This is a genomic window from Corynebacterium sp. HMSC28B08 (assembly GCF_001806865.1).
Classification (GTDB): domain Bacteria; phylum Actinomycetota; class Actinomycetes; order Mycobacteriales; family Mycobacteriaceae; genus Corynebacterium; species Corynebacterium auriscanis.
Genome location: NZ_KV786184.1, coordinates 30,247 through 87,917, shown reverse-complemented (window position 1 = coordinate 87,917; position 57,671 = coordinate 30,247). Strand labels below are relative to the sequence as shown.

The window sequence follows — 57,671 nt, the reverse complement described above, 5'->3', positions numbered from 1 at the left end:
GGCAGCTCTTCCTGTGGCGGCATCCGGGCGCGAATGCCAGTCGCCCAACAGCAGGTCAAAGATCACCGCAGAAGCTACGATGGGAACGACTTTGTCTGGATGATCCGGCCCCAGTACGGGGAAACCAATACCCCTCGATTCCAGCTCGGCCATCACCCCCGAGGCGGCGTCAAGACCAAAAGCAGAACCACCCGACAAGCTGATCGCGTGAACTTGTTGCACCGTGTTGTGCGGTTCCAACAAGTCGGTCTCGCGAGTACCTGGCCCCCCGCCACGGACATCCACACTGGCGATAGCCCCTTTGGGCGCGACAATGACGGTTGTTCCTGAATCACCTCGCCCATCTGCGCAGATAGCGTGCCCCACGCGCAGGCCCGCGATATCAATCAGGCCGTTAGTCGGCCCGGTGTGACAGCCAAATAGGTCAATCATGGGTGCCGTTATCCGTATCCTCTTGGCCGTCGGCCCCCTCGTCCGGCACGTCGAGTTCGCCCATCACCGCGGTGAGCAAGCTATCCAGATGGTAGCCCAGCCACTCCAAATAATTGCTAGCGGCGATCAATTGATCGGAGTTATCCTCCAACGTCACACGGAATTCCTCCAGCTGCGCGGTGTGATACTGCCGAATATCAGCGAGGGCACCCAGCCACGGCTGTACCTCGTCTGGCGACAGGGAGATGTTGACGGACCCGTTGGGGCCCAGCATCGTCACCACGTACTGCAGGTTGAGGAGTTTGCGTTTGATGATGTCGGTCTCGTGCAGCTGACGCATCAAAGCGGCATCGCCATCCATCAACTCGGCATCGTCTTTAAAGAACGAAGGCAACATGCGCCGCAACCCAAGTTCATGAGGGGCCTCGGCGTGGCCCGAAGGCATACCCGTGAGTTCCGCGAGTTCGTCCTTGGGGGCGGTTCGCACTCGCTCCATGAGTTTGTCGGAGACCGTCGCTGCGGAATCACCAAGCATTTCCCGCTCAATCGGCTCCAGCACGGTGACATAGCGCGTTCCTCGCAGAACGCTTTTCTTTTTCGCCCAAGGTTGCATCTGTCTCCTCAGCTCCTTCGTCTGAGATTCATCGGGGGTGCGGTGGTCGCTATCCGTCGGAACGTTGCATCGTGGCCCACAGGCCAGCGGTTTGCAGTTTCTTCACATCGGCCTCCACTTTGTCGCGCTCCCCAGAGCTCACTACGGCTTTTCCTTCGTTGTGAACCTGCATCATCAATTCTGTTGCGCGCTTGCGGGAGTATCCCAGAACCGTTTGGAACACGTAGGTGACGTAACTCATGAGGTTGACCGGGTCATCCCAACAAATACACATCCAAGGGAGGTTGGCCTCCGTCTCGGTCTCGGGTAACCGCTCCTGAACTGGAGTAGCTGCGGGTGCTGCGGGTGAAGTCATGCCCCTAGGATACCGACGCCTCCCCGATCCTGTGTGCCCTGTGGGGTTGGTGGGTCCACAAGCACTGTCCGAGCACGTGACTAGAATCAACTTCGTGAACGATACGACCCCCCGCACAACTTCTCAAACGTCGCACGATGCAGCCCAGCGATCACCGTCAGGCGTAACACCAGGAATTCTCCCTGGCACTAACTGTGTACCGTCGTCCGCCTTGTTGACGGATATGTACGAGCTGACGATGCTGCAGGCCGCTTTGTTAGACGGCACAGCGCACCGGCAGTGCGCGTTTGAGGTATTCACCCGTCGCCTACCTAACGAGCGGCGTTATGGCGTGCTAGCCGGAACCGCCCGTGTGCTCGAGGCCGTAAAGCATTTCCGCTTTACCGATGATCAAGTCGACCACATGAGCTTCCTCAACGATGAAACCAAGGACTTCCTGCGGAAATACCGTTTCTCTGGGCAAATTGATGGCTACCGGGAAGGCGAGTTGTACTTTCCCCAGTCCCCACTCATGACGGTGCGTGGCACCTTTGCCGAATGCGTGATCTTGGAAACCGTCATCCTCTCAATCCTCAATGCGGATTCGGCTGTGGCCTCCGCCGCCGCACGCATGGTCACCGCGGCCGAGGGGCGCCCGCTCATTGAGATGGGATCGCGACGGACCCACGAATACGCTGCGGTGTCGGCAGCACGCGCGGCGTACCTGGCTGGATTCACTGCAACCAGCAACATGGAAGCGTCGCAGCGTTACGGAGTGCCGTCCAGCGGCACCGCTGCCCATGCGTGGACCCTGTTGCATACAAACCCCGATGGCACGCCAAACGAAGAAGCCGCTTTCCGGGCACAAATTGAGGCTCTGGGGTCCAGCACAACCCTGTTGGTCGATACCTACGACATCACCAAGGGTGTAGAGACTGCTGTGAAGGTTGCCGGTCCCGAACTAGGTGCAGTCCGTATCGACTCGGGCGACCTCGGTGTGCTCACCCGCCAGGTACGCAAACAGTTAGACCAACTGGGTGCTAAGAACACTAAAATCGTCGTTTCCTCCGACATGGATGAGTTTTCCATCGCAGCTTTACGCAGTGAACCCGTGGATGCATTCGGCGTGGGTACCAGCGTGGTGACCGGTTCCGGCGCCCCCACTGCCGGTTTGGTGTACAAGCTGGTGGAAGTCGATGGTGTTCCCGTCGCAAAACGCTCCCGTGGGAAGGCGAGCGTCGGCGGGGCTAAGGCCGCTGTCCGCGTGACACGCCCCACCGGTACCGCGGTCGAAGAGATCAGCTATCCGATCGATACACCCGCACCCGATACGGGCGATCTCCCCACCGTTCAGCTCACCATTCCGCTGATGCGCGATGGGCACACCGTCGAAGGGCTGGATACCCTGGAGCAATCCCGCGATCACTTGGCCAAGCAATTGGTGACCCTGCCGTGGGAGGGCTTGGCTTTGACTCGCGACGAACCAGCGTTGAGCGTACGGCACGTCACCGGGTAATAGGCTCCGTTTGGCCACCCTTATTCAGCGGTGCAAGCGCGCAGTCAATCAACGTAAAACTGCAAAGCAATCGACAAAAACTGCAAGGCAATCGACGTAAACGATTAGACGATCGGCGCAAGCGAGAAGGAGAGTTTTGCTCACATCCTCAGAGGACGTACTGGCAGCGGCCATCGAAGAACTCGGTGGTCAGCCCCGCGAGGGGCAAACGCGCATGACCCAGGCGGTGGCAGATGCCTTGGAATCCAACCATCATCTCGCTGTCCAAGCCGGAACGGGCACCGGTAAATCATTTGCCTACCTAGTTCCTGCCGCAATCCACGCTACGGACAAGGGGTTGCCCGTGGTGGTCTCCACCGCGACCATCGCACTGCAACGTCAGCTGGTGGAACGCGACCTGCCACGTTTGGCCAAAGCCATCGAGGATATGCTGCCTCGCCCGTTGGAATTCGCGATCCTGAAAGGTCGCAACAATTACCTGTGCCTCAACAAGGTCAATGCGGCTCCAAGCACAACCGAAAGCGAAGAAGCCGCTCTGCTGGACCCTGGCGAGGTCTCAGCTACCGGCCGACAAGTTGCTCGCCTGCACGAATGGGCGCAGGAAACTGAGGATGGGGACCGCGACAACCTAGACAAAGGTGTGTCAGACCGAGCGTGGCGTCAAGTATCCGTTACCTCCCGTGAGTGCATCGGCGCCACCCGCTGCCCCTTCGGCAAGTTGTGCTTCGCCGAACAGGCCAAATCCCGCGCGCAAGAAGCGGACATCGTGGTCACCAACCATGCACTGCTGGCCATTGACGCACTGTCCGAGAGTTCCGTGTTGCCCGAGCACGAAGCCGTCATTGTCGATGAGGCCCACGAGCTGGAGGGGCGCATCACCAACGTTGCCACAGCAGAGCTTTCGGGCACGGCGGTGGCGATTTTGGCTAAACGTGCAGGCAAGATCGGCCCCGACGATGCGGGCGCTGAGCTCAAGGAGGCCGGTGATGAATGGGTCAATGCCCTCGAAGCCGCCGTACTTAATGACGAATCAGCAGTTGGCCGTTGGACGTCTGTTCCCTCAGGCTTGGAACCTGCCCTTACTTCTTTACGCGACGCCGCGTGGTCCACGAATCGAAAAATCAACCAGATTCCCGCTGGTGAATTTGCAAACGATCCCGCCAAAGCAGCGGAACGACTGGCCATCCTTGTCGCGACGGAGGAGCTGAACGATACGTGTGTGCGTATCCTCAACGCCCACGCTCAAAACGAAACGACAGCCACCACCAGCGAAGACCTGATCGGAGAGGACGTAGTGTGGCTGTCCAACGATAACGAGCGCAAAATCGTGAGAGTGGCGCCCTTGAGCGTTGCCGATCTACTGCGGCAGAAACTGTTCGGATCCGCGACCGTGGTTCTGACTTCCGCCACCCTCGCCTTGGGCGGGAAGTTCAATGCCATGCTCAACGCGTGGGGAATCGGCAGAAAGGCCCGCACGCTGGATGTGGGAACCCCTTTCGATGCCGCGAAGCACGGAATTTTATACGTCGCACAGCATTTGCCGCCTCCCGGGCGCAGCGGTGTAAGCGATGAAGCCGTTGATGAAGTCGCCCAACTGATCAACGCCGCCGGCGGACGGACCTTGGGATTGTTTAGTTCCCGGCGCGCAGCCGAGGAGATGGCCAATAGATTGCGCTCAGTTGTTCCCCACAAAATTCTGCTTCAAGGGGAAGATTCCCTCTCGGCCCTCGTGGAGCAATTTCGCGAGGATGAATCCACCTGTTTGTTCGGCACTCTGGGGCTGTGGCAAGGAGTGGATGTTCCCGGGCGCAGCTTGTCGCTCGTGATCATGGATCGCATCCCATTTCCCCGCCCGGACGATCCCTTGCGGCAAGCTCGCAAGGAAGCAGCCGATAGCGCCGGGCGCAACGGTTTTATGGAAGTCGCGGCCAACCACGCTGCGCTGCTCATGGCGCAGGGGGCCGGTCGGCTATTGCGGTCGACGACCGACCGCGGTGTGGTGGCCGTGTTGGATTCGCGTTTAGCAACCGCGCGTTACGGCTCTTATATCCGAGCATCCATGCCCGGATTCTGGGAGACATCCAACGGCACCGTCGTCAAGAAGGCCCTACGGCGGTTAATCGCGGACTAAGCTTTTGTTGTTTCCCCATGGAAACATTGCTTCTTCGGTAGCATTTACGTTATTCGCGCCTGCGATACCGAGATGTTTCCCACACCGCGACAGGAGTCCAACCTATGCCCGTGAACAGCGAACGCCCGGACTTAGAGCTTTTCGAAGGCGGTCTTTACGACTACCTCTACGGGTCTCTATCCCCCGATGACGAAGACTGCATTGCCATTATTGACGTGGCCGATGGGTCGGAGACTACGTACGCGCAGCTGAAATTCTTTGTCAATTCAGCAGCGGGGTGGCTGGCGCATAAGGGAATCAGTAAAGGAGACGTGGTTGGTCTTCATTGCCCTAATTCGCTTGCGTTCATCGTTGCCACGCACGCAATCTGGCGCCTTGGGGCCGTCATGTCTCCGGTTTCTCTTTTGGCGACGCCCCAGTCTATCGGCGAACAGATGCAAGACTCGGGCGCCAAGTTGCTGCTGACCGTGGCCGCACTGGGTGAGTCTGGTATTGAGGGTGGCAAGCTCGGGGGCCTGAGTGAAGACGATATAGTCACCTTGGATACCGCGCAGGGGCTGCAGCAGATGCTGGCGGAGCGCAGGACGCCACCCCAGGTCACGATCGACCGGGACAATGATCTGGCGGTCCTGCCCTACTCGTCGGGCACCACCGGGCTACCCAAGGGGGTGAAGCTGACCCACCTGCAGCTGGTTTCTAACCTGCAGCAGGCAGCCGATATTGAGCTCGTCAAGCACGACGATGTGGTGTTCGGTGTGTTGCCGTTTTTCCACATCTACGGTTTGACCGCGCTGGCGAATGCCACTTTGTCCGCACGGGCGACGTTAGTAACAGTACCGCGTTTCAGCTTGGAATCCTTCCTCGAGGCACACCAGAAGTTTAAGGTCACGTTTACTTTCATCGCCCCGCCAATCGCTGTGCTATTGAGCAAGCACCCGGCGGTGGATAATTACGATCTCTCATCTCTGCGCGCTTTCTTCAGTGGTGCTGCCACACTTGACGAGGAACTCGCGCTCGCCGTGGAGAAGCGCCTGGGTGTGCACATGCAACAGGGATACGGCCTCACCGAGACTTCCCCGCTGGTGTTCGCCAACCTAGATAAAGCCAACAACCGCGGGTCCGTGGGGCGCGTTGCGGCCAACACGGAATACATGATTGTGGACGTGGAGTCGCTGGAGGAAATTGGGGCTCCGACCGAAGGTGATGGGGTGATCGAGCAGCAAGTCGGCGAGCTTTGGGTCCGCGGTCCGCAAGTCATGGTTGGTTACCTCAACAAACCAGAACAAACCGCTGCGACGCTCACTGAAGATAAGTGGCTCCGCACGGGTGACTTGGCGCGTCAAGATGCGACCGGCAACGTGTTTATCGTGGATCGCCTCAAGGAGCTCATTAAGTACAAGGGCTATCAGGTACCGCCAGCTGAACTAGAAGCCCTGTTGCTGGGCCACCCACAGGTTGCCGATGTTGCCGTCGTAGGTACGGTGCGCGATGACGGGGAGGAAATCCCCAAGGCGTTCGTTGTTCTGCAGCCCGGCGAAACTCTAACTGCAGAAGACATCATGGACTACACGGCCGCTCGCGTGGCACCGTACAAGAAGGTGCGCGCAGTGGAGTTTATTGACCAGATCCCTAAGAGCGCGACAGGCAAGATTCTGCGACGAGAATTGCGGGCCCGCGAGGCGAAGTAACACGGCACCCTAGGGGTGCGAACCTGGCAAAGGCTCGCACCTGCCCTAGTCCTGGGATTCTAGGGGGACGCGGCGGTACGTGCCGTCGCGAAGATCCGCATCCTCGATTTCGTGGCGAGAGATACCCAGGATAAACAGCACCTGGTCTAGGAACGGCTGGTTCACTGACGTATCCGCGACATCACGCAAGGCGGGCTTGGCATTAAACGCAATGCCCAGTCCCGCCGTGGAAAGCATGTCGATATCGTTGGCCCCGTCGCCCACCGCCACCGTTTGGTTGAGCTGCAGACCATTGGACCACGCGAATTCCTTGAGGCATTCTGCTTTTGCCTTACGATCAATCACCGGCCCAATCACCCGGCCCGTGAGCTTTCCGTTGATGATCTCCAGGGTATTAGCCCGGGCAAAGTCCAAGTCGAGCTCGCGCGCTAGGGGTTCAATTACTTGGATAAATCCGCCGGATACCACGCCCGCCTTGTATCCCAAGCGCTTGAGGGTACGGATCGTAGTACGCGCTCCGGGAGTCAATTGAATGTCACGTGCAACGCGATCAATCACGCTGGCATCCAACCCAGCCAGAGCCTTAACCCGCTCGTGCAACGACTCAGCAAAATCCAGCTCACCCCGCATCGCGCGTTCAGTAACTTCCGCGACCTCGGCTTCCCTTCCGGCATAAGCCGCCAGCATCTCTATGACCTCGTGTTGAATGAGCGTGGAATCCACGTCAAAGCAAATGAGCCGCTTAGCTCGGCGGGCAAGGCCAGCGCGCTCAATAGCGATATCAACACCGATTTCGTGAGTGAGCGTGGCCAGCGCCTTACGAAGTGGAACGCCACCGCCCGGTGCGGGGTTTGCCACGGTGATGTTGAATTCCACACCGGTCACGGGGTAATCAGCAATCCCGCTGATGGTATCGATGTTGGCATCGTAGTCAGCCAAGGTTTGGCCAATCCGGGAAATGTGTGCTGCGGTGAGCGGGCGACCCAAAACCACCATGACGTGGGTCGAATGCGGACGGGTGGAGGATACATCCCGATCAGCTTCCACACTGACACGCATCCCATAGGCATCGAGGGTTTGCTCCAGACCAGACGACATGGGTGCAATGTCTTCCGTCGCCACCCCCACTAGGGCTCCGAGCGAAAGGTTGCCGCGGAACACCGATTGCTCAATATCAAGCAGTTGCACGTTGTAAGAAGTCAACACGCGAAAGAATCCCGCGGTGACACCCGGACGATCCGGACCCACGACGGTAACCACTGCGGGTACGAGATTTTCCGAGAGGGTCTCGGTTATACAGTCCTCAAAAAGCACGTGGGAAGATCCCGCCGTGGCAGTATCCTCCGTTCGCGCGGCTGGGCGCGGGCTGCGCTCCGCGCTGTCATCTACCGCATTATCGGTGGAGGCATTGAAAGGGTTTAAAGGGGAATCAGCTGGAATCGTCACTCCCCTATTCAACCATTCCAACAAGCAGAGCTGTGAGTCTAGGTGTGTTTTCAGCAGCCCCTTCGCACATAGCGGAACCCCGCCGCCCCAATCCAGTTGGTGACCGGTTGGGACGGCGGGGCGTCGGAGGAAAAAGAGCCGATTAGAAGTGACGGCCGACGTGTGCCTCGTCGCGCAAGCGCTTGACCACGTGTGGGTGGTGCAGCTCGAACGCTGGGCGCTCGGAGCGGATGCGAGGCATGGAGGTGAAATTGTGGCGTGGAGGAGGGCAAGAGGTAGCCCACTCGAGAGAGTTGCCGTAACCCCATGGATCGTCAACGGTCACGACCTCGCCGTAGCGGTAGGACTTGAAGATGTTCCACACGAATGGGATGACCGAGATGGCCAGGATGATCGCGCCGATGGTGGATACCTGGTTGTACACGGTGAACCCGTCGGTTGGCAGGTAGTCAGCGTAACGACGTGGCATACCTGCGTTACCAGCCCAGTGCTGGATCAGGAAGGTGGTGTGGAATCCGATCATGGTCAGCCAGAAGTGGAGCTTGCCCAACTTCTCGTCCAGCATGCGACCGGTCATCTTCGGGAACCAGAAGTAAATGCCAGCGAAGGATGCGAAGGCCACGGTGCCGAACAGGGTGTAGTGGAAGTGGGCAACCACGAAGTAGGTATCGGAGACGTGGAAGTCCAGTGCTGGGGATGCCAACATGACACCGGTCAGACCACCGAAGAGGAAGGTAGCGAAGAAGCCGATGGCGAAGATCATTGGCGTTTCGAACGTCAAGCGGCCGCCCCACATGGTGCCCAGCCAGTTGAAGAACTTCATGCCGGTTGGAACACCGATCAAGAAGGTCATAAAGGCGAAGAATGGCAGCAGCACAGCGCCGGTGACGAACATGTGGTGAGCCCACACGGCCATGGACAGCGCAGCAATGGACAGAGTTGCGAAGACCAAGCCTACGTAACCGAACATTGGCTTACGAGAGAACACTGGGAAGATCTCGGAAACGATACCGAAGAACGGCAGAGCCAGAACGTAAACCTCTGGGTGGCCGAAGAACCAGAACAGGTGCTGCCACAAGATAGTGCCACCGTTAGCAGGGTCATAGATATGGCCACCGAGCTTGCGGTCGTACAAAACACCCAGGGCAGCAGCAGCCAGCAGTGGGAAGATCAACAGAACCAACAGGGAGGTAACCAAGATGTTCCACGTGAAGATTGGCATGCGGAACATGGTCATACCTGGTGCGCGGAGGCACAGGATGGTGGTGATCATGTTAATTGCGGAAGCAATGGTACCCACACCACCGACACCAACACCCAAAATCCACAGGTCAGAACCAACGCCTGGAGAGTGGATCGCATCAGAGAGTGGGGAGTACATGGTCCAGCCGAAGTCAGCCGCGCCGCCTGGAGTCAGGAAGCCGGAGATCATGATAACGCCACCGGCGGTGGTCAGCCAGAAGCCCAGAGAGTTCAGACGCGGGAACGCCACATCTGGCGCGCCAATCTGCAGGGGCATGATGTAGTTAGCGAAGCCGAACACCATTGGCGAACCGTACAGCAGAAGCATGATCGTGCCGTGCATGGTGAACAGCTGGTTGAACTGCTCGTTAGAGACAAATTGCATTCCCGGGTGGAAAAGCTCCAAACGGATCAGCAATGCCATCAAGCCACCGATAAGGAAGAAGGTGAACGCCATGATCAGATACATGATGCCCAACAACTTGTGGTCGGTGGTGGTCAGCATCTTCCATGCCATGTGACCACGACTTGCTTGATCCGAAAGCGGAGCAGGCCGGGTGGGGGCGACTACTTGGTGGCCCTCCCGTGGCGCTACTGCGGTCATTCGTTCCTCCTGACTTAGCGGAGCTACTCCCTTTGCCGGGGTAGCTCCTTAAGAATCATCTTTCCGCGGACTGGCTTAGTCTCGTCAATACCAGCCATTAGTCGCAGGAATGGCTTTATATTAGCCCGTTTAGGCATATTTCAATAGCCCAGCCGGTGGGGGCAGCCCCCGCTCCCCACGTTTTCGGGGGTGACTTGACGGTGGTTTCTTGCAATTTTGACTCGCAAAATGTCAAAACGTGGGAAAAATCACAAATACCGGCGCCGGCCCGAAGGGCCAGTCACCGGAATTCGCAAGGCGCTGGTTTCTACTGGGGTCTTAGAAGTCCCAGTCATCATCGGTAGTGTTTTCAGCCTTACCGATAACGTAGGAAGATCCGGAGCCCGAGAAGAAGTCGTGGTTTTCGTCTCCACCGGGATTCAAGGCAGACAGGATCGCCGGGGAAACCCGGGTCTCATCCGCTGGGAACAGCCCCTCATAGCCAAGGTTATTCAAGGCCTTGTTCGCGTTATAACGCAAGAATCGCTTAACGTCCTCGGTCCAACCAAGCTCGTCGTACAGATCCTCGGTGTACTGCGCTTCGTTGTCGTAGAGCTCCAGCAACAGATCGAAGGTGTGCTCCTTGAGTTCCTCCCGACGCTCCTCGCTCTCTTGCTCGAGGGCACGCTGGTACTTGTAACCGATGTAGTAACCGTGCACGGACTCATCGCGAATAATCAATCGAATGATGTCCGCAGTATTCGTCAGCTTCGCGTGTGAGGACCAGTACATCGGCAGATAGAAACCAGAGTAAAACAGGAAGCTTTCCAACAGCACCGATGCGATCTTACGCTTGAGTGGGTCTTCACCGTCGTAGAAGTCCAGCATGATTTTAGCTTTGGACTGCAGATGTTCATTTTCCTCAGACCAACGGAAAGCATCATTGATTTCCGGCGTGCTGGCCAGGGTCATGAAGATCGACGAGTACGACTTTGCGTGAACGCTCTCCATGAAGGAGATATTGGTGAAGACGGCTTCTTCATGCATGGTTTGGGCATCAGCTATCAAGCGCACGGCGCCGACGGTGCCTTGGATGGTGTCCAGCATCGTCAAGCCAGTAAACACACGCATCGTGGTTTGCCGCTCAATCTCGTTGAGGGTTCCCCAGCTCTGCACGTCATTGGACAGCGGCACCTTTTCAGGCAACCAGAAGTTTGCCGTCAGTCGGTCCCATACCTCAAGGTCCTTATCATCTGGAATGCTGTTCCAGTTGATGGCCGAGATTGGATCGCCCTCTACCCTACGGGCCGGGGAGTGGGGTTCATGCGCACCCATGTTCTCTGGACTCCTTACTCAATTGTCATTGCTCCCCCACTCTAGCCCAAGAGTTACGGGTGCCGATCGACGCATCTCACCGTCAGGCGAGGCTCCATAATCTCCGCGCTGCGCAAGTTTTCGCACTCCGGTTTTGGCCGTTGGCGGGGAGGGTGGCGTCGAGTAGAAGAAGAGAAATGAGAACACCGAATTATTAGGTAAGCCTTATAGTATGGCGGGGAAGGATAGGCTTATATTGCTAGCGCGGTGGTGAAAGTGCTTGTATCTTCGATCATATGAGCATTAACGAGAAGTTCCAGAAGCAATTGAATGACCAAGTAATCGCTGAGCACCAAGCTGCATTGGTGTACACCCAGCTGGCTTACGAGCTGGATCGCCTGTCTTTCCCGGGCATGCGTAACTGGATGTTTGCGCAGGCCTCCGAGGAACGCGAGCATGCGCAGCGTTTTGCAAGCCATCTGTTGGACCGCGATGCCCGCGTGGATATCGAGACCATCGAGATGCCAACGATCAAGATCTCCACTCCCCTAGACGCGTTTGAGGCCGCACTCGAGCACGAAAAGAAGGTTTCCGGAATGATCCGCGACCTGGCTCGTACTGCCGATGAGGTTGACGACATCGATTCCCGCTCACTGCTCAATGCCTTCCTCAGCGAGCAGATTGAGGAAGAGTCCACCGTGAGCGAGATCATCGACCGCATCAAGCTGGCCGGCAACGAGGGCTCCGGACTATTGCGCATCGATTCCGAGCTGGGCGAGCGCTAAAACCCTGTAGCTGGGCGAGCGCCTACCGCTCAGTGGCGAGCTAGCCGAGTACCAGTACCGAGCGAGCGCTGACCTGGCGGCAGCGAGCCAGCTGAATAACAGGGCCCCGCTGCAGTGAGTGTGCCCTATAACTCCCAAAAAGGGGAGCAATTCTTTCTCGAATTGCTCCCCTTTTTCGTTACTGTCGGCACGACCTGAAGCGGCCAGCACTAGGGAGCTCGGCGTTAACCGCGCCCCTAGGGCTCTTGAGACCCCATTCGGCCAGTTCAAACCTTGCAGTACATACCGCCTTTACAGCATGCAGCTTACGCAGCCTTCAACCTCGGTACCAACCAGCGCGGTTTGGCGCAGGCGGATGTAGTAGATCGTCTTGATGCCCTTACGCCATGCGTAAATCTGAGCACGGTTGATGTCACGCGTGGTTGCGGTGTCCTTGAAGAACAACGTCAGGGACAGTCCCTGGTCCACGTACTTGGTGGCCACGGCATACGTATCGATGATCTTCTCGAATCCGATCTCGTACGCATCCTGGTAGTAATCCAAGTTCTCGTTCGTCATATACGGTGCCGGGTAGTACACGCGCCCGATCTTGCCTTCCTTACGAATCTCAATCTTGGAGGCAATAGGGTGAATAGAGGACGTGGAATTGTTGATGTAGGAAATCGATCCTGTAGGGGGCACTGCCTGCAGGTTACGGTTATATAGCCCATACTCCTGCACAGACTTCTTCAGTGCGGCCCAGTCCTCGGCAGACGGCACCTGGATGCTGGAGTTATCGATGATGTCCCGTACGCGCTCGGTGGTGGGCTGGAACTCCGCCGGATCGTAGCGATCGAAGAACTCACCCGATGCGTAATCGGAGTTCTCAAAGTTCTTGAAGGACTCGCCACGCTCTTTCGCAATCGCATTCGAGGCTTTGAGGGCTTCATACATCACCGCAGCGAAGTACACGTTGGTGAAGTCCAATGCTTCTTCTGAGCCGTAGTGAATGTGCTCACGACCAAGGAATCCGTGCAGGTTCATCTGGCCCAAGCCGATGGCGTGCGAGTGGTCATTGCCCTGTCGCACAGATGGCACGGAATCGATGCTGGTCTGGTCCGCCACGGCGGTCAGCCCGCGAATAGCGGTCTCGATGGTTTTCGAGAAGTCCTGGCTATCCACTGCTTTCGCGATATTCAGAGAGCCTAAGTTGCAAGAAATATCGTCGCCGATGGTCTCGTACGTCAAATCGGCATTAAACACCGACGGGGTGGAGACCTGCAGAATCTCGGAACACAGATTGGAGTGCGTGATGCGCCCCTCGATTGGGTTGGCACGGTTCACGGTGTCCTCGAACATGATGTACGGGTAACCCGATTCGAACTGAATCTCGGCCAACGTCTGGAAGAACTGTCGAGCGTTGATCTTCTGTTTGCGAATCCGTGGATCCTCCACCATCTCCTCATAATGCTCAGAGATTGGAACGTCGGCAAAAGGCTTGCCGTAAATGCGCTCCACATCGTATGGGGAGAACAAGTACATATCGTCGTTGTTCTTCGCCAACTCGAATGTGATGTCCGGAATCACTACGCCCAGCGAGAGGGTCTTGATGCGGATCTTCTCGTCCGCATTCTCGCGCTTGGTGTCCAGGAATCGCAGGATATCCGGATGGTGGGCGTGCAGGTATACAGCACCTGCGCCTTGGCGTGCACCCAGCTGGTTGGCGTAGGAGAACGCATCTTCCAGAAGCTTCATGACTGGAATCACGCCAGAGGACTGGTTTTCAATGTGCTTGATCGGCGCACCGGCCTCACGAATATTGCTGAGCAGCAGGGCCACGCCACCACCGCGCTTGGAAAGCTGCAATGCGGAGTTAATGGAGCGACCAATGGACTCCATGTTGTCCTCAATACGCAGCAAGAAACAGCTAACGGGTTCGCCTCGCTGTGCTTTACCAATGTTCAAGAACGTGGGAGTCGCAGGCTGGAAGCGCCCATCCATGATCTCATCCACCAGGCTTTCCGCCAGGTCACGATCGCCTGCCGCAAGCCCGAGGGCAACCATGCACACGCGGTCTTCGAAACGCTCCAAATAGCGCTTACCGTTGAAGGTCTTTAGCGTGTAGGAGGTGTAGTACTTGTAGGCACCCAAGAAGGACTGGAAACGGAACTTCTTCGCGTAAGCGCGCTTAAACAGTGACTTCACAAATGGGAAGTCGTAGTGATCCAAAACGGCCTTATCGTAGTACTTGTTTTCCACGAGGTAGTGCAGTTTTTCCTGCAAGTCGTGGAAAAATACCGTGTTCTGGTTCACGTGCTGCAGGAAGAATTGGTTGGCTGCTTCCCGGTCCTTGTCGAACTGGATGTTTCCATCTTTGTCGTACAAGTTCAGCATGGCGTTTAGCGCATGGTAATCCAGCTGCTCCGATGCACTGACCGGCTCGGCTACGGTCTTACCAACTTCGCTCGTCGTCATGAAAACCTCTCCTCTATGCACGCTCTGTGAGTCGCCGGCCGGTGCCGGCTTTCGTGCGTGCGCTTGTACTTTGGCTAGTTTAGGCAAGTTTCCCGACATTCGTTCCACTCACCAATTGTTGGATGCTTTTGGTCTTGTGACCTGCTTTTTATCTCGACGCCCCGCTGCACCCGATCGAGGCTATCCATTAGGCGCTCTGTTCCCAGCGCCCTTCGTTTCGCAGTGATGCTTCGAATTCGGCTAAACCCTCACGCACTCGTTGTACATCATGATCAGTTCCCATGAGCTCAAAACGATAGAGGTAGGGCACTCGACATTTGGCGGAGATGACATCGCCCGCTTTACCGAAGTCGACTCCAAAGTTCAGGTTGCCGGCGGCAATCACTCCCCGCAACAGATTCCTGTTGTTCTCGTTGTTGAGGAAGTGGATCACTTGTTTGGGCACGGGCCGATTGAGATCCTGTGTCATTCCCGCTCCACCACCGTATGTGGGCACGATAAGCACATGGGGTTCCGCAACAATCAAAGGTTGTTCGTTTCGTCGCAACGGGATGCGCTTGGCGGGCAGATCCAGTTTCTGCACGAAGCGGTGGGTGTTTTCCGTCGTTGACGAAAAGTACGTAATAAGCATGGGTTTTTCTCCGCTACTAGTTCACGCCCCCAGCCTGTGTAAGGCTGGGGGCGTTGAATTACCCCGGGTTACAACTCCCGAGGTCTGAAGCGCTAGGCAGCCTCGGCAGCTAGGGTGCGAATCCGATCTGGTCGAAACCCGGACCAGTGTGCGTCACCGGATACAACCACTGGAGCCTGTAGGTGCCCCAAAGCCATTACGTAATCCCGAGCCTCATCGTCGAGACTGATGTCCACGAGATCGTACTCGAGGCCCGCCTTATCAAGGGCGCGCGTGGTGGCCTTGCACTGAACACATGCTGGCTTGGTGTAGACGGTGATCATAACGTGTGGTTCTCCTGGTTGGGCGTGGCTGCGACTCTATGCACTATTGGTCAATGGTCCTGCGCGAGCTAATAGAACGAGCGGCTTATCGCCGCATCCATCCGGGCAGTCAAGGCGTTCTCCCCGCTGGGCGCTGTGTTGCACTGCGCCCTCTATTCGCTGTCGCGCTGACTTGTCCGAGACTACACGCCCCGCGGCAACCACACAACTCATTCACCACAATATTTTGGGGTAATTACACGGGATAAATACTACATATAGTAGTTACAACGAGGGAATTCGCAGGTGGCATATCAGCCGCGCCACTACATATTGAACTAAGAAAAAACATTCTTGTAATTCCTACCCACGGCAACCTCACCCGCCGCACACCTTCACCAGCATCCACCCCCCACTGCCGCTACCCCATTATCCAGCCACCCCCCCCTCCCACTATCTCTGCCTCATTACCCAGCACCACCCCTCCCACCAGCACCCAATAAACAAAAAACTCTCGCCACACCCATTGCGAGTGTGACGAGAGTTTCAAGCCTCACAGCGGAGGCAGAAAGACATCCCGTAAAACGGACTGTCAAGAATTCACTTAGCCCTGACGAGCCTTGAAGCGTGGATCCTTCTTGTTGATCACGTAGACCTTACCGTGGCGACGAACGACCTGGGCGCCCGGCTTGTTCTTCAGCGACCGAAGGGACTTGCGGACCTTCATCGGGCGCTCCTTTCTTCATCGACGACTTTCAGCTCAACACCCAGTTCCAACTACAACTCACAAGGGGTTTCGGGAACCGCGACGGGGCTTACCACTATGAAAGGTAGCTCCGGTGTGCGCTAAGGTGTTCAGCACAAACACAAGCGATGATATTACGCGATAGCCTGACATAATCCAAAACCGGAGCCACGGGCCCGATTGTTCTCTCGCCGAAAGGTTACACAATGTCCACCACTGACCCCCGCCCTCTTCAAAGGCGAATTATCGAGGAACTTCACACCCGCCCAACTATTGAACCCGCCCAAGAAATCACCACTAGGGTGAAGTTTCTGGTCAACTACCTAAAGAAGACTCGCGCCAAGGGTTACGTGTTGGGCATCTCGGGCGGACAAGATTCCACGCTGGCGGGAAAGCTGGCTCAGATGGCAGTGGAACAATTCAACGAGGAACAAGCAGGGTGGGCGGAGGCAGATCCACACACCGATCCTTCCTCCCTCACACCAGCAACTTTTATAGCTGTCCGCCTCCCCTATGGCGTGCAGGCCGACGAGGACGATGCACAGATTGCTTTGCAGTTCATTCAGCCAAGCGAATCAGTTGTTGTCAATATCAAAGACTCCACAGATGCGATGGCGGCGGCTACGGCTACTGCTTTGGATATCGACAACATCACCGATTTCAATAAGGGCAACGTGAAAGCTCGGCAGCGCATGATCGCGCAGTACGCCATCGCGGGACAACGCGGATTGTTGGTCATCGGCACCGATCACGCCGCCGAAGCCGTTACTGGGTTTTACACCAAACACGGTGACGGCGCTGCCGACGTCGTTCCGCTAGCAGGCCTCACGAAGAACCAAGGAGCGGCGATGCTGCGTGAATTGGACGCGCCCGAGACGACGTGGAAGAAAGTCCCCACTGCCGATCTCGAGGAAGACCGACCAGCGCTGCCCGATGAGGAAGCCCTCGGTGTGCGATACACCGACATCGATGCCTACTTGCAAGGCGAGGGAGTCTCCGATGAGGCGGCAGCAAGAATCGAGCACTTGTGGTTCACATCCCGTCATAAGCGCACCACACCCGCCACACCTCATGACACGTGGTGGAGGGAGTAGCAGTGGAACCCCGTTAACTAACGGCTCGCCCGGGAATTCCCATTTAGTCAGCTACATCAGAAACTGCATAGCGATAACCGCGGCAAAGCCCACGTACCACACGAGGGTGATGGCCAGCGGCACCCCAATGCCTTCCGCGGTGGGTTGACCGCGTTGGCGTCGAGACTGACGAACCGTATGTGTCAGCGACATGACAAACAGTGGCAGGGTGACCGACCACACGACCATGCACCAAGGGCACAGGGCCACAATGTTGAAGATCGCTTGGAAGGCCAGCCAGTGGACGAAGACAACAGCTAGGCCCAGCCCCACGACAACGCTCCACCACAGCCACCGCGGCAAACGGGCGCCCACCAGCAACACCACGGCGATAGTCATCACCACAGGGAAGCCGATCATGCCGATAAAGGGGTTCGGAAACCCAAAGGCACTGGCTTGGCTGGAAGCCATCACGTCGGAACACGACACCACATCGTTTAAGGTGCAGGCAGGGGTAAAGCTGGAATCCAAGACTAACTTGATCTTGTCGTACATGATCAGGGTGGAAAACCACAGACCAATCGCGGCCAAGACCAACATGAGGATGGCAAAACCACGCGAGGCGGGCAGTCCCCGTGCCGAGCGATCCAAGGTGGTGGCGGGGGCACTGGAAGCCGTGGGTGCGGTGGTTGTGGCCACTGCGGCGGCTGGTGTTTCAGTCATGACAAACTTTCGGTCTCCTGCTCCTCGCTAACGGTCCCGCACGCCATGCTCCCAACTACGTCTTGCTCGTGACAGCGAATAGGCCGATGCCGATGGAGCTTCAGCGCGTTTTTCGCATTTGTGTAGTCAACGACAGCGCGGGGTCCGTGAAGGACAGTTAGTAGTGGACGGTTAGAAGGGGATATCTGCCACAGAGTTTACCGCCATCACCCTTGCCGTCCTAGGTAGTTCAGCCCGAATGGCCTGTGGCCTTTGTCTCCTTAATTCTCCAGCTGTTGTTTTTTCTTTTTCCGACGCCGCGCTCCGAACTCTCGCCATCCCACTAAAAGAAGTACGAGTGCGATAACAATGAGGTCCACAATCATCCACCAGGACAACACCGGTCTCCACTTGTCGGCTGGTTCATTGGGGTTATCCATCGGCACCCTCTCGGCATTAACCAGCAAACGATCGGTATTAATGCCATAGGGGGTACATGTCACCATGGTCAGCTTATCTTTGCCTTTTTCGTAGGTGACTTGCTGCCATTGGTCCGGTTTCACCACCTTCTGGCCGTGCACCTTGTACTTCAGCTTCTCGCCCATCACTTCCACAAACACTTCATCACCATCTTTGAGTTTGCGGAGATTATCGAACATGGATGCGTTGACCATCCCGGTGTGGGCCGATAGCAAGGAGTTTGTTCCATCTCCACCAACCGGCAGATCAGAGCCATACATGTGGCCCACGCCCTTGTACAGCACGCTGGAATTCGTCGTGTGATACACCGGCAAGTCCACATCAATGGCCGGGATCCGAAGCCTCGCCATCACCCCGCCCGTCTCGGGAGGGTTGAGGGTGCTCATGTACCGATCAAAGCCCTCATCCCCTTGCCGCGCTGGGCGCGCGTGGTGACCTTGCCTCGCCAAGAAAGCATTGTATTCCCGCGCTTGCTGCAGATAGTGCTCCGTGAGCTGCGGGGGTTTGATGTTCTCCACATCTTGGGAGTACTTCTGCGCCTGGTTGTTGAGCTGCCAGTCGTTATACAGCGTGGCGACGAGCGGATACAGCAAGATCACCACGCCCAACAAGATCCAAAAGAGATCCCGCCGGCGCTTGCGCGTTTTCCGCTTCTTCCGCCGGGGCGGCGCTGCGCCGAGCCCCTCATGCGGGGCCCGCGCGTGCGCATCTGGGAGATCAGTGGTCATCGCTGCCCATCGTAACCCTGCTGGGAATCCAGACCGTCATTCCACGGTGACGTGACACCTGCGTTGTCGAGGGTGCCATCGCTATCTGGGTCGATGGGACCGTTGTCCGCAAATCCCTCACCCTCGTCATCGTCGCGGCGTCGGAAGTAACGGTAGAGACCATAAGCTAGGGCGAGCAGGCCCAGCAGAATGACAATCAACAACGTCTGAGCACCCGTATCCGGCAGCATCCAGCCGATGGCCTTCTGCAAACGGATCGCACCATACGTGTCCGTGCTGGAGACTGCGCCGGCTTCATCGCTGGCGTTCGCGATGACCGTCACCTCACCCCGGTAGCTGAAGAACGTGTCCGTGGGCTCGGTAATCTCCACGTCAAAAACGCACTCGTGCGCGTTACCGCTGGCAAGTTGCAAGGTGGCCACCTGGCAGAACCCTGGATCGATAACCCCTGAGTCCGGGACTGTGAGGGTAGTGCCCGCGGTATTGGTAATCTTCCGCCCAGCAAGCGATGGATCCTTGAGCGCGAAGCCACTCAGGGATTGTGCGCCTGTGTTCGTGATGGTGTAGTGCATCCTCATCGATGTGGCATCATCTGGAAGAACCGCGGTATCCGCCACTGCTCCCGTGATAGAGCTAATGGGCGAGCCGTCGATCTTCTTTTCGACCTGCACACCCGGGAAGCTGTTCTGTGCAGTGAGAGACCACTCGGCACCCTGGGTAGACAAGTCGGTGGCCGATTCGACCGGCAATACGCTGAAATTGACTCTTCGCAGGTTCTCCTCCAACGGTTCGCCAGGCGCCGGTGCCGGTGCAGGTGCTTGTTCCACCGTGGGATTAGCGATACGCGCGCCATGTTGAGTCACACTGAGGATAGGGTTAGATTCTGCAACTCCATCGTTGATTTCCCGCACAAAGCACGGCGAGTCGATGGGTACCGACGCGAAGGTTCGGCTCTCACCCGTCTTCAGCGTAAAGCTCGGATCATTCGGCGAGCATGACTGCTGGAATTCGAACGTTGCGCCTTCACCCGCATTACCTGCCGAGGTCTTCGTGAATGTCACATCCGCCACGCCTCGGAAGTTGTGGTTTTCCGCGCCAACAACCATTTCAGTCTCCGTAGACGACAAGTCCGCGGGAACCCTGAACGTGAATTGACGGTTCTTCTGGGCATCGGTCACCGCTGCGGGAGCGACCCTCGACAGCGGGGTTGACGGAGCGCCTTCGGCCGCCAGACCCCTAATCCATGAGTTGAACTGGGTTGCCGGGGTCCGGGCTCCCGCAGTTACCGCCAGTTGCTTGCGCGGTGCGAGTGCCGGACTATCGGCAAGATCCATGGTGCAATCCACGCCCACCGGCAAATCCACTATGAATCCACCTGGAGCGGGAGCAGCGGTTGCTACCGATGCACCAATCGGAGTTTCTGCCGTGGTCATCGTCTTAGTGAACGAACTACCTTGCGGATCCTTACATGTGAAGTTAGCTGTGTAACCATTCGGATTGATTCCCTGCAGGTAACCGGTTTGGTTGATGCTGACCCTCACCGGAGTCGTACGGCGCTCGTAACGATTAACGAAATCCCACGATTCCACAGGAGCATCTTCAGTCGATCCAGCGTATTTGGCGATTTTCGGCTTCGCGACGGTCACCTTCAATTCCCGAGGTGTCCCCCTCGGGGGCGTTTCTTCAAATGTACAGAAGGCACCTGCTGGCACGGTTACTTCCGGCGATGTGTAGGTGCCCAAAACATTACCGTTTCCTGCGTCGGCATAGTCCGTAAAACCATTATCCAAAAAGATGGCATTCTCAATGCGCTTGCCATCTGACGCCAGTTCGGAGTACTGGTAACCCACGCCCTTACACTGCATGGTGAAATCAAATTCCTGCCGTGGGCTCAACAAATCCAGATCCCCTTGGCGCCCAACGACCGCCTTCGACATTTTGATCTTGGTGGTGACGTATTCATAATAGTTCGTCAAATCCACTACGTTATTCACCTGGCCATCCGCCCCGCCGTCGACGGTGAGGAAATATTGCGATTCTGTAATACCGTCGGCCAAGTCCTTGTCTATCAAAGCCGTACCGTCGTTTTGGTCCACGACCCAGCTGACCTGACGTGGCCGTAGCTTTGCCCTCAGCAGGGTGCCGTCCCTGTCCTCCAGCTCTAAGTTGAGGTCACCGAACTTATCGCCACGAATGTGACAATCGGCGCCGACTGGTACTCCCCTGAAGGTGGTCGTTCCGGGACCTGTGATGGTGCCGGTGAAGGTGCCCAGCAGGAATCCTTGGGAGCCATCTCCGGTTTCGGGGTCACGACAGTCCATATCAAATGTGTGCGTGTAGAAACCGGGCGTTTTTCCGGCTGCCTTGTATTGCTCCTCAACCGCTGCGGGCAAACGGGCAATCTTATTCAGTTTCACGTCGGACAGCCGGCGCGAATACGTATTCGTAAACGCAACCGTGTTTTCTCCACGGGCCACATCGAATTCCTGCTTCTTTTCAGTTTTAGGCGCTCCATTGGCAGATACTTCCTGCTTCACCGAAATACCAGCTGCAGTCGTTGTTGCACCCTCAGTTGCAGTGCAGTCCGATCCCACGGGGAAAGCACCAAAATCTACTGATGTGGAGGCAGAAACTACACCAGAGTCGGTCGTAGGCGTATCCGCACTATCCGGCAATAGGCAAGAGATTGAAACATTGAACTGGCGATTCCGCTTAACCTCTTGACGGGCAGGGGAAATGTAACCGCCATCGAATTCCACGGATTTGGTACCGGTGATATTCGTGTAAATGAAGTCGTAATCGTGGCTGATGAGAACCGAGGATTGGGTTCCCACCTCCACACGCTTCCGGATAGGTGCGAGGTCGTTAAAGTCCTGCGGCTCGCCCGTCACGTTTTCATCCAATGTGGTGACGGTGGAGTCACGGTCAATCGGGAAATCACCTTGCTGGCCATTGAGTTTCGGGCGGGTTCCTGGATCCCGGCCTTCCTCGGCAATGTCACAGGTGCTGCCTGCAGGCACCATCGCAGCAGGGATAATTACCGACGTTTCTTCCACAGCTGCTGTCTTTGGATCATCTCCCAATTCGATCCGGGCGAACTCACCCAGATCTAGGGCTTCCCCATCGGACGCAGTACAGGACACGGTGTAAACCACACGCCGCGCGAAGGCCTTATTGGAACCGGACTGTTGAGAGATCAAAAGACCATCGCCGACGGCGGTGTAATCATTAGTGATTGTGCGGGTCTCATCCGGTCGGGAAACATTAAACGTTGCCCCGTCGGCATCGTTCGACCACAGAACACCCGTGACGCCTAGGTTCGGTGCTTTCTCACTGAATACACACTCATTCCCGTATGGCACTCCCAAATTACCGTCTTGATCATTGACGAGTGCTTGTAATTCCGGGTCATTGGGATTCATCCGTAGTGGCACAGTTCCACCCTCAGAGACCGTAACGGATCCGGTCAGAGGAACGAACAGAACCTGGCCGTTCGCGCGCGTGACGGAGCGGGGACCACAATCGAAATCAAACCGGTACTCCGACGGCAGATTCACCGACAATCCGTTCCGGTTCACTGCCTTGTTCAACTGAACCTTGCCCAACTTCGGTTCGAAGGTATTACGAACATGGACGACATTCTGGCTGTCCGATGAATCGGTATTCACCGTGATGATCGGCGTTGCCTTTGCCTGTTCATTGGTCAAAGTGGTGATGTTATCCCCAGGATCTGCGAACGTTAGTTCCGTCCTCGTGAGTTTTACGTTCCGAAACTCTGGCGTGTCCTGTTCCCAAATCAAACACCGCGCTCCTACGGGAATGCCTCTAATTCGAGCAGGCGCTCCAGTATCGAGTGTTACGACATCGAGTGTTCCCTCACGCTGCTGCGGGTTGTTCGTTCCGCCCCATGTACACCGGTACTGAACAGGAAAAGCCTTGCCCTTCAGGTCCGGGGAGGCTGCGGCATTGCCCGCTAGTTCCTTAAATACCTTGACATCACGCAACTGGTAGGAATACTTCGCGTTAATGTGCAGATCCGCCTGCGTGGGAGCGCTCCCTTCGGCGTAATCCGGCAAACGGAAATGATAAGCGCCTTCCGCGTCCGCACTAACGGGTTTACCGGCATACGTCACATCGCGGCCGTCGAATTTAATACGGGCGCTTTCCTGCGCATTCAAACCAGTGAGTGGTTTCAACCAGCAATCGCGCTCAACGGGGATATCCGTAATATCTGTGGCGCCCGCGGGTACGCCACTGCCCTGGCGGTTAATGCTCAATGAAATGTGACGGTTCTTCACCGTCGTGCCGTCACACGTCAATTCGAAGTCGTATTGGCGCGGGTAGGCGAAGTCTCCAACAGGATCCCCACTCAGTTCTTTAGAAAAGTGCAGCACGCCAGCTCGGTAATCGTATTGGTTGTTGGCACGCACTGAAACAGTAGATTGCTCTAGCTTTTGTGTTGTGGTCGGCAAAGGGTCACCCGAAGCCGTTCCAGTATTCCACGTCAACGTCAGTTTCTTACCGGGACGAGCAGGAGCGGCACCATCCGGGAAAGTTTCATTAATCGTGCACGTGGTTCCCAAAGGCAGGTTAGGAACCGTTGCGCTTTGCCCCTTTTGCAGCACCTTGCTTCCCGTGAGTTTCACATCGGGGTAAGCGGAGCTGAACTGGTTGTTATCGGTGCACTTGTAGTTCAGCTGGAACGTCCGCAACTGCACTTCATCGAATAGCGCGGCCGTACCGTTAACAGTTTTGGACAGCTGCAAGTTGGAGGCCTGGAATTTCGGTTGCCAATCGACCTGGCAGTTAGTGGGATCATTCCTGCGTTCTGCGACCACCAGCTCGCTGGTGAAAGCTGTTTGGTTCTTGATTAGCGAGTAACCATTAGGAACAGCTCCCTCTTTAATGGTCACCGGTGCGGAGTCACCAATCGTGCACGTCCACACTGGGTTGTACCGGCTAAATACCTTGGATGCATCGGTGCCAGTGGCTTTGGAACGGAAAACGTAATCATCCACTACGTTTCCAGTAATTCCAGCGGCAGGAATTCGGGTGGCCGTCGTGTAATCGCCTGCCGGCAGAGGAATGGGATTCTCAACATTGTTTTGTCGGGTGGCAGCGGTGATATCGAATTTCGTAGCTTGGCCGGTAACGGCCTGCTCATAGGCAGTATCAGAAGAGACTGACCCAGCCACACGGCCAATATTTATGGCCAAGGCTATCGCCTGGCTGCCTGACGTGGACGATCCCAGTGCGAAATCAATGTTCTTCGGGTTTGCGGCACTGGCTAGGAACGTACCCGGGGTTTGAGCTGCCCCCTTATCCGAGAAACAAACGAAATCACGGAAATTGGAACCGGCGGCTCCCCAGTTCGCTGGCTCATTAGCTGGCCCGTAAATCCCATTACACGCGTCGGAAAACCCAGGTGGTGTGATCCTAGTAAGGCGTTCCACATTGCCTTCGCGGTTTTCCATACTGATCATTTCATCGGCCACGCCCGATTCCGTGGTTGCTTCCGCATCTGCCATCATGATTCGGAAATTCGGAACACTCACCCCGCGGTCATCTACCAACGTGATGTTTTCCAGGGAAAAACGAATGAAGTTGTAACCCAGAAGACCCATATTGCCAAACAGGAATGGCTTAGAGGTATCGTCACCATATTTAGTGAATGTGCGTACACCATCTTTGGAATTGCCGAAAGCAGCGTTCGCCCATGACTGATCTTGAGCTGTCAAGCGGTTCGCTGGCCCATAATTAACCTTCGCAGTGAACGCGAGGGTGTACCGGCCGATTTTTCTGGTCACCCGCTCCCCGTTGGCCCAGTTAAAGTTTGCGCCATTTTTGGACATATCGATCCAGCACAATTGCTTGGCCCAAGCGGCTGAGGGGCCATCACCGGCGCGGAAGTTACAATTACCCATGTTGTTGGATAGCCGCGATACTGAAGGCGCCACCGTGTTTCCACCCTGTGCTTCCGCTTGTGGCGGGTCCGGCACAAATGGCACCTCGGGCACCGACATCAAGGTCATTCCCAGTACAAATGCGACGAGAGCTACAACCAGGCGCCGCCCTGCACTGATGGGTGTTGCAATGATCGACTCGCCACCGGTTCGAGTGGTATTCGTCAGCGGGTTTTCCTGCTGCCTAGTTCCCATCTCAATTCCCATTGTGTGCCTTTCGGAATGCTTATTCTGTGGTGATATTTTGTGGTGTTTGTCGTGAGGTTGAGGCTCACTTGGCTGCTTATTCATCGCCACTCACCTCCCGGGGCCTAGTCGGCGTTGAGGTGGGGTGCATGTGGGCGTCGGAATTATCTTTTCGACGCCTACGGCCAACCACGACGAAGAAGCCCACCAGCACTAAGGCGAAGCCAGCGCCAAGCAACCCTAAGACGTTCGCACCCGTCATGGGCAACCTATCGATCAAACCCGGAAGGCCACCGCGGGACGGAACCTCTCCGGGGGGAATTCCCTGGGTAGGTCCACCGTGTGAACCGGCCGGCGCGGTAGTGGACCCTGGAACGCAATTGGGACATTGTGGCCGGCTTCCGGGGACAGGATGATTGTGTCCACCCGGTGGCAGCGGGTAGATGGGCGAGAAAATCCAGTCTGGCCACTCGCCGGGATTGACGGGCAATTGGCCCTCTGGGTCGTCTGGTACCGAGGCGGAGGGGCCAACCACGAATTCAACTTCATTCGATTCCACGAGTGATTCGGATGACCCAGGCAGCAGATGCGGCCAATACGGGTGACCGTCGGGGAAACTAAGCGTAACGTTTTTAATTCGGGTACCTTCGGGCGTATTAGCTTTGACGGTCGTTTGAATATCGAAAGATACGCGCGTTTCAGGGTGCCCATTGCGCATGCCGGCGGCCTTAATAAGCCCATTTTCTGTAAGGATGATTTTCACGATTTTATCTGCGTAACCGTGGTCACTAGCTTGGGGCGCACCCTGCAGTTCTACGCGAAAATCGTCACCTTCTCGCAAGTGAATTGTCTTTTCCCCGTTGACAATCAAGCCGTCGGTGACACCTTTGAACTCGAGATTCCGGTCCAGTGGATCTGCCATAATCAGCTGGTACAGCTTGCCCCGCACGTCGGGTGCTGGGAGTGTTGTTTCGAGGCGATAGCGCACGATGCCGTTCTTGTGTTCCTCGGCAATACGATTTGCCTCTGGGGTTCCGGGCACACCACTGACGATGTTTTTCGTGGCCACGATTGGCTGATTTTTTGCACGGACGACCACGTTGGGGTTGCCCGCTGCATCTGGAACGGCCACGAGGAAAGGCGCGATCACCGAGTAATTGGTGTTGCCCACCCGGCTGGGCTTTTCACGAACGAGGTATACCCCGCGCGTGAGGTCAGAAAAACGTGCTTCACCATCGGCTGCAGTTACCGCCGTGAGCGCGGGTCCTTGCGGATACGTCGACTGTTCGGTCAACAACCGCGGGTCGCTTTGCACTAAGTTTCCTAGCTCCACCTGATCGTCGACATCAAGGCCCTCCAGCTTGTTTATCTGGAATGTGATGCCACCCAATGGTTGGGGTTCGGTAGCGGTAGGGCCCAAGGTTCGCCATGCGGGGTCGCCATCAAACTTGTGGACGGTGAGGCTGTATTGGCCTGTGCCTGTGTCCGGTGCCCCACCATCGCCTTGGGCGCGCGCGACTTGAGCCCGCGCCACCCCTCCACCGGCGATCACCGTGCCTGTCAATCCCAGCAGTGTTATGACCCCGAGCAAAGCCAACACGAATGCGCGCCCGAACCCCAGAGCTGGGGCCACCCCCGTCAACATGGGCTGGCCGTGGTTAATTACCCGCTGCTGGCGTGCGCCCGTTCGTACGTGCATTACTGCTTTACCTTCTGTGCCTTGGTGCCTGCTTGGCCTTGAGCCGTAGGTACCGGATCTTCATTCTTTTTTCGACGCCTACGCCACAGCCACCACAGCAGATACAGCAAGGCTGCAAGGCTGATCACGAGGGCCGCAATCATCCATGGTTGCCACGGGCTGTGATACTCCTGCTCGATTGGCCCGGGTGGGAGCTTGGTGCGCTCTCCCCGAACCAGTAATCGGTGGGAATTCACACCGTAGGGCGTACAGGTGACCAAGGTGACGTAGTCTTTGCCCTCTTCAGGGCGGATTTTATTGATTTCTGAAGGCAGCACCGTTTGGATTTGGTCTACCTTGTAAGCTAGCTTCTCCCCCATGACTTCGATGACGAAAATGTCATCTTTCTTCATGTGGGTGAGGTTGTCGAACATGGTGAGGGTGGCCAGTCCGGTGTGGCCAGTGAGCACGCTGTGCGTCCCCTTCCCACCCACGGGCAGATCAGTTCCGTACAAGTGCCCAATGCCGTGTGACAATGTGTTTTGCGAAGTGCCGTGATACACCGGTAAATCCATGCCCACAGTAGGGGCTTGGAGCCGGGCCATAATGGTGTTGACGTTGAGTTGCCGGAGGTACTTTTTGTATCCGGGCGAATTCACATCAACACCGTTGACCCATGGATCGGGTGCGCCGAAGGACGGCAGCTCCCGGTTGTATTGCCGAGCGGATTCTAGCGCTTGGCTGCGTTGTTCGGGCGTAAGGGCTTGCACATCGCGGCTGTAGCCTTGGGCAATGCGGTTTTGCTCCACGTTTTTGTAGTGGGTCAGAATCACGGGTGCGAGAAGCACCAGAATGCCCAACACGATGTAGACCACGGAGCGACGACTGCCCGCCTTACCGCGCTGAGTTGCGCGGCGCTGGTGACGTGCGGTCATAACTCCCCGGCCTTTCTGCCATCGTGGCAACTGCGCCTAAGGCTTTTACGCGGTTGCTTGCTGATCTTTGTTATCGCGGAAGCTTGTGTAAAGACCGCGCCCCAGCAGAGCTGCGCCCAAGAGGAAGATCAGGACAATACCCCACGCACCCGTCGCGGGAAGCTGGCCCAGGATGGAATCCTTCTTGTTATCGACGGTGACAGTCATCGCACGAGTGTCGGCATTGACGTCGATGTGACGTGGCTCTGGGTCACGTACAAAACCCTCAGGTGCTTTGGTTTCCACGGCACAGTATTGGAAGGTTACGGTCCCCGTTGCGCCACCAGCGGTGTAGCTAATGGGGAGTCCGAAAGCTTGCGCGGTGGATTGGTTAGAAACGGTTGTACCGGTGGTCAGGGTGGTGCTCAGTGCGGAGCCATTGTCCGTAGTGGCCACATTGAGAGCGTCTCCAAGGACCGTCCACTTACCGTCCTGCTGCTCACACCGGAAGACCTGGAATTGGGCCCCTGCCAGGTTGGGGTTGGTCTCAGCTGCAGCTGTCTTGGTAATGGTCAGGTTGCCAAACGTGGTGCTGGTTGGAGTGTCAGGGGTGGTTGGGTCATCGTCAACGACGTCCGTAGTGATTTGGCCACCATTTGGCAACTCCACGGTAGCGGTGTTGGTGATCACTCCGTTGCCCGGCAGAGAAACTACCTTCGCTTCAAAAGCAACGTGAACTTGCAGTGCCGGGTTCGTCTGGCGGGCCGCTTGCAGCTTAGACAAACCTGCCTCGTTGAACTCCACGCGCAGGGTGTTGTTATCGGTGGTTACGGTGTAGTCCGTTGTTTCGAGCTGTACGCCATCGGCGGTGACAACTGGAGCCGGGTCGGTTTGCAGAGCCAGGTTGGAAATCAGCTGGTCATTGATGTTAAACCGTGTGAGGTTGCCCGCAGGAACCGGTGCGTTGATGGTGTACTTGATGTTGCTTCCAAGAGAAGCCTTGGAAGCATCAACTTGCTTGTTCGGGGTGACGTTCTGGTTCTTTGGGTACACCGTGCGCTCGTAAACCCACTGTCCGTTGGCTCCGGAGTAAGGCAATGTGATCAAGAACGGTGGAGCAACGGTGTAGCCACCCTTTTGGATTTCAGTGACGCGGTAAACACCGACCTTGAATTCAGAGTTGGCCCCAGTATTGATTGAGGCCAAACCATCCGTATTCGTCGTGATGGTTGTCGTGTATCCCACCGAATTGTCACCCAAGCTGGCCGGTGTGATACCAGCCAGCTCTCCCCAACCATCAGCCGTGGTCAGGTCGATGCCATCGATGCGTTCAATCTTGAACTGCACACCTGACAGTGGCTTCAGATTATTTGGATCGGCCGGAGCACCTGTGCCACCCACTGGGTCGCCTTCGTACTTTTGAATGTTGAGCGTGACGTTGGCTCCCGCATTAACCAAATCTGCGGTGCCGGGACCTGGAGCGGCAGGCGCGCCGGAAGGGGCGGTAGTTCCAGTTGGATCCTGCGCCATGGCGGCAGGGATGCCGATGCCAGCGGAGGAAAAAGCGATGGTGGATGCAGCGACAGTTGCGACAAAGCGCGTGGAGAATCTGGACATGGTGTTCCTTTACGGAAAAATGGTGAGGCCAACCGGCGATAACGTTGACTTCAGCACCCTAGTGCCACCGCCTACATAAAATGCGCTACCGTCGGTTGTATTTTTACGTGCCTAACATTACGTTCTTCGTCAGAGTTTCACAAGCTTTACTTAAGCCCGCCACACACTGCCCTTGGATTCCGTTTTGGGTTCCTAATAATTAAGGGGGCAATCCTTCGCCGAGGTTTGCACGCACACAGCACCGGTCTCCGTTAAATCCCCAGCAATTTCTGTGCATTCCCACGCAGGATCGCTTCAATCTCATGCTGAGGCAGCTTGGCGTTCCGCACATAATCAAAGGCCCGCACGTAGTGCTCATCCTGGAAGTAGGGGTGATCAGAACCCGCCATAATCTGTTCAGCACCGAATGTCTCGGCCGCGAGTCGCAACGACGGTTCGTGGAAATTCGCGGCGTCGAAAAACATCTGCCGGAGCTGCGCATTGGGCGAGGCACTAAAAGCATCCCAGTCCGTGTAATTGTCTTCGATGCGCTGCGAAAGGAAGGGCAAATCGCCACCGAGGTGCGCGATGTGGAACGTAATGTTCGGGAAGCGACGGGGCACATCAGCCTTCAGCAGCTGCAAGGTCGCCGTCGCATCTTCAACCGGGGCCCCGTTGACCCATTCCAATTTTTGCGACGCCAACATGGGTGAGCACGCCCCTCCTCCGGTGGGGTGGACGTTGACCACTGCGCCACGCTCATTGAGCGCTGCCCACACCGGGTCAAACCGAGGATCATCTAAGAAAATCTTGCCTTGCGTTATCGTCGGCACCGAAATACCCACAAACTCGAGCTCTTCGAGCACACGAATCGCCTCGCGCACCGACTGATCCACATGTGGCAAGGGCAGTGCGCCGTAGGCGTGGAAGTGGCCTGGGTATTCCTCAACGATGCGAGCGTACTCATCGTTAACCCACTGCGCAGCGTCCAACGATGCTTGGGGGCTGTCACCTGAAGGCGATTGCGGGGCAACTGCTAGGATCTGCGTTTCAACTCCCGCCTTATCCATCCATTCCAGGCGACGCGTGAGGTCCTTCTCGCTGGAATCGGCATTCATTCCGCGTGCTATGGCCGTGGTCGCGGGATCCACACCCATAGCTTCGAGCTTGTCCAGATACTCAGCTGGGTACACGTGAGCGTGTGTATCAATAGCATGCATGTGAGACATCGGTTTTCCTTCTTATTCTGCCCGGGTGGGCTGTGTATTGGATTCGGCAACCGCAACACTGGGGCGCGGGTGACGGGCAAACCACGCCAAGACTGCGGCTACGACCGCCATGGCGATACCCATGATTCCTAGAGTAAGCAGCGCAGTTCGGCTCGGGGTGTTCACACCATTCACCGTGGTGATCATGGCTGCAGTGACTGCCGAAACCAGAGCGGAGGAAACGGCCATTCCGATGGCGCGCATCAGGGCATTGACGGCGTTAGCAGAACCGATTTCCGCCCGTGGCGCGTATTCCACGATCATCATGGGCATCGCTGCGTAACCGATTCCGATCCCCATGGACAACACGGTGGCGGCGAGGATTGTCCACGCCGGGTGAATGTGGATTCCTACCCGCATGAGGTACCCAAGGCCTGTAATGACCGCGCCCAGTACCAGCAACAGGCGCGGGCCCATGACGGCGGAAAGCCGGGCACTGAGTGGTGCCACCACCAACATGATTGCGGCACTCGGCAGCATGGCTAGTCCCGCCGCGCTCGCGCTCCAGCCGAAGCCGTTTTCCACCACGGGATTTTGCAGCTCGAGGGTGGTGAGAAGCAGGTTGGTGAACATCAGGATACCCATGAGGATCGAAGCTGCATTGGTCAGCAGAATCGGACGATCCGAGGCAGTTCCGAGATCTACCAGTGGAGATTCGATCCGCAGCTCGTACACGCCCCACGCGATCGTCACCACAATGCCGACCGCCAGGAGCCCGAGGGTCATCGCACTCCCCCATCCCCACGCCCCGCCTTGGGACAGAACGGTGAGAAGCGACGACAGCGCAACGATGAGCAACAGCGCACCAACGTAATCGAAGGTCTGCCTTTGGGTGACGCGATCGTTGGGCATTACCTTCCAGATCAGCAACACGGAAATACCAGACAGGATGGCAGCAACCACGAACATGGATTTCCACCCGAAGCCGGAGAGCAGCACTCCACCCAGTGGAATACCGATGCCGCCGCCGATACCCAGGGTTGCACTGAGAAGCGCTAAAGCACCAGGAATTCGGTCACCGGGCAAGCTGTGGCGCATTTGCGCCATTGCTACCGGCACCAGGGCGGTTCCAAGCCCCTGCAGTGCACGACCGATGATCATTGTGGTGATGCCACCCAGAGGGGCAATCACGGAACCAGCAAACACGAGTCCCATCGTGACGACCATTAGCGGGCGACGAGGAACGATGTCCGAAAGCCGTCCAATAATCGGGGTGGCAGCGGCACCTACAAGCAAAGTAGCGGTGACCAGCCACGATACTGTCAGTGGGCTCGTTCCTAGCAACTTGGGGAATCGCGGCACGGCCGGGACGACCAATGACTGCAGCAGCGTGACAACAAGGCAAGAAAATGCTGCCACGGCAATCAACATGCCAGGTTTGTCCGTCGTATGGTGGGCGGGAACCGTTGACGTGGTGGGCGATGTCTTTTCGGTTTGCGACACGTGACCGAACCTCACTTTCTCAATCTTCTACGAAGTCCGTGTCACAATCTAAATTAGACTTGCACGAAACCGAATGACCGTGCACGCTTTTGTCAATTCAACCGAAAATGCACCGAGAATCAACATGCAAACTTCAAACGAACGCAATTTCCCCCAACTTGACTCCCTTGATCTGAGGCTCATTGCCACCGCCAAGCGCTTTCCGGGGGAGAATTTCTCGGCTTGGTCCACGCACCTCGATGTGTCCTCCCACACGGTGGCACGTCACTACGAGCGGCTGCACCGCCACGGTGTGTTGCGCATCATTGGACGCACCCTTCCCAGCTTTGGGGGGCGCATGTCTTGGTTGATCCGCATGCAGAACCCCTCCCCTTACCTGCGAACGGTCGCCGCAGACTTTTCCTCATTGGACTTCACGCGCTGGGTGCGCCTATCCACAGACCGCCGAGAACTCATCTGTGGCCTAGTTGCCAGCGAGAGGGGCTTAGATCAGTTGCTTACCGCCGCGCACAAGAAGCTCCCCGATTCCACCATCTCTGCCCACCACTTGATGAAGGTATGGGGCCAACCCGGAGCGGTACCCTATGCATCAGCCCAGTTGGACAAGATGGACAAGGATATCTTGGCTCAATTGGAAGTTGATGGCCGGGTGTCGAATGCCTCTTTATCTCGACGCCTAGGCGCTGATCCAACCACGATCTCCCGAAGGCGCAAACGTTTGGAGGACACAAACGTCCTGTACTACGAAGCGGATATCGACACGCGTGTGTATGGCGATGGAAACGATGCCAACCTGTGGATCACCATGCGCCCGGGGAAAATTGATGAACTCGGGGCCTACCTGAAATTGCGGCCCGAGGTAAGTTTTGTTGCTGCGACCAGTGGGGCGTCGCAAATGGTTGTCCATGTGGCGCTGCATGCAGAAGGACCCCACAGCCCAGCTAAAACCGTGGCCACCGAGGAGGGAAAAACGCCGGAGACGGGGGGTGTTGGTGAGGACAAGGTTTTTAGTTCGATGAACTTAATGGAGTTCGTCGATGGGCTAACGGGCTGGGGAATTGACCATGTGGAGGTGGTTCCGATGGGAACGACAATGAAACGGCATCAGCGCTGAGTGCCACCGGCACCGGCGATGTGTTCCACACACATCCCGGTAGCACCAGCAAGGAAACGACCGTCGCTGGCGTACCAGGGGTGCTTACCTGGGGTGCTGGGCCAACTGACCGGGAGTATCACTTCCACGCCACATTCAGTCTGTTGCAGTTCTGTTTTAGGAATTGATGATGACTTTTAGCGCCTTAGTTTCTGCGGCATTGGTGAATACTTCGTATGCCTCCTCGAATTCATCAAACGTGAATCGGTGGCTGATAAAACCAGAGACGTCAATCCTGCGTTGAGCAAGCAGCTTAGTCAGCATCGGGGCAGAATCGGTATTGACTAGGCCAGTGGTGATAGTGAGATTTTCAATCCACAGATCCTGCAGTGGCAACTCGACCGCTGTTCCGTGTACACCGACGTTAGCAATGTGTCCGCCTGCCCGAACAATTTCGAGACACATATTCCACGTTGCGGGGATCCCCACAGCCTCGATGGCGACATCCACGCCGAGACCGTCGGTCATGCCCATGACCTGCTGCTTCCAATCATCATCAGAAGAGAGCACCCCGTCCGTAGCCCCGAACCTCTTCGCTTGCTCAATACGGTTGGGATCCAAATCTACTGCGATGACGCGACTTGGACCATAGAGTTGAGACGCTGTAATAGCTGCTAGACCAACTGGGCCGGCGCCGATGACTACCACCACATCTCCGGCCTTCACCTTGCCGTTGAGGATCCCGAGTTCGTGCCCGGTCGGCAAAATGTCGCTAATCATCGTTGCGTCCTCTGGGGAAACGCCCTCAGGAAGCTTTTGAACCGAGCTCTCCGCGAATGGAATGCGCACATATTCAGCTTGGGTTCCATCGATCAGGTGCCCGAAAATCCAGCCAATTCCGGAAGCTCCCTCGTCAGCAAGGCAGTGGCTCTGTAGATGCTTGCGGCAGTTTGAGCACTTTCCACACGACGTGACAGCCGAAACAATTACTTTGTCGCCGACTTTCAGTTCAGTGACTGCTTCACCAACCTCGGTGATTTCCGCAATTCCCTCATGCCCGAGAATTCTGCCATCCTCAACCGCCGGGACATCCCCCTTAAGGATGTGAAGATCGGTTCCACAGATAGTAGTGGTGAGCATTTTTCCAATGACGTCGGTGGGGTGCTGCAGCTCTGGCTCTGGAACGTCTTCCCAACTGGGCTTCCCTGGGCCACGGTAGACCATTGCCTTCATTGTCATCTCCTTAAATACGTCGCACGAGTGAAAGATAGTTTTCACTCGGAAGTAATTTGTAACACAATACCAACCATGTTGGACCTATTTCACAACCCGAAACAATGAAGTCGATAATTGGCCCTGTTTTAATATCAACTTTGCTACCTAATGAAAATTGAATTCAATTACGGTTTGGTCATTGAGTCATTTTGCGACGATCAAAATAATTGATCCCGCTTGCAGTGCAGAAACTCCCCCGATTTTGCTCCCAAACATTGCCTCATCTTTGCCAGATAGGCGAGCGATAATACCCCCGCAATCCACTACGAGACTCGAGCTCTAGGTGCTTAGATACGACAGCTCTAACTGCGTAAATACGACAGCTCTAACTGCTTAGGTACGACAAAACCCCAGCTCGTAAACGAACTGGGGAAATGCGGTTGGTGGAGCTAACGGGACTCGAACCCGTGACCCCCACACTGCCAGTGTGGTGCGCTACCAGCTGCGCCATAGCCCCGCATAGTTTGCGTTAACGCGTTCTCCATGGAGAAGCGAACGGATCTAAAGCTACCCGATCGCTCTCGAGCTAACCAAATCCGCAGGTCACCGGGAATAATCCCGCGGCGAGAACGGATGGATCGAGCTGAGGTCATCCGCTCTCTTTTGGGGCCGCTATGTCTCGAGGTCACTGCGTCTTGCTTTCGCAGTCACTGTGCCCCGGCATCCGACATGCTCTAGCGACCGCGATTGGTGACTCCTCGAACTCTTTGGCGGCCCCGGTTAATAAGCGCGGTTTACTTCTTTTCGCCGTTGTTCCCGCCCTTATTCCAGACCAGATCCGGAACCCACGACAGTGGCTTCTGGCCGCCATCGGACTTCAGCTCGTACGGCTTACCGTTGGCGAACACCTGCGGAGTAGACACCTGGGCACCCCGGTCGGTCAGAATCTTGGCGTTGCCCTCAAAGACCGGAAGAGCCTCGTCTTGGACTTCCCCCTTCTTGATCTTTTCAACCAGAGCAGGATCCACATCGTAGGCCTCGGCAGCCTTGCCCAGTTCCTCCCAGTTCCACGTACGTGCAACTTCTGGCTGATCCATAAACATCTTGTCGTGCATATTCCAGAATGCCTTGGCGTTTCCGGTCTTAGCGATCGCGTAGGCCACCGCGCCACCGCGAGTGGAGGACCCACCTGGCTTCTGGTCCAGGATATTCAGGAAGCGATACACTACCTTGACATCACCATCGGTGACGGCCTTGTGAACGTCCTCGTGATCCGCTTCAACCAAATCGGCGCAGTGAGGGCAGGAGAAGTCAGAGAAAATCTCGACCGTTGGCGCGTCCTTTTTCACCTTGTCCGAAGCGAGCGTCACCGCACCGTCGTTTGCCGAGACCGTAAAGTTGGCTTCCTGTTGCGGCATATCCTCCGCGATCGTATTTTTCGTGCTCTGCTTCCATACGAAGAGGCCAATAACGACCGCAGCGATGGCTAAAATCGCAACGATCACCCAGATAAAACCGCTTCCACCCCGGCTATTCGGGGCTTTGATCTGCTGACTCACTTAGGATTGTCCTTTCACAGCTGTCGCTTTCATGCCCCGGTAACAAAGGTCATGATCTGCGGAGGTCGGCTCGCATTTCGATGCGCCCGCACTCCGACAGAATTATCGTTCACCGTGGTAATGAACCATTTTGTAGAAGGGCATGTGCTCAATACAACAATGCTCTACTCTAACGACCTGCCCCCACAAATCTCTAATGATTTGCGTTTGAACTGCGCTATTGACAGCCAACTAGCAATCTGGCGCGCCACCGACACAGCAATTTCACAGTCGAAACGCGCAGCACAAGGGCCATTCGGAGCCTTTTAGACCTATTACGCCCAGCACGAGCCATGAGGGCGAACCTCGCTCGGCGTAGCTGACGCCCGCCCCCAACATCCAAACGCCCGTTTAAGCACCCAATTAAGCACCCAATACGGAGTCAACCACTGCTTGGGCCTCCTCCACGACCTGTTGCAAGTGTTCATCGCCCGCCATGGACTCCGCGTAGATCTTGTACTTGTCCTCAGTGCCGGAAGGCCGTGCAGCGAACCACGCGTTCTCAGTGGTCACCTTCACACCACCGATTGGCGCATCATTACCCGGCGCGGTGGTCATCACGTTGGTGATTTTCTCCCCTGCCAGTTCAGACTGCGTTACGTCGTGGGAGCTCAGCGCTTTCAAACGCGCCTTCTGCTCGCGGTTCGCCGGCGCGTCAATTCGGGTGTACGCAGGTGAGCCGAATTTCTCGATCAGGTCGCTATACCGCTGCGATGGGGATTCACCGGTGACAGCCAGGATCTCTGACGCCAGCAGGTCAGCGATGATTCCGTCCTTATCCGTTGACCACACCGTGCCATCGAAACGCAGGAAGCTTGCACCGGCAGATTCTTCGCCACCGAACACCACGCTGCCATCCACCAGGCCGGGCACAAACCACTTAAACCCCACTGGCACCTCCATGAGGTTTCTCTCATGCGCTGCCACCACCCGGTCAATCATCTGCGAGCTCACCAGAGTTTTACCGACCGACGCCCCCTTGGGCCATCCGTTTCGGTGCCCCAGCAGGTAGTCGATGGCCACTGACAGGTAGTGATTGGGATTCATCAACCCGGCATCTGGCGTGACAATTCCGTGGCGATCCGAGTCCGCGTCGTTACCCGTAGCAATATCGAATGCCGGCTGACCCGGCGAGCGCGCGTCGATGGATACTGCGCCCGCTCCCTGCCCGGCGGCTGCGGCGGCCTGAACGGCAGCCTGTCCAACCTGTTGCCCGCCGCTGACAGCGTTAACTAGGGATGCCATCGCGTAAGGCGAGGAGCAATCCATGCGGATCTTGCCGTCACTATCCAACGTCATGAAGCCAAAGGCTGGGTCTACTTTCGGGTTCACAACGGTCAAGTTCAAGCCGTGAACATCCGCGATGCGCTGCCAGTACTCCACCGAAGCTCCACCCATCGGGTCTGCCCCAATGCGCACACCAGCGTTCCTGATCGCCTCCATGTCGATGACCTCTGGGAGGGTATCAACATATAGCCCGCAGAAGTCATGCTTGACGAAAGTATTGGTGCTGGTGGAGCGTTTGATCTGGTCCAGCTTGCCGTCTAGGTAGTCGTTGGCCCGAGCGGCAATCCACTCCGTGGCGGTCGTATCAGCCGGGCCGCCCGTCGGCGGATTGTACTTAAAGCCACCGTCACGTGGCGGGTTGTGGGACGGAGTGATGACGATGCCGTCTGCCCTAGCGGCGTCGGTACCCGTAGGCCCACCCGGTAGCGCCTTGTTGTGCTCCAGAATGGCAAAACTAATGGCAGGGGTGGGCACGAAGCCGTCGTTGGAATCCACCCGAACGTCCACTCCATTGCCCGCTAGGACCTCAAGCGCGGTGGCCTGGGCTGGCTCCGACAAAGCATGCGGATCACGGCCAATAAACACCGGGCCACGGATGCCCTGCTCCGCGCGATAATCCACGATCGCTTGGGTAGTAGCCGCGATGTGATCCTCGTTAAACGCGCCGTCGAAGGAACTGCCCCGGTGACCCGAAGTTCCGAAGGTGACACGCTGAGCAGGGTCGGAGGCATCGGGATGTATGGAATGATAGGCCTCCAACAGGGCTGGGATATCTTCCAAATCTGCAGGCGTAGCAGGTTGTCCGGCGCGTGGGTGCATGATCGTGCTCCTCGAAAAGTTGGTCGCGCCATAGGCGTTGCGACCGGGTTGATAGGGCAGTTCAAAGCGGGACGAATCTTCCCGGCGCGATGTTGCCGAGAAAAAGATGCGCACCTCTTAACTAATAGAGTGCAATATCATGGGGGCTCTTGCTGTGTGGGAGCAGCTCTAGGCACTACAAAAGGGGGTGGGTGATGATCAGGCCCCTTTGTCCTCGACATAACACGTTCTCTTATCCGCGACCGGTATTCACGCGCGAGCGACCGGTAATCACACGCGGGCGACCAGCACACACCCGAGCGACCGGTAATCACGCGCGGGCGACCAGCACACACCCGTGCGACCAGCATGAGGGGGCAAGGACCCTCCCCCAACTACGTCCAATTTGCGCCAAAATCCGCAAATCAAAATAAATATCTGGCTCCATGCAGTACCTTTTTCGCATGGTTGACGTTTCATATCAGGCAAGCTTCGCTGAGAGCTTAGAAACTATTGACAGTTTTGTTTGGGGTCAGTTTTTCCTCATTCCCCTTCTTCTTGGCGCAGGTTTAGTTCTCACTATCCGTCTGGCGGGCATACAATTTCGGTATCTTTTTGTAGCTTTACGCCACGGACTCGTCGACCGGAATGACGAGGGCGGAGCCGGTGATATTTCCCAATATCAAGCACTCACCACGGCGCTGGCCGCAACCGTTGGTGTGGGCAACATTGTCGGTGTTGCTACCGCCCTGTCGATCGGTGGACCCGGCGCGTTGTTCTGGATGTGGGTGACCGGCCTCGTGGGTATGGCCTCGAAGTACTCGGAGGCCTTCTTGGGGGTTCGCTTCCGCACATCCGATGCCAACGGCAAGATTTCCGGCGGTCCGCAGCGGTACTTGGAGTACGGCATCCGGGGTGGATTGGGGAAGTTCCTGGCATGGTTCTTCACCATCGCTGCGATTATCGCTTCGTTTGGCATTGGTAACCTCACCCAGGCCAACGCCGTGGCCGCCGGGCTGAAGGATACGTTCAATGTCGATCCCTGGGTCACCGGTGTAGTGATGTTCGTGCTGGTCGGAGCGGTTTTGCTGGGCGGCATCGAGACCATCGGTAAAGTCACCTCCGCCTTCGTTCCGCTGATGATCATCATCTACTTGGTCGGTGGATTCATTGTGTTAGCCATGCACGTGGATCAGATTCCGAGTGCATTTGCGCAAGTCTTCTCGGATGCATTCTCGGGCACGGCCGCGACCGGCGGTTTCGCTGGTGCCGCAATCATCGTGGCACTGCAAATGGGTGTGGCCCGCGGCATCTTCTCCAACGAATCCGGCATGGGCTCGGCCGCTATCGCCGCCGCGGCTGCGAAAACCACGCACCCGGTTCGCCAAGGCCTGGTTTCTATGACGCAAACCTTCATCGACACCATCATCGTGGTCACCATGACCGGGCTAGTTATCGTAACGACCGGTGTGTGGACCAACGGCAAGGAGTCTGCGGGCACCATGACTGCCGACGCATTCCGCGCAGGAATTGGTGCGGACTGGGGCGGCACGATCGTGTCGGTCTCCGTGGTGTTCTTCGCGTTCTCCACGATCTTGGGGTGGTCCTACTATGGTGAGCGCAACGCCGAACGTGCGCTGGGCCTGTGGGCCTCCCTGCCTTACCGTATGATCTTCACGTGCGTGGTTTTTGTGGGTGCGACCACTGAACTCAGTCTGGTTTGGACGCTTGCGGACATCGCCAACGGCCTCATGGCCCTGCCAAACCTGGTGGGTCTACTCATTCTCTCTGGGCTCATAGCCAAAGAGACGAAGGCCTACCTCGCCTTTGATCCCACGCTTCGCGCCACTCCCGAGTCTGTGGACAAGTTCCTTATCCACACCGACAATCCGTGGCGGGCCGACGTTGCAGCCGCGCCGAACGCAGGCAAAGCTCGCGAGACTGGGGGCTCAGAATAGAAGCCGAGTAAGCAGCAAGTGTGCTCGCTCCACCTGCACAGAGCATCGGTCCAGCAAGCGGAACAGCCCCCGAGCATTTTTGGCATTGAGGACAAAACTACCGAGTGACCATTTAACATTTCCCTATGGAAACTAATCGTTCTGGACTAAATGTTCCCCTCACTCCACTGCGCTTCCTCGAGCGCAGTGCCGCCACCTTTCCTCAATCCACTGCCTGCATCGATGGCTCGCGGCGGATCACGTTTGAGGAATTTCGTAACGACGCCCAAGCGCTTGCCCGGGCCCTACAAGCCAGTGGGCTCAACAAGGGTGACCGCGTAGGTGTTTTAGCACCTAACAGCTACGAAGCTCTGCTAGCCCAATTCGGGGTTCCCCTGGCTCAAGGGGTGATCGTGGCTATCAATACCCGGTTGGCCCCCGCCGAAGTTGCGTATATCCAGCAGCATTCCGGGTTCAATATCCTCCTGGGGACAGCCGACTTGCTCAATGCAGCCAAAGCCGACCTGCCAGCGGATATTGCTTTGGTAGAGATTCCCGAAGCCGATGGGTCTCAACCGGGCGATTTCCCCAGCGTCAGGGCGTTTTTGGATCCCCACCGCTCCGGCCCGGACCTACCGTTTGCCGTAGTCAATGAGAACGATCCAATCGCACTGAATTACACCTCCGGCACCACGGGCAAGCCCAAGGGTGTGGTCTATACCCACCGTGGCGCGTACCTGAACGCGCTTGGCGAAGTAAGTGCTCAAAAGTTCGATACCGACAGCGTGTATTTGTGGACACTCCCCATGTTCCACTGTTCTGGGTGGTGCACTGGATGGGCAACGATGGCGGTAGCCGCCACACAGATTGCCCTGCGCGCCGTACGCGGCCCGGAAATATGGCGCCTCATCAGCGAAGAGCACGTCACCCACATGTGCGGTGCACCAGCGGTGCTCACCACCCTGGTTGATGATGACAACAAGCGCCGTGTAAAGAACCTGCGCATTGTAACGGCAGGCGCTCCCCCAAGCCCCACCATTATCACCCGTTGCGAAAACCTCGGTGTGGAAGTCACACACGTGTACGGATTGACTGAGTCTTACGGACCCTACACTGTCTGTGAGCCCCAGCCAGAATGGTCGGATATGACAGTGCGGCGTCGAGCCGTTTTGAAAGCCCGGCAAGGAGTGCCCTTGATTACCAACGAAGAGGTACTGGTAGTCGAAAAAACCACGGACGACGACCCAACAATCGAAGAAGTACCCAGCGACGGCAAAACCATGGGCGAAATCGTCATGCGCGGAAACGGCATTATGGCCGGTTACTTCAATGATGACGAAGCCACGGATATTGCGTTCCGAGGCGGTTTTTTCCATACGGGCGACCTCGGCGTGAAGCATCCAGACGGCTACATTCAACTGCTTGACCGCGCGAAGGATGTGGTGGTCAGTGGTGGCGAGAATATCTCGACGATCGAGGTCGAACAGGCCATTGTCAGCTACCCCGATGTCTCAGATTGCGCGGTCGTGGGTGTACCCGATGACAAGTGGGGTGAGCGCCCGCGAGCTTTTGTGGTGCTACGCCCGGAAGCCCAATCTGCTGATCACGACGCCGTCGGCGAGGCCGTCATTGCACACTGTCGTGCACGCATTGCCGGTTACAAGGTGCCGCGAGACATCGTGATTTTAGACGAGCTACCCCGGACCTCAACGGGGAAGGTTCGAAAGAATGCGTTGCGTGAGGAGGCCTGGGCGGGCAAGTCCGCCAAAATTAACTGATCCCTGCGATATGCTTGCCTGCATGGGAGACGCCGTTTCATCACACACATACACCCCGAAGCAACGGACAAGTTACCGCAAGAATCTTCTGCACGACTTGGAGCTTTTCGATCACCACCTCCAAGAGGCAGAGTTCATGGATGAGGGTTCGATCGGTCTGGAGCTCGAGCTCAACCTTGTTGACGAGAACATGCAGCCGGCCAAGGTCGGTAAGGAAGTGCTGGAAGACCTTTCCGACGAGTTCCAATCGGAAATCGGGTCTTTCAATATTGAGGTGAATCACCCCCCGCTATCGATCTCTGGCGACGGCTTGCAGAGGCTTCATTCTGGGTTGGAACAACGATTGGATACGGCCCGCGCAGCTGCCCGCAAGCACGGCGCCAATGTAGCGATGATCGGCACGCTGCCCACCCTGACCACCGAATTCCTTTCCGATCCGTCGTGGATGACGCAGGAGAATCGCTACCGTGCTCTCAGCAACGCGGTTATGGAGGCACGTGGCGAACTGGTTCGGATCGATATCACCCGCCAGGACCGTTACTTGCACGATTTTGAAGACATCGCGCCAGAATCCGCATGCACGTCCATTCAGTTACACTTGCAGGTCGCGCCGAATCGTTTCGCGGACGCGTGGAACGCTTCTCAGGCAATTGCGGGTGTTCAGGCAGCCGTAGCGGCGAACTCTCCACTCTTCGCGGGTTATCAGTTGTGGCACGAGTCCCGCATTCCGCTGTTCGCTCAGTCCATCGATACCCGCACCAACGAGCTGGTAAATCAGGGCGTGCGCCCGCGAGTTTGGTTCGGGGAACGTTGGATTACCAGCGTGTTTGACCTGTTCGAGGAAAACGTGCGGTACTTCTCTCCCCTGCTGCCTGAGGCACGCCTAGAAGCCGGCAACCCCATCATGAATGGTAATAACCCGGCACTGCACTACCTTAACTTGCAAAACGGCACGGTCTGGCGCTGGAACCGGCCAATCTACGATCCGAACACACCGCAGGCGCACATCCGTGTGGAAAACCGTCTATTGCCTGCGGGGCCCACTGCGGCTGACATCGTGGCTGATGCTGCCTTTTACTACGGCCTCGTCAAGTACTTAAGCAACCAGGCTCGCCCGGTGTGGTCTCGTCTTCCTTTCTCTGATGCCGACGCCAACTTCAATGCCGGCGCCCGTGATGGGTTGTTCGCCCGTATGAAGTGGCCACGTGTTGGCAAGGTGAGTGTCAGCGAATTGGTTCGGGATCACCTTCTTGAGCAATCCCGCCGCGGGTTGGAATCACTTGATGTCAATAAGGACCTCATTGATACCTACTTGGGCATCATTGGTGCTCGCACTAAATCCCGCCAGAATGGCGCCACGTGGCAACTCACCGCGCTGGCGAATACCGGCGGTAGCAATATTGAGCCGGATTCTCCGCGGCGTCGGGAAGCAATTGCCCGCATGTTGGCCGCCTACTTAGACAACCAGCAAAGCGGCGAGCCCGTGCACACCTGGTCAACCAAGATCGACTAACGGGCCCGGCCGGCCGACTCCTGCATGTCTTGAGCGGTACGAATCGAGAAGCGTAACCGGCGGAACCGGTTCTTGCGAACCTCCGGCGAAAAAAGGCGGCAAACGGGCCCGGCCGGCTGACTCCTGCATGCCTTGAGCGGCACGAATCGAGAAGAGTAACCGGCGCAACCGGTGGGCGTGTGCGTTTCAAGGCATGGAAACGGGCCCTCGTGGCAATTTAGGGGTGTGAGAGCGGCCTCGCTGAAAAATCAGATCCCGCGAGTCTGCTTATCAGACAACAACCTCCTATCGTGGATGGCAACACTAGTGGCAGCACCCAATAGAAGTCTTGCGTGCTGTTACTCACCAATCCATAACGCAAAGGAGTACCAATTGGCAGCCGAGCCATTTGACCTTCACACCTACTTGCACAAGCTGGGATTGAACCCCGCGGATGAAGAAACTGACCCAACTTTCGACGGCAATTTCTTCCACGAATTACCTTCTCGACATGCGAATGCGATGCCCTTTGGCAATACCGAGGTTTTATCGGGACGAACGCCGGGAATCACCCCCGATAAGGCCTTCGACAAAATGGTGATTCGCAACGAGGCGGGTTATTGCCATGAGCACGCGCCCCTGATTAGAACAGCTATGCGTGAAATGGGTTTCGAAGTGCGTCCCGTGCTGGCGCGTGTACTGCTGAAAAATGTGGAGAATCCTTCGCCGTACACGCACCAGGCAAACTTGGTTGCCGATGGCGAAGCCTCATTTCTCGTTGACCCGGGATTCGGAGCTGGAACGCCCCTGCATCCCGTGCCACTTCCTTCAGAGGGGGAGGATTTTGGGCCTATTGTGGATTCGCCCCACGGCGACCACCGTATAGCTAGAGTAAGCGCCACGAAATTCACCGAGGTCCCGGGGATCGACTTTGTGTTGGAGACGCGACCGCACCAGGAGCATCGCGGTGACGACGGCGGTGATCCAGCTGCCGAAGATTCCGCTCCCGTTGACAACGACGGCGATGCATTCTCTGGGGTCTACGGTTTTTCCATGGCGCCTCTGGCGGAGTCCGACCTAGAAAATTCCAATTGGTGGGCCGCTACGCACCCCAGCTCGATATTCACTTCTATGTTGGCTTTGGCCCGCTACCGTCTGGATGGCACCAAGGTCACGCTCGCTAATGCGAAGTTCCGAGTCAGCCCTGCCGATGGTGAGGCGACGGAACGCGAGTTGGAGGGGCCCGAGGATCTGCAGAAGGTGCTGCGGGAGGAATTCGATACTTCGATTTCTTCCGAGGATGCGCGGGCCGTCTGGTCGAAGATCGACAAGTGACGTGCCTGTGAAAAACGGCGCCGGTTAGCGCCCGCCGTTGCACCTACCTTGAGCCTGCCGTTGAGCCCGCCTTGAGACCAGCACCGCCACTTCGCGGTGGCGGTACCGGAGGCTATCCGCGCTACAAGAGATGCGAGGCACGCCCGCCCTACTCCGCAAACGTGTAATCGGCATAACAAACGTGTAATCGGTAGGACAGGGCTTGCTAGCACCGACCAGTGGCAACTGTGGGAACCGCCACGATTCCCCGAGCCAGCTGTGGTGGACGCCCGCTCTACTCCGCAAACGGGTAATCGATATAGCCTTCAGCCCCTGGGGTATAGAACGTCGCTGGGTTGGGAACGTTGAGCTCCAATCCGTTTTCCCAACGCTTAACAAGATCGGGGTTGGCAATGAGCAATCGTCCGACCGCGACTGCATCGGCGAGATCGCCTTCCACGATGTGGCGGGCTTCATCCAATTCCGTCATCTCACCGAATCCACTGTTGAGCACGGTGAAGCCCCCGAACTGAGATCGCAGGTCCGCGACAAACTGACTGTCGATTTCGACGTTCAGAATCGACAGGTACGCCAATCCCAGATCCGAAACTCCCGCGAGTAGGGCAGCGTAAGTCTTCGCGGCCTGTTCCCTATCGTCTTCGATTGCACCCTGCACGTTGTGTTGCGGAGAGATCCTCAGGGCAGTGCGATCCGCGCCAATCTCGCGGGCGACGGCCCGAACGACCTCAATCACCAGTCGCGCGCGGTTGTCGGCCGAACCACCGTATTCATCGGTCCGATGGTTGGCGGATGGTGCCAGGAACTGGTGGAGCAGATAGCCATTTGCACTGTGAATCTCCACGCCGTCCATTCCCGCCTGGACAGCGTTCCGAGCAGCAGAAACGAATTCTGCAACGATGCCGTCGAGTTCGTCACGACCCAACTCACGTGGGCTTGGGACTTCCTCGCGCCCATTCGCGCCATGCAGCGTAACCCCAGGGGCAATCGCGCTAGGCGCCACCGACTGCTCACCGTTGTTGATCGAAGGCAAGGTCAGCCGTCCGCCGTGCATGATCTGCATGACGATCGTGCCGCCGGAGGCGTGCACAGCATCCGCCACTCGGCGCCATCCAGCGAGTTGCTCCTCGGTATGGATCCCGGGTTGGCCCACAAATGCTTTGCCTACGTCACCGGTACTCGTGCCTTCGGTGACGATTAATCCCGCACTCGCGCGTTGGGTGTAGTACTCCACGTGCATGTCCGTGGGAATTCCATCTTTGCCTGCCCGAGAGCGGGTCAACGCTGCCATTGTCACACGGTTGCGAAGTTGCAATGCCCCTGCCTCTGCAGGGGTGAATAGCGTGGCCACACTAAGCCTTTCAGTTGAGCGATCATTTTCCACGGGGCTCAACTTGAATCGCGGGATCTTTATTCCACGTGCCCACCCACCAAAGGGGTGAGTGCTTTCTGCACCCACCAAACGACTCAGCATTGATTACCCACACCACGAGGCCTAACCTTCAGCTCGTAGAACTGACGTGTTTCAGGTTTTATACCTAGGCGTTTACCTTGGTATCCATTTTCTACGAGGTGTGAACCTCAGCCCACACCGCTAGCTCAACCTCTACAGGAGTCTTCCAGCCTATCGAGGCGTGAAGTCGGTGTTCGTTAAGGATCCAGTTATGCAACGTGGCCGGCTTGATGTTGAGAATTTCGTCGCCGAACCCGCCAGTACTTCTCAGGCCACTTGCACTGCACTATCCCTAGAGAGCCTATAGGTCATCGATGGCTGAATAGTTCAGTAAATGCTGACTATGTCTTCACGGGTGGATGTAATGAATCGATTGGGCCGAGCAATGGCCGATCCGACGCGATCGAGGATTCTGTTGTCACTGCTGGACGGTCCGGGGTATCCGGCGGAGCTGGCGCGGGAACTGGGGTTGACTCGCACGAACGTGTCAAATCACCTGAGCTGTTTGCGCGGTTGCGGGATCGTGGTCTGCGAGCCCGAGGGCCGTAAAACCCGGTACAGGATCGCCGACCCTCACCTAACCGTGGCTCTGACCGCACTGGTGGACGTGACCCTTGCCTTCGACAAGCAAGTCCCCTGCATCGACCCAACATGCATCCTGCCCGGCTGCTGCACACCTACGACGGGAGTCATTCCGTGAGTGCTGCGTGTGGCTGCGAGCCGCCGCAGTCGAGCGAAAACAAAGAGATCGAACGCCCGTGGTGGCGCGACACGTCGATTCTAATACCCGCCGCCTCAGGCGTGTTCGTCCTCACCGGGCTCATAACCACTTGGACGACTAGTGAGAGCCAGGTTGGGGAAACAGTGGCGTCGGTGATGTTTTGGGTAGGCCTCCTTCTGGGTGCATCCACTTTCGCACCTGAGGCTCTAAAGAGCCTGTTCATCAGAGGCAAGGTCGGAATCGCGCTACTGATGACAATCAGCGCGGGCGGCGCGGTGATCTTCGGCCATGTCGAAGAGGCCGCTGCATTGGCGTTCCTTTACTCTATCGCCGAAGCCCTAGAGGACAAGGCGATGGAACGCGCACGATCAGGGTTGCAGGCTCTATTGAAACACGTTCCGGAAACTGCCACCGTTGTATCCAGCGACAGCGCAGTGACAGTGCCCGCGCGCGAGGTAAAGGTTGGAGACGTACTGCGGGTTCGACCAGGTGAGCGTGTAGCAACCGACGGCACCGTTACTTCCGGTTGCAGCAGCCTCGACACTTCAGCCATTACCGGGGAATCCATCCCAGTCGATGTGGCTCCCGGCGATGATGTATACGCCGGGCCCATCAATACCACCCGGGTGCTGGAGATCACCGCAACCGCCGACGGCACCGACAACTCCCTGATAACCCTCGTCGGGTTGGTTGAACGGGCCCAGCAGAATCGTGGTGAGCGCGCCCGTCTCGCCGACCGGATTGCCCGCCCGCTGGGTGCCAGGTGTGATTGTCCTCACCCTCCTCGTCGGCGCCCTCGGCTCAGTGTTAGGCGATCCTGAAACGTGGATCACCCGAGCCTTGGTCGTACTTGTTGGGGCATCCCCGTGTGCATTGGCGATCGCTGTGCCGGTAACCGTAGTCTCAGAGATCGGAGCTGCCAGCCAGTTCGGTGTAATCATTAAGAGCGGTGCTGCGTTTGAGCAGTTCGGCTCGCTGCGCCGAATCGCCGTGGATAAAACAGGCACCCTTACTCGCAACAAGACCACCGTCATAACTGTCACTACAGTAGCGGGCGTTTCCCGCGAGGAGGTGTTGGCGTGGTCGGCATCACTCGAATCACACAGCACACATCCGATCGCCACCGCCATCACCGCCATCGCACCCAAGATTCCTGTCGCGACCGAGGTGAACGAGGAGCCTGAGCGTGGCATCACCGGCCAGATCGATGGACACGAGCTACAGGTCGGCAACCCCCGCTGGGTCACTCCTGGCAGCTTAGCCAGCCAAGTGGCGTCGATGGAAGCTGACGGGCAAACCTGTGTCATGGTCGCCCGCGACTGCACTACCGTCGGCGCGATCGGGGTCCGCGACGAACTGCGCCCCGAAGCAGCCAAAGCCGTTACCGCCTTGCAGATGCAAGGGATCGAAGTTTTTATGCTCACCGGCGACAACCCCCGCACCGCGAACGCCCTAGCCAAAATTGCCGGCATCACCGATGTACGTGCTGAACTGCGCCCCGAAGATAAGGCCACTGAGGTCGCCGCATCGGCCAGCCAGCGCCCCACGGGCATGATTGGTGACGGCATCAACGACGCTCCTGCCCTAGCCTCAGCCACGGTCGGAATCGCAATGGGCTCCACCGGATCGGATGCCGCAATCGAATCCGCCGATGTCGCCTTTACCGGCCACGACCTACGCCTCATCCCGCAAGCACTCCGCCACGCCCGCCGAGGCCGGGCGATCATGAACCAGAACATCGTCCTGTCCCTGGAGATCATCACTATGCTTTTGCCCCTGGCGATTACCGGCACCCTAGGCTTGGCCGCGGTTGTCTTCGTCCATGAGCTTGCCGAAGTAGTCGTCATCGCCAACGACCTCCGTGCTGCCCGCTCCCAACGCACCGCCATCCCCTAAGCATCAGTACCGCCCAGTGCGAGTGCGCCCAGTGCGAGTGCCTATGAAGTAAACCTGGCGGTGATCCACTCCGCGATCTCACACGTGGTAGCTGCGAAGGCTGCTGAGGATTATTTTGGCACCCCCCTTCGGGGCTATCTAGCCTTTTCACTCTCCACCGGATGCATGGCTTGTGTTGGGTGAGACGGTAATTGCCCTTCCACACAGCACGATCTTAAAACTTGCGCACACCTCTTCGCCATGCCCCCCTCCTAAAGCAGGGCGGAACAAATCCTGGGACAGCTCAGTAAACAGTGAAGACTTGGCATGCATGGTTCATTGCCATTTTGACTGGTCGAACACACAAGACCAAAGAAAACAAAGCGTCACACACTCGAAGGCTTCAAGTTAGCGAACTTTTTTGTTCAGTGTGACATAGTTGGTACTGAGGTCGGTGCTGTACGCGTTAACGAATGGCATTAACGAAGCATGAGGGAGCTGATAACCCTGCTGTGCGCTGATAGTGCTTACTCAGATAGCCGTGAAACCTGTGGATCGCAGGTCACCCACCGCCTTGGTGCAACCACATATGTAGCTGCCTGTGTGTGGCAGTGAGTTTGGGAAGGAAACATATGAACGACATTCCCGGCATTCTCCGGGCCGCAGGACTGCGCAACCCAGCCGTTGAAGAATACGTAGAGTACTGGGCGAGCATCACCGAGCCCGACAGCATTGAGGTCATTGACGCTTCCGACGACGAACGCATTGTCAACGAGGCTTTAGCTGCTGGCGAGATTTTCCCGGCCGGTAAGGACCGCTACTACTCTCGTTCCTACTACAAGGACACGGCACGCTCTGAGGAGCGCACAGTTGTCGCCACCCACCGCCCCAGCGATGCTGGCGTATACAACAATTGGCGCGACGCCGCCGAAGTGACCGAGGTTCAGCTAGAGCACATGCGTGGCGCCTCGCGGGGTAAAACCATGTACGTAGTTCCGTACCTCATGGCTCCCGTCGGCTCTCCGCTGGAGAAGTACGCGCGTGGCGTGGAGTTAACCGATAACCGCACAGTGGCTATCCACATGATTCGTATGGCTCGTGTGGGCGTACAGTATTTGAACGACCTTGACGATCCAGCAACATTCGTACGCGCAGTCCACGTCACAGGGGACTTGGAAGACCTCGGTCAAGGCACTGATGAGGATAAACGCCTATTCGCCACCGTTGCTGATGAACGTACAATTTTGCACTTTGGTTCCTCCTACGGCGGAAATGCACTGTTGGGCAAAATTGCCCACGGGCTGCGCCAAGGGTCATTCGACGGGTGGTTTTCTGGAGAGTTCCTCGGTGAACAGTTCATGCTTATCGGAATCAAGGACAAGCAGGAAGACCGCACTTACTACGTGTGCGGGGGCTTCCCTTCAGCTTCAGGCAAAACAAACCTTGCGATGATGCTCCCGCCAGAAGGTTTAGGTGACCGCTACGAGGTCCATTTCTACGGGGATGACATCGTGTGGCTGCGCGTTGACCCGAAGGAGGGCAAGCTTTACGGCATGAACCCCGAATTCGGTGCCTTCGGCGTCGCCAAGGACACAAACTGGGATACGAACCCCACCGCGATGGAGTCACTGGCCCCCGGCACTCGCACTCTTTTCACGAACGTCGCCTACAACCCGGAGCAGCAAGACCTGTGGTGGGAAGGGAAAACACCGGACTACCCCGAAGATGTGACCGGTTGGTTGGACTGGAAAGGTGAGCTGATCTCGGATCGCCCGGCTGAGCGCCAGCGCTCGAAAGCAAAGGGTGACGAGTGGGCTCATCCGAACTCACGGTTCACCACAACTCTCGCAAACGTACCCAATGTTGGGCCCGACTATGACGCGCCTGCGGGTGTACCCATTGACGCGATCATCTTCGGTGGCCGTGTGGCAAACCGCGAACCATTGATTCGTGCGATTACTGACATTGCCGAGGGTGTGTACGACGGTTTGACGCTCGGCGCGCAAGCGACGTTCGCCGCCGAAGGCAAGGAAGGAGTGCTGCGATACGACCCCATGTCCATGCGTCCATTCATGTCGTACCCCGAGGGTGAATACGCGGCCCCTGGCTCAAGATCATCGGTGATGCTACCCACACTCCGATCTTTGCGCACGTCAACTGGTTCCAACGCGATCCGGAGGACGGACATTACCGCTGGCCAGGCTACCGCGATAATCTGCGCGCACTACTGTGGCTTCTCGACCTGAAGGAAGGGCGCGTCACAGGCAAACAGACCCCGGTGGGCACTGTGCCGCTGATTGAAGAACTCAACCTCACCGGATTCACGAGCGATCGCGAGGATCTCGATGAAATCCTGAGGGTTGACAAGGACCTGTGGGTCAAAGAAATGCAGGCGCGCCGCGAGCACCTCGAACAGTTTAAGAACCTCCCACAGGAGATCTGGGAGGCTCATGAACGAGTCGCGACAGCAGTAGAAAACGCTGAATAACCCACTGTCCGTTTCCTTACCGAAACACGCCTAGGGGTGGCCCATGGCGCTCATGGCGCCACCTCCACGCGTCACCTTCAAAACCGAAATGTGGGGTTGCTGAGGTTACTGCGGTTACCCGCTGCCCGAGGCCTCAGTGCCGGCGATCCTTCAACGTAACTGGGCGAATCTTGGCCAACGGGGGCTTGTTCTCCGAAACCGCAGTGCCTCCGGCCTTAGATCAAGCCATCCCACGAATCCTTCATTCCAGTCACCATAAACCAGTTCGAAGTGGCACTGCCGGGCCCCACCAACTGTGTGCTGACGGTCTTAGTAACGAGTTAGTCACGATGTCACAAGGAGACGACCAGAGTGGCAATGCCGATAACTTCTGAACACCTACTCGACGCTGTCGTCGGACACCCATTGCAGGATGTCGCCCGGTTGGCACTCCAGTGCGGCGCAAATCGCTTCGAGCATCGAGAATCTGATCGCCTTCGCCCGGCCGTTCTTGAGCACGGACACATTGGCCGGTGTGATGCCGATAAGGTCGGCAAACGCCTGAACACCTAAGCCCCGCTGAGCCAACAGGACATCGATATTGACGCGAATCATCAGATGCCCTCCGCTAGGTCCGCTACGTTGACGCTCACACCTCGATAAAGCTCGACGAGTTAGTCCAGTGATTTCGAACCCGCAATCGCTAGCGTCACCATGCCTAAAACAAACAGGAAGAAAAGCGGCCCATCCGCGTTCTCCACCACGGCTAGATGCAGGCCCGCCGCTACTGGCAGGGCGCACCCGAACAGGGCTGCGGTTTTAGCGATCCTGACCCACAGTTCAACAGGCCTAGCGTAGAACGGACCAGTTCTGATAAATCCAACGATCCCCCATACAACAAGCAGAAAAACATGGATCGCTGCTACAGTCAGGCAGCTCGCAATTGAGTAAGGGGGATCAGATGAGAAACACCGAAATCATTTCCAACTGATGTAGCGCCGACAGGCAGCACCACATACAAGAGCGCGAGGAGAACCGCTATCACCACTAGGGCAATTTGTACAATACGGGCTTGACGCAGAGCCTCAGCATCCACAGCAGACATATATCGACTATCAGTCGTTTTCTATTGGTTTTCAATATGTCAGTCTATCGTTAGAACACAGAAAACCCTTCAAACCCCGCCCCTTACTAAGTAAAGCGCGGAACCCGAAGGATACAAAAAGAACGCTCATTTTGACACAAAGTGGGCGTCCTAGTGGTTACTTAGACGTTCATTGTGATTCAGGCCACTGGGTGTATGCATGTGCGGCGGGGGCGGGTACAAATGGCTGATTGGTCTGGGCAGTCTTCGAGCTCTTGGCGGTGGTGATCGTATTCGCCTAGGTCGCGGGCGGTGGTGGCGTAGATGGCGACGAGATGGCCCATCGGATCCCCCAAGCGTTCGAATGGTCGTAAATGTCCCAGAACGCACCGTTGGCGGGCAGTATCGAGGCGGCAACAGATCTCATGAGCAAGCACCAGTGGCAGCGGCAGACGCTGGCTCGTCTCGTTGGTGACGTACCCCTAAACGGCGCCCTGGTCGCCAGCTCCGAGGCTCGCATATGGCGACTCATCACCGGCGCTAGCCTCGAGAAAGGTGGAAACGCCTGCGCCGATGTCGGCCAGACTGGCGGCGCACCCACACACAGATCAGGAACCGGTTCGGGGTATATCCAGCCCGACGCAGCGCAGCACAAGCGGAGGCGCGCAGCTGTGGCCGGACAGTGGTGGTGATCTCGCCGGTGACGATGATCCGCCTGCCGGTGGCCATGACCTCAACCACGAGCGGGAGCCTTCTACCCACACGGCTCTGAGCACACGCGTTCTATAACCCCGCGATTGCAATCAGCACTTGAGGTGCGCGCTGGCGCATTCCGGTGGCAGTAGAACCCCGTCTAGGCCACTGCCCCCTCGCGAGCAGGCACAAATGGCTGGGGTCATTGCTTGGTCGCATACTCTCGCTGAGCATCTGCGTTCTTGGTAGCGTGAGCGTCACCACGACCGGATCCGCTGCGCTACGTCGCAGTCCAGGCCGGCCTTCAACCAAGTCGGGCACTGGGAGTCATCCGTGTCTATGCGGCGATGGCGCACAAAGTGGGCACGAGGTGGACTCGCCCTCAAGGGCTGGAGTTCTCGCGGAGGGCGTGGTACCGTGTAGGTAATCGTTCAGCCCGCTTCGACAACTAGGTTGGAGACGGGCTGGATTTCTATCTAGGCAGCAGTCTCCCATGAAGAAGATCAAGAATCCCACCACGGTTGATGAGCAGATTACACTCCTGCGCACCCGCGGGATGGAGGTCAATGAGCCGCTAGCACGGCAGTGGCTGTCTAGCGTCTCATACTACCGATTGTCCGGGTACTGGTACTCCTACCGGGTGCTTCCCGAGCCTGAAGATCCCAAAGAACCACAACGCGCTGATAGCTTCGTGCCGGGCACAACGTTTGAGGAAGTAGTGGCGCTCTACGAGTTCGACCGCAAAATGCGCACACTTATCTACGATGGGATTGAGCGCATTGAGGTTGCGCTTCGCGCAAGGATCGGCGAATTGCTCATTGCGAAAGGCGCCTTGTCCTACAAGGACCGCAGCTGTTTCCGTGAGAAATTTCAGCATCAAGATTGGCTAAAAACTGCAGAAAAGCGCGTGGACCGAGCGCGCAAGCGCAGTCAAGCTGTTGCCCACTACGCTGCCAACTACGACGACTACCCATTCTGGGTTCTTGCTGATGCCCTTGATTTCTCCGATATTTCGATTCTCTTTGACGGCCTCCTCCTTGAGGATCAGCGAAGCATCTCACACAGTTTCGGTTTACGTCTCGACCCTGATCAGCTGAATTCTCGACAGAAGAAGAGCTACTACAACCAAGATCCACTCGCTCGTTGGTGCGAACAACTCACCGTGCTACGAAACACTTGTGCGCACCACAGCCGACTCTGGAACCGTTACTTCACTCCAGCATCCACAAACGCTTTCCGCACGATCCAGGAGTTGTCTTGTCTCCCCAAAGGGCAAAGCGAACGACTCTTCGGAGCTCTCACCATCATCGCATTCATGTTACGAAGCGTCTCTCCTGGCTCAACCTGGGTGAATAAGGTTCGTAAGCTGATCGAGGAAGAGTACGACCCACTAGCGTTGCGGAAAATCGATGAGATGGGATTTCCCGATGACTGGAGGAACCTACCTGTCTGGACTCTCCACTAGACAAAAGTGTGGCCGTCATCCCCACCTCAGAGGCAAAACAACGGCCACGGCTACTCGTTATCAGGCTTTGAAATGTCCTGGGTTTTCTTCCGCTTCTTGTACTGGGTCACGCTTCTTGTACTGGGTCAGCTGGCTGGCCAGGGTCTGAGTACAGTCGGTGATAAGTCCTCGCGGGCGCAGGCTTGACTAGCTAATAGCCGCGAGCTGACCGACACTTTTTGACGCCCACCCATACTTTTGACGAAAGCCTGCACCTTTTAACGGAGACCCATACTTTTTGACGGCTCCCCCCGATCAGCCTCACTAACACGGGTCAAACGCCACAGTTTCCCGGTCACGGCCCGTTGGCAGCGCAGCCCCCCCCCATCCGTCGGAACTAAACAGAAAACCCCTCGAATCCCGCGCTTTAACAGATAAAACGCGGAACCCGAGGGGTACAAAAAGGACGCCCACTTTGTATAAAAATGAGCGTCCTTTTGGTGGAGCCGCCGGGAATTGAACCCGGGTCCTTCGCGACCTCGCCAGGGCTTCTCCGTGCGCAGTTCGCGCCTTATCTCTACTCGGCCCTCCAGATCCCACGAACAGGTCTGGATGACGGGCCCAGTTGCCCTAGAAGTCCCGCATCACCCGAGCAACAAGATAATGCAGCAAGTCCCTTAAGTCGATGCCAGTACCCGGGACAGGGACCATCCCGGACTGACAGACACGCGGTCGCTGTATTTAGGCAGCGAGGGCGTAGTCGCGCTGAGTGTTCTCGGCGCTTATAGGTTTGTAGCGACGCTTAACGGTGGTCTCCTACCTGCACCGGCACGCTTCCCCTGGCTCAATGCACGAAGTCGAAACCAAATCGACCCCTTATGCATCACCCTGCTGCGGAAACGTTTGACAGCAGGGTTATTCATGTTACCCTTCGCTATCGTAGGAAGCAATCAGGGTTCCTGGGACTGAGGTTCTTCGTCGTCATTCCACTTTTCTTTCACCGCTTGGGACTTCTTACTTCGCCGCACGGACATCAGGCCGATGAAAAGACCAATCACAATGGGAACCCAAATCTTGGAGTAATCCGCCGCCACCGCCAAGACGTGCAATACCGGCCTCATCCATTCTGGGATGTGCCAATCCGGCAGGTCGATGTGTGGCCAGTTGATGTGAGGCCAGGGAATCGACGGCAGGTGGATATCGGGTAGATCGATGCTCGGCCAAGGAATGGAAGGTAAGTCCCAATCGGGCAAATGAGGTTCTATTAGTCCCCAAAGAAGATCAAAGATCTTGGAAACAACGGGACCAAGGATGAGGACAGCAACAGCCCAGCCTCCTTTACCCAAACCAGAAAGAAAAGGATATAGCCAACGTTTCGTCGGCGATTCCTCCATAGCTTTCTCACGTGCAGCTGCCGGGGATCCAGCCGGCGGGTCGAACTTCACCAGTTCTCCCCTAGTTTTCACGATCACTTCAATTAAATGATTCCCGGTGAAGTTCTTCTGTAGCTCCAAAAACGGTTCCGAGATGGTTAGTTCGTAACCGAGTTTTCCATCCTTGACCTTCGGGGAAACCTTATCCAAGGATATCTTGACATTTTGGAGGGATTCCAAACGTGCAATGACTTGTTTATCCTGCCGAACGAGAACGCATTTCGAGGAGAGGAACCCCAGTGCAACCTTCGAAATCTTCCCTCGAGCACCAGGGTTTTCCGAGTCCTTTTCAAGTTCGTCGAGGTAGTTGGTGATTTCGTTCCCCTCTGCCCCTGTCTCCTTGCTTTTCACACCCTCCCACTTCGCACGCTCACCGCTACCTACGACCCCCTCCCCTTTTGGCGCTGTCGGCGCAGGGTTTTCCTTCCGCCTCTTTTCTTCCTTCCCCTCCTGTTCTGCATCCAATGGAAACTTCGGGTCATACTCGCGCAGTTCCTCCGACGACCCCACCAATACCTCTAAAAGACCTCGGTTTGGATGCGCCAATCGCCAATGCTCCACTGCCATGCGCCCACCAATCTTTTAGTTGCCCGTGTATTCAATCATGCATGTACCACCATAAAACACCGCACTCATGCACCCAATCGTCCTCAAGGATGAATCTCACAAGCGATTCTTTAAAGAAGTGATTGGAGGCGCAGGAAGATAGAGAGAAGTGACAGCGACAGGAAACGCGCCATTCTAGGACACTTTGACAGTGATAGCTCAGAGCGTCCTACCGCGCGAACCCTGACCACCCTTAAACGCGCTAGCCCTGGATTCCCTTAATGCGGCGGCCCATTTCCCGCGTGATCTCGCGCTCCTCGGTTCGGCGCTTAATATCCTGGCGCTTATCGTATTCCTGTTTGCCTCGCGCAAGTGCCAGTTCTACCTTGAGCCGCCCAGCGACGAAATACAGCTGCAGGGGCACCAAAGTGGAATTTCCATCGCGCACTTTACCCATGAGGGAATCGATTTCGCGACGGTGCAACAAGAGCTTCCGGGTCCGTCGCGGACTGTGGTTGGTCCAGTGACCCATGGAATATTCGGGGATGTGGAGCCCGCGCAACCACACTTCACCTTCGTCGATCGTCGCGTAGGCGTCGACCAAAGAGGCCTTGCCCTCCCGCAAAGCCTTGACTTCGGTGCCTACCAAAACCACACCGCACTCGTAAGTGTCCAGGATGTGATAATCATGGCGAGCCTTGCGGTTGGTAGCAACGACTAAGGACCCGGTCCCTTTTCCGGTCCGGGCCTTTGCCTTTTGGGAGGCCTTCCCTTTCGATTTTCCCGAATCAACGGGAATGCTCTTTTTCGCTGCCATAACGGCTAATACCTTAGCGCAGGGGGTTTGCAGATAGACAAACCGTACTGTGGCTGCCCTAGTACCAGCAGCACTAAATGCGCTCGTGCCACCAGCGCAAAATGCACTCTTGCCACCAGCGCAAAACCACCCGACTGGCGGTCCCGATAGTTCCCCACCGACCCATGCAGCGTGAAACCCAGGCGGCAATCGTGCCAATGACGTTGTTAACAGTTACACCCCGCAAACGATCGACGTGGAGCGTGGCACCCGCCGGCCACATTTTGGCGTGGCACCCGCCGGCACGCACTGGGTCGCACAATCTGCAGCAGAACTCTGACAAAATGTCGCGTTTTTGTTGGACTTCTGCTGCACATTCGTC

Annotated in this window: 42 protein-coding genes, 1 tRNA gene, 1 other RNA gene and 1 pseudogene (1 of these 45 running past the window's edge); 15 read left to right on the top strand and 30 right to left on the bottom strand. The window is 56.9% G+C overall.

Translation table 11 applies throughout. The features are described 5' to 3' along the window. The 3 genes in view from HMPREF3098_RS10040 to clpS are tightly spaced (at most 49 nt apart) and all read right to left on the bottom strand, a layout consistent with a single transcriptional unit that may run on beyond the window. A protein-coding gene (locus tag HMPREF3098_RS10040; RefSeq protein WP_070435021.1) for a P1 family peptidase crosses the window boundary here: on the bottom strand, positions 1-432 show its start. The gene continues 756 nt to the left of window position 1, outside the view; the window shows 432 of its 1,188 coding nt (coding positions 1-432); the start codon lies at positions 430-432; its stop codon lies beyond the left edge, outside the window. Further along, positions 425-1,045, bottom strand: a complete 621-nt coding sequence (locus HMPREF3098_RS10035) for a DUF2017 domain-containing protein (protein WP_035115478.1) — start codon at positions 1,043-1,045, stop codon at positions 425-427. The genes HMPREF3098_RS10040 and HMPREF3098_RS10035 overlap by 8 nt, the downstream gene beginning before the upstream one ends. A 49-nt stretch (positions 1,046-1,094) precedes the next feature. Then, complete coding sequence (gene clpS, locus HMPREF3098_RS10030) at positions 1,095-1,400, bottom strand: ATP-dependent Clp protease adapter ClpS (RefSeq protein ID WP_035115475.1); 306 nt, start codon at positions 1,398-1,400, stop codon at positions 1,095-1,097. A 175-nt stretch (positions 1,401-1,575) separates the two neighbouring features. On the opposite strand from clpS, the gene HMPREF3098_RS10025 reads away from it, so the two are divergent. From HMPREF3098_RS10025 to HMPREF3098_RS10015, 3 genes are all read left to right on the top strand, one after another. Then, on the top strand, positions 1,576-2,895 hold the full coding sequence (locus HMPREF3098_RS10025; protein ID WP_083284465.1) for a nicotinate phosphoribosyltransferase: 1,320 nt from the start codon (positions 1,576-1,578) through the stop codon (positions 2,893-2,895). Positions 2,896-3,031: 136 nt separating this feature from the next. Then, on the top strand, positions 3,032-5,026 hold the full coding sequence (locus tag HMPREF3098_RS10020; RefSeq protein ID WP_070435019.1) for an ATP-dependent DNA helicase: 1,995 nt from the start codon (positions 3,032-3,034) through the stop codon (positions 5,024-5,026). 104 nt (positions 5,027-5,130) lie between these two features. Then, positions 5,131-6,714, top strand: a complete 1,584-nt coding sequence (locus HMPREF3098_RS10015; RefSeq protein WP_070435018.1) for an AMP-binding protein — start codon at positions 5,131-5,133, stop codon at positions 6,712-6,714. Between the two features lie 45 nt (positions 6,715-6,759). Here HMPREF3098_RS10015 and serB read toward each other — a convergent pair whose 3' ends face one another. The 3 genes from serB to nrdF form a co-directional block, all read right to left on the bottom strand. Continuing rightward, the gene (serB, locus tag HMPREF3098_RS10010) at positions 6,760-8,028 is read right to left on the bottom strand and encodes a phosphoserine phosphatase SerB (RefSeq protein ID WP_070435038.1); all 1,269 of its coding nucleotides are present in this window, start codon (positions 8,026-8,028) and stop codon (positions 6,760-6,762) included. Positions 8,029-8,302: 274 nt separating this feature from the next. Continuing rightward, positions 8,303-10,006 (bottom strand): aa3-type cytochrome oxidase subunit I, encoded by a 1,704-nt coding sequence (gene ctaD, locus HMPREF3098_RS10005; RefSeq protein ID WP_035115465.1) that lies wholly within the window; start codon positions 10,004-10,006, stop codon positions 8,303-8,305. Between the two features lie 318 nt (positions 10,007-10,324). Then, entirely contained in the window at positions 10,325-11,320 is a 996-nt protein-coding gene (nrdF, locus tag HMPREF3098_RS10000) for a class 1b ribonucleoside-diphosphate reductase subunit beta (protein ID WP_070435017.1), read from the bottom strand. A gap of 275 nt (positions 11,321-11,595) precedes the next feature. On the opposite strand from nrdF, the gene HMPREF3098_RS09995 reads away from it, so the two are divergent. Next, the gene (locus tag HMPREF3098_RS09995) at positions 11,596-12,084 is read left to right on the top strand and encodes a ferritin (RefSeq protein WP_070435016.1); all 489 of its coding nucleotides are present in this window, start codon (positions 11,596-11,598) and stop codon (positions 12,082-12,084) included. A 291-nt stretch (positions 12,085-12,375) separates the two neighbouring features. On the opposite strand, the gene nrdE is transcribed toward HMPREF3098_RS09995, so the two are convergent. From nrdE to ykgO, 4 genes are all read right to left on the bottom strand, one after another. Beyond that, positions 12,376-14,538 (bottom strand): class 1b ribonucleoside-diphosphate reductase subunit alpha, encoded by a 2,163-nt coding sequence (nrdE, locus tag HMPREF3098_RS09990; protein WP_083284459.1) that lies wholly within the window; start codon positions 14,536-14,538, stop codon positions 12,376-12,378. A gap of 187 nt (positions 14,539-14,725) precedes the next feature. Beyond that, positions 14,726-15,169 (bottom strand): class Ib ribonucleoside-diphosphate reductase assembly flavoprotein NrdI, encoded by a 444-nt coding sequence (gene nrdI, locus HMPREF3098_RS09985; protein WP_070435015.1) that lies wholly within the window; start codon positions 15,167-15,169, stop codon positions 14,726-14,728. Between the two features lie 92 nt (positions 15,170-15,261). Then, entirely contained in the window at positions 15,262-15,492 is a 231-nt protein-coding gene (nrdH, locus tag HMPREF3098_RS09980; protein ID WP_070435014.1) for a glutaredoxin-like protein NrdH, read from the bottom strand. Between the two features lie 583 nt (positions 15,493-16,075). After that, positions 16,076-16,198, bottom strand: a complete 123-nt coding sequence (gene ykgO / locus HMPREF3098_RS09975; protein ID WP_005288826.1) for a type B 50S ribosomal protein L36 — start codon at positions 16,196-16,198, stop codon at positions 16,076-16,078. 224 nt (positions 16,199-16,422) lie between these two features. Here ykgO and nadE point away from each other — a divergent pair, with 224 nt between their 5' ends. Beyond that, a complete protein-coding gene (nadE, locus tag HMPREF3098_RS09970; protein WP_070435013.1) occupies positions 16,423-17,310 on the top strand; it encodes an ammonia-dependent NAD(+) synthetase in 888 nt (295 codons plus the stop codon). Between the two features lie 51 nt (positions 17,311-17,361). Here the strand turns inward: nadE and HMPREF3098_RS09965 are convergent, their stop codons facing one another. The 8 genes from HMPREF3098_RS09965 to HMPREF3098_RS09930 all read right to left on the bottom strand — a co-directional run bounded on the left by HMPREF3098_RS09965 (position 17,362) and on the right by HMPREF3098_RS09930 (position 32,247). After that, positions 17,362-18,012, bottom strand: a complete 651-nt coding sequence (locus HMPREF3098_RS09965) for a vitamin K epoxide reductase family protein (RefSeq protein WP_070435012.1) — start codon at positions 18,010-18,012, stop codon at positions 17,362-17,364. A gap of 260 nt (positions 18,013-18,272) precedes the next feature. Next, positions 18,273-19,199, bottom strand: a complete 927-nt coding sequence (locus HMPREF3098_RS09960) for a class C sortase (RefSeq protein WP_083284457.1) — start codon at positions 19,197-19,199, stop codon at positions 18,273-18,275. Next, a complete protein-coding gene (locus HMPREF3098_RS09955; RefSeq protein ID WP_070435011.1) occupies positions 19,196-25,369 on the bottom strand; it encodes a DUF5979 domain-containing protein in 6,174 nt (2,057 codons plus the stop codon). Before HMPREF3098_RS09955 ends, HMPREF3098_RS09960 begins: the two co-directional genes overlap by 4 nt. A gap of 76 nt (positions 25,370-25,445) precedes the next feature. Next, positions 25,446-27,047, bottom strand: a complete 1,602-nt coding sequence (locus HMPREF3098_RS09950) for a SpaH/EbpB family LPXTG-anchored major pilin (protein ID WP_070435010.1) — start codon at positions 27,045-27,047, stop codon at positions 25,446-25,448. After that, positions 27,047-27,961: a class C sortase gene (locus tag HMPREF3098_RS09945; RefSeq protein ID WP_070435009.1), complete on the bottom strand. Its 915-nt coding sequence runs from the start codon at positions 27,959-27,961 to the stop codon at positions 27,047-27,049. Before HMPREF3098_RS09945 ends, HMPREF3098_RS09950 begins: the two co-directional genes overlap by 1 nt. A gap of 45 nt (positions 27,962-28,006) precedes the next feature. Then, positions 28,007-29,557: a SpaH/EbpB family LPXTG-anchored major pilin gene (locus HMPREF3098_RS09940; RefSeq protein ID WP_070435008.1), complete on the bottom strand. Its 1,551-nt coding sequence runs from the start codon at positions 29,555-29,557 to the stop codon at positions 28,007-28,009. A 251-nt stretch (positions 29,558-29,808) separates the two neighbouring features. Continuing rightward, positions 29,809-30,765 (bottom strand): amidohydrolase family protein, encoded by a 957-nt coding sequence (locus HMPREF3098_RS09935; RefSeq protein ID WP_070435007.1) that lies wholly within the window; start codon positions 30,763-30,765, stop codon positions 29,809-29,811. A gap of 12 nt (positions 30,766-30,777) precedes the next feature. Further along, entirely contained in the window at positions 30,778-32,247 is a 1,470-nt protein-coding gene (locus HMPREF3098_RS09930; protein ID WP_083284455.1) for an MFS transporter, read from the bottom strand. Positions 32,248-32,371: 124 nt separating this feature from the next. Here HMPREF3098_RS09930 and HMPREF3098_RS09925 point away from each other — a divergent pair, with 124 nt between their 5' ends. Continuing rightward, positions 32,372-33,361 carry an Lrp/AsnC family transcriptional regulator gene (locus HMPREF3098_RS09925; protein WP_168156024.1) on the top strand — a complete coding sequence of 330 codons (990 nt, stop codon included), beginning with the start codon at positions 32,372-32,374 and terminating at the stop codon, positions 33,359-33,361. Between the two features lie 156 nt (positions 33,362-33,517). Here HMPREF3098_RS09925 and HMPREF3098_RS09920 read toward each other — a convergent pair whose 3' ends face one another. From HMPREF3098_RS09920 to pgm, 4 genes are all read right to left on the bottom strand, one after another. Continuing rightward, positions 33,518-34,573: a zinc-dependent alcohol dehydrogenase family protein gene (locus tag HMPREF3098_RS09920; protein WP_070435005.1), complete on the bottom strand. Its 1,056-nt coding sequence runs from the start codon at positions 34,571-34,573 to the stop codon at positions 33,518-33,520. Between the two features lie 423 nt (positions 34,574-34,996). Beyond that, positions 34,997-35,072: transfer RNA gene (locus tag HMPREF3098_RS09915), tRNA-Ala, on the bottom strand. 277 nt (positions 35,073-35,349) lie between these two features. After that, on the bottom strand, positions 35,350-36,114 hold the full coding sequence (locus HMPREF3098_RS09910) for a DsbA family protein (RefSeq protein WP_035115427.1): 765 nt from the start codon (positions 36,112-36,114) through the stop codon (positions 35,350-35,352). 402 nt (positions 36,115-36,516) lie between these two features. Next, positions 36,517-38,259, bottom strand: a complete 1,743-nt coding sequence (pgm, locus tag HMPREF3098_RS09905; protein ID WP_070435004.1) for a phosphoglucomutase (alpha-D-glucose-1,6-bisphosphate-dependent) — start codon at positions 38,257-38,259, stop codon at positions 36,517-36,519. Positions 38,260-38,702: 443 nt separating this feature from the next. On the opposite strand from pgm, the gene HMPREF3098_RS09900 reads away from it, so the two are divergent. The 4 genes from HMPREF3098_RS09900 to HMPREF3098_RS09885 all read left to right on the top strand — a co-directional run bounded on the left by HMPREF3098_RS09900 (position 38,703) and on the right by HMPREF3098_RS09885 (position 44,780). Next, entirely contained in the window at positions 38,703-40,196 is a 1,494-nt protein-coding gene (locus HMPREF3098_RS09900) for an alanine/glycine:cation symporter family protein (protein WP_070435035.1), read from the top strand. A gap of 125 nt (positions 40,197-40,321) precedes the next feature. After that, positions 40,322-41,953, top strand: coding sequence for an AMP-binding protein (locus tag HMPREF3098_RS09895; protein ID WP_070435003.1), 1,632 nt, complete (start codon positions 40,322-40,324; stop codon positions 41,951-41,953). Positions 41,954-41,975: 22 nt separating this feature from the next. Then, a complete protein-coding gene (locus HMPREF3098_RS09890) occupies positions 41,976-43,466 on the top strand; it encodes a glutamate-cysteine ligase family protein (protein ID WP_070435034.1) in 1,491 nt (496 codons plus the stop codon). Between the two features lie 372 nt (positions 43,467-43,838). Beyond that, positions 43,839-44,780 carry an arylamine N-acetyltransferase family protein gene (locus HMPREF3098_RS09885; RefSeq protein ID WP_070435002.1) on the top strand — a complete coding sequence of 314 codons (942 nt, stop codon included), beginning with the start codon at positions 43,839-43,841 and terminating at the stop codon, positions 44,778-44,780. 274 nt (positions 44,781-45,054) lie between these two features. On the opposite strand, the gene HMPREF3098_RS09880 is transcribed toward HMPREF3098_RS09885, so the two are convergent. Further along, positions 45,055-46,128: an alkene reductase gene (locus tag HMPREF3098_RS09880; protein WP_070435033.1), complete on the bottom strand. Its 1,074-nt coding sequence runs from the start codon at positions 46,126-46,128 to the stop codon at positions 45,055-45,057. 436 nt (positions 46,129-46,564) lie between these two features. Between HMPREF3098_RS09880 and HMPREF3098_RS09875 the strand changes: the two genes are divergently transcribed. The 4 genes and pseudogenes from HMPREF3098_RS09875 to HMPREF3098_RS11980 all read left to right on the top strand — a co-directional run bounded on the left by HMPREF3098_RS09875 (position 46,565) and on the right by HMPREF3098_RS11980 (position 51,314). Further along, complete coding sequence (locus HMPREF3098_RS09875; protein ID WP_070435001.1) at positions 46,565-46,930, top strand: Cd(II)/Pb(II)-sensing metalloregulatory transcriptional regulator CmtR; 366 nt, start codon at positions 46,565-46,567, stop codon at positions 46,928-46,930. Beyond that, positions 46,927-48,847: pseudogene (locus tag HMPREF3098_RS09870) on the top strand (heavy metal translocating P-type ATPase). Before HMPREF3098_RS09875 ends, HMPREF3098_RS09870 begins: the two are co-directional and overlap by 4 nt. Positions 48,848-49,458: 611 nt before the next feature. Then, positions 49,459-51,072, top strand: coding sequence for a phosphoenolpyruvate carboxykinase domain-containing protein (locus tag HMPREF3098_RS09865; RefSeq protein ID WP_256364851.1), 1,614 nt, complete (start codon positions 49,459-49,461; stop codon positions 51,070-51,072). Then, complete coding sequence (locus tag HMPREF3098_RS11980; protein WP_256364852.1) at positions 50,967-51,314, top strand: phosphoenolpyruvate carboxykinase domain-containing protein; 348 nt, start codon at positions 50,967-50,969, stop codon at positions 51,312-51,314. The genes HMPREF3098_RS09865 and HMPREF3098_RS11980 overlap by 106 nt, the downstream gene beginning before the upstream one ends. A gap of 378 nt (positions 51,315-51,692) precedes the next feature. Here the strand turns inward: HMPREF3098_RS11980 and HMPREF3098_RS09860 are convergent, their stop codons facing one another. The 3 genes from HMPREF3098_RS09860 to HMPREF3098_RS11920 all read right to left on the bottom strand — a co-directional run bounded on the left by HMPREF3098_RS09860 (position 51,693) and on the right by HMPREF3098_RS11920 (position 53,118). Beyond that, the gene (locus HMPREF3098_RS09860; protein ID WP_070435032.1) at positions 51,693-51,911 is read right to left on the bottom strand and encodes a helix-turn-helix domain-containing protein; all 219 of its coding nucleotides are present in this window, start codon (positions 51,909-51,911) and stop codon (positions 51,693-51,695) included. A gap of 666 nt (positions 51,912-52,577) precedes the next feature. Beyond that, a complete protein-coding gene (locus HMPREF3098_RS11590) occupies positions 52,578-52,721 on the bottom strand; it encodes a hypothetical protein (protein WP_168156023.1) in 144 nt (47 codons plus the stop codon). 196 nt (positions 52,722-52,917) lie between these two features. Continuing rightward, a complete protein-coding gene (locus tag HMPREF3098_RS11920; RefSeq protein ID WP_246815927.1) occupies positions 52,918-53,118 on the bottom strand; it encodes a hypothetical protein in 201 nt (66 codons plus the stop codon). 445 nt (positions 53,119-53,563) lie between these two features. On the opposite strand from HMPREF3098_RS11920, the gene HMPREF3098_RS09850 reads away from it, so the two are divergent. Next, positions 53,564-54,535, top strand: coding sequence for an Abi family protein (locus HMPREF3098_RS09850; protein WP_070434999.1), 972 nt, complete (start codon positions 53,564-53,566; stop codon positions 54,533-54,535). 477 nt (positions 54,536-55,012) lie between these two features. On the opposite strand, the gene ssrA is transcribed toward HMPREF3098_RS09850, so the two are convergent. The 4 genes from ssrA to HMPREF3098_RS11710 form a co-directional block, all read right to left on the bottom strand. Continuing rightward, positions 55,013-55,390, bottom strand: a transfer-messenger RNA (tmRNA) gene (gene ssrA, locus HMPREF3098_RS09845). 74 nt (positions 55,391-55,464) lie between these two features. Continuing rightward, on the bottom strand, positions 55,465-56,514 hold the full coding sequence (locus HMPREF3098_RS09840; RefSeq protein ID WP_070434998.1) for a hypothetical protein: 1,050 nt from the start codon (positions 56,512-56,514) through the stop codon (positions 55,465-55,467). A 241-nt stretch (positions 56,515-56,755) separates the two neighbouring features. Then, entirely contained in the window at positions 56,756-57,310 is a 555-nt protein-coding gene (gene smpB / locus HMPREF3098_RS09835) for an SsrA-binding protein SmpB (protein ID WP_070434997.1), read from the bottom strand. 73 nt (positions 57,311-57,383) lie between these two features. Beyond that, positions 57,384-57,671: hypothetical protein (locus HMPREF3098_RS11710; protein WP_210385976.1), on the bottom strand; the 288-nt coding region annotated here is incomplete at its 5' end.

Bases quoted from the DNA above. Each gene is read 5' to 3' on its own strand.
- HMPREF3098_RS10035 (WP_035115478.1), bottom strand. From the start codon at position 1,045: ATGCAACCTTGGGCGAAAAAGAAAAGCGTTCTGCGAGGAACGCGCTAT.
- clpS (WP_035115475.1), bottom strand. From the start codon at position 1,400: ATGACTTCACCCGCAGCACCCGCAGCTACTCCAGTTCAGGAGCGGTTA.
- HMPREF3098_RS10015 (WP_070435018.1), top strand. From the start codon at position 5,131: ATGCCCGTGAACAGCGAACGCCCGGACTTAGAGCTTTTCGAAGGCGGT.
- ctaD (WP_035115465.1), bottom strand. From the start codon at position 10,006: ATGACCGCAGTAGCGCCACGGGAGGGCCACCAAGTAGTCGCCCCCACC.
- nrdF (WP_070435017.1), bottom strand. From the start codon at position 11,320: ATGGGTGCGCATGAACCCCACTCCCCGGCCCGTAGGGTAGAGGGCGAT.
- HMPREF3098_RS09995 (WP_070435016.1), top strand. From the start codon at position 11,596: ATGAGCATTAACGAGAAGTTCCAGAAGCAATTGAATGACCAAGTAATC.
- nrdE (WP_083284459.1), bottom strand. From the start codon at position 14,538: ATGACGACGAGCGAAGTTGGTAAGACCGTAGCCGAGCCGGTCAGTGCA.
- nrdI (WP_070435015.1), bottom strand. From the start codon at position 15,169: ATGCTTATTACGTACTTTTCGTCAACGACGGAAAACACCCACCGCTTC.
- nrdH (WP_070435014.1), bottom strand. From the start codon at position 15,492: ATGATCACCGTCTACACCAAGCCAGCATGTGTTCAGTGCAAGGCCACC.
- ykgO (WP_005288826.1), bottom strand. From the start codon at position 16,198: ATGAAGGTCCGCAAGTCCCTTCGGTCGCTGAAGAACAAGCCGGGCGCC.
- nadE (WP_070435013.1), top strand. From the start codon at position 16,423: ATGTCCACCACTGACCCCCGCCCTCTTCAAAGGCGAATTATCGAGGAA.
- HMPREF3098_RS09965 (WP_070435012.1), bottom strand. From the start codon at position 18,012: ATGACTGAAACACCAGCCGCCGCAGTGGCCACAACCACCGCACCCACG.
- HMPREF3098_RS09960 (WP_083284457.1), bottom strand. From the start codon at position 19,199: ATGACCACTGATCTCCCAGATGCGCACGCGCGGGCCCCGCATGAGGGG.
- HMPREF3098_RS09955 (WP_070435011.1), bottom strand. From the start codon at position 25,369: ATGGGAATTGAGATGGGAACTAGGCAGCAGGAAAACCCGCTGACGAAT.
- HMPREF3098_RS09950 (WP_070435010.1), bottom strand. From the start codon at position 27,047: ATGCACGTACGAACGGGCGCACGCCAGCAGCGGGTAATTAACCACGGC.
- HMPREF3098_RS09945 (WP_070435009.1), bottom strand. From the start codon at position 27,961: ATGACCGCACGTCACCAGCGCCGCGCAACTCAGCGCGGTAAGGCGGGC.
- HMPREF3098_RS09940 (WP_070435008.1), bottom strand. From the start codon at position 29,557: ATGTCCAGATTCTCCACGCGCTTTGTCGCAACTGTCGCTGCATCCACC.
- HMPREF3098_RS09935 (WP_070435007.1), bottom strand. From the start codon at position 30,765: ATGTCTCACATGCATGCTATTGATACACACGCTCACGTGTACCCAGCT.
- HMPREF3098_RS09925 (WP_168156024.1), top strand. From the start codon at position 32,372: ATGCAAACTTCAAACGAACGCAATTTCCCCCAACTTGACTCCCTTGAT.
- HMPREF3098_RS09920 (WP_070435005.1), bottom strand. From the start codon at position 34,573: ATGAAGGCAATGGTCTACCGTGGCCCAGGGAAGCCCAGTTGGGAAGAC.
- pgm (WP_070435004.1), bottom strand. From the start codon at position 38,259: ATGCACCCACGCGCCGGACAACCTGCTACGCCTGCAGATTTGGAAGAT.
- HMPREF3098_RS09900 (WP_070435035.1), top strand. From the start codon at position 38,703: ATGGTTGACGTTTCATATCAGGCAAGCTTCGCTGAGAGCTTAGAAACT.
- HMPREF3098_RS09895 (WP_070435003.1), top strand. From the start codon at position 40,322: ATGGAAACTAATCGTTCTGGACTAAATGTTCCCCTCACTCCACTGCGC.
- HMPREF3098_RS09890 (WP_070435034.1), top strand. From the start codon at position 41,976: ATGGGAGACGCCGTTTCATCACACACATACACCCCGAAGCAACGGACA.
- HMPREF3098_RS09875 (WP_070435001.1), top strand. From the start codon at position 46,565: ATGCTGACTATGTCTTCACGGGTGGATGTAATGAATCGATTGGGCCGA.
- HMPREF3098_RS09865 (WP_256364851.1), top strand. From the start codon at position 49,459: ATGAACGACATTCCCGGCATTCTCCGGGCCGCAGGACTGCGCAACCCA.
- HMPREF3098_RS11590 (WP_168156023.1), bottom strand. From the start codon at position 52,721: ATGGGCCATCTCGTCGCCATCTACGCCACCACCGCCCGCGACCTAGGC.
- HMPREF3098_RS09850 (WP_070434999.1), top strand. From the start codon at position 53,564: ATGAAGAAGATCAAGAATCCCACCACGGTTGATGAGCAGATTACACTC.
- HMPREF3098_RS09840 (WP_070434998.1), bottom strand. From the start codon at position 56,514: ATGGCAGTGGAGCATTGGCGATTGGCGCATCCAAACCGAGGTCTTTTA.
- smpB (WP_070434997.1), bottom strand. From the start codon at position 57,310: ATGGCAGCGAAAAAGAGCATTCCCGTTGATTCGGGAAAATCGAAAGGG.